Genomic DNA, 52,183 nt, shown 5'->3' on the forward strand with positions numbered 1-52,183 from the left:
AGCTTTCCGCTTTTTATCGCCTCAATGTCCGCTTCATATTCACTAAATCTTGATTGATATTCGGCTTCATCCGTTATACTCTCTAGCTTCTTGTTTGTTGCTTCTGCCAATGCCTTGCTTATGGCTAATATCTGGTTAATTAGTGCCTCATCTGCTCTTAATGTGATGGTTTTCATAATTAGCCCCTTTGTCGTTTGTCATATTCTAACCGCTAAAGGCTTATGAAATTATTAGCCTGATTTTTTCTTGAATGTATTATTGATGATTAGTTTTTTTGTTAATTATCGCGTAGGCTTCTCTTATTCTTGCCCTTAGTCTTTTATTGCATTCTCGTTGAAGTTTTAAAGCTATTTGTAGTTCGTTATTTTCATTGATTACCGATTTGCCTTTTAATTCAGTAACAAACTCTTTTATTTTTTTGATATTGTATGCGCTAGTCTGGATTATTATACGTGGCATTTATCTCCAAGTCAAAGAAACAACAATACTAGAGATAGCCCAAATAAAGATAATCAAGGTTATTAGCTCAATCATTTTAGCCTTTCGGGTCCTTTGTAGTTAGTAGGGTTTGCAGGGGTCGGCAGAGCCCCGAAAGAAAATTCTCACTCAAATTTTTAAAATTTTTCCACACTTTGGCAAGGTTTGCGACTAGTCGCAATTTTACTTAAAGTGTGTATTTTTGTCAAGTTGCATAATTATTTATATTCCAAAGTCTGCAAACTTATTTTTAGCATTTTAGCCTTATTAAAAACCGCCTGAAATGCTAAATGCTCGGCTGATACCAAGCATAAGATTATCGCCCTTATGCCGACGCTTCCCTTATCTATCTTTTAAAAGCCGTTCGGGTCTTTCGCCCTTTAAAGGCAAAACAGGCTTAATCAAAAGGGGGTAGATTAAACCTACACCCTTTTTGTTAAACCTATTCAGTCGATGAGGTCGGTAGTAGCGACGCCATCTGTTAAACCTATCTAGCTTGACTTAATCCTCCGTGCCACTTATATGAGCCTTTAGGCTTTGCTTGCTCTAGCTTGTCGATTAGTCCTTTTAGGTGTTCGTTTTGCTTCTCTAGGTATTCGCACTCTTTAGCAAAGTAGTTAAAGGCACAATAAGCCTGATAGCCTGCTTGGTATGTGGCTTCTAGTTCATTTAACCCTTTTGCTTCTCTTTTTGCTATCTCGTAGGCAAATTTAGCCTTTGCGCTCTTATCTTTTTGCATAGCGTTAATGTATTTAGTTTGTTTTGTCATTGTCTTCCCCTAATACGTATCTATCGATAAAGTGTATTATTTCGCCTTGCATGCGTTCAACCTCTTGTATAAATATCTTGGTAAATATTTTCAAGTTCTCAACTTCAATATTTTGATTTACTATCCGCATAAATTCCTTTTGGGTTTCTAGCTCCTGCAGGTATTCACTCGTTTTAATAATAAGCTCGCTCGGTGCTTCGTTGTAATCCTTTTTGGCTTCAAACTCTTTTGCCATTGCTCCGGCTGTTAGCTTTGCCTTTTCTTTATCCGTCTTTAGTAGCTCTCTAATATTAAAAGCTTTATTGTTAGCTTTTAAAATTTCCTTACTTGCCTGATAAAAATGCTCTTTACTCATCGCTTATCCTTTTAAATGATTTCACAAAGATAATAAAGTCTTTAATTGTTAAGCCCTCTTGGCTACCGATAATGGATTGATAAAATTTAAACTCTTGATAGGTCATCTTTTATCCTTTCGTAGTATTCAAGCTCTCTTTTTAGCTTATTGTTTTGCTCTAATAGCTCCTGAATAGTATTTGCCTTACTCTCTGCTTCTGCCATAAGCTGACTAATGGAGCAGTAAAGATTAAAGGCGTATTCCTCTAAGTTGTAAGTAATTTCGCCTGTCTTGGTATCTATTTGCTGATAATGAGCCTTTAAAGTATTGTAAAACTTCTCTCTGCTCGGTGTTTTTGAAGTTGTTATTATCATCTCTTAGCCTTTGTTTCTACGCTTGCCGTTACCATTTCCGCCAATAGCTCCTCTTTGCTAAGCTTGCCTAAGCAATAAAGCCTAACTGCTCTTTGTAAGTCCTCATATCTAGCCTTTAAGGCTTTGTAATTGCCTGCTAGGTTTTCAAGCATTGAGAATAAATCAAAGGCGCAGTCTAATACGCTAAAACTTACCTCTTTGTCCTCTTGTTTGTCGTTTTGGTAAGTGGCTAAGAATTTTAAAAACTTTTGCTCTGTATCGTTTAGGTCTTTGCCTACTAAGTCTAAAATTTCATTTGCGTTCATCTCTTAATCCTCGCTTTCTATTAGTAAAGTTTCAATTAGCTCATCTTGGTTAATGTCGCCTTGTTTAAATAGCAAGATAACAGATTGCAGATTATCAAGCTTGTCTTGTAGCTGTTTGTTTTTATCGGTTTCTCGCCCGATAAGTTGATAAAGCCTTATGTTATCCTCTTGCAGTGCTTCGGCTCTGTTCTCGGCTTCTTCGCTCCTTGTTCTTAAAACCCCGTTGTTTGTTAACGCTCTCTCGTAATCTCCTTTCGTTTGTCTGTAGCTGTAATAAGCTAAGCACCCTATCTCATAAAGCTTTTGCTCGCTTACCTCATCGCTTCCGTCATTATGCTGTATAGCATATTCCGCATAATCTGCCTTAATATGTTGTAGCCCCTCTGTTGTGATTTTCATTTAATCTCCTTTGCTTCTTTGGTTTTTCTGTCTGCATAAGCTTCTATTTCGTCTGCTATGTCGTATATCAAGCAACTTAAAAAATAATGTGTTTCGCAGTCTCTGTTGTGATTAATGCCTACTCCTTTTGTATGATACGGCAAAGCGTGGGTAATATGAGATATTGCATTAAGTGCAGGTATTATCTCATCAACTAAATCTACTTCGTTCTCTATTTCAAACGTTAGTCTCATTTGGTCTCCTTTGATGTTGATTTTTCATCTTTGATTAAAAATTATTTGAAATATTATCATCTTAAATTAAAATAGTCAAGTGTTTATCTAATCTTTAATGATAAAAGTTTGGCTTATTTTACATTTTTGATTAAATACGCTACAATTTACACAAATAAAATAAAGGTCTTTACAGAATGCTAAAAAGTGAATTTTTAAATAAGCTAAATGTTTTAAATTTATCTGTTGCAGATTTTGCAAATATGACGGGATTAAATGCTGGTAGTGTGTATAATTGGTCTGACGATAAAAAGCCCGTTCCGTCTTGGGTAGGCTCTTGGCTTGACAACTATGCTAAAGCACGTGATTTAGATAGTGCAGTGACGATATTTGAGCCTTATGTATTGAATAAAAATAAAAGCTAGCAACCTTTTAGCCTCATCACCCACTTTAACTTCTTGTATTTTCCTCTAAAGATTGATACTACCTCATATCAAATAGCATAATCAAGCCCTCTAAGCCCTTTTAACCCTTTAAGGGTATAATCTATCGCTTTATCTGCCGTTCGTTGCTTCTTGGCTCTATTTTGCTCGTATAGCTGTCAATGTAGTTTAAAAACATAAGCAGTTATTTATATTGAATTGATATAATTTCATAGCAATTCGAGGTGGCACTTATCGCCACCACTTATTTGAAGTAATCTTTTAATCCCTCATCAAAACAATCCAAAACATCATCAATAAATGTTTCTAGCATATCAGGCATTATTCCTACTATTTTATTATTTAGAATGCTGTTTAATTACTTATACCTTTTAAACACAAAATAAAGCCCGTAGAGAGCTTTTAGCCTTTTTTAATACTTTGGTATTGTTTGATGTCTTTTTATTGATTGTAGCTTTTATTTTGGGTTAGGCTGTTTTTTCATTTTACCGATAAAGTGATGAGGTTAAATTTATCCTATCTCAAAAACTTCACCATATAAAAATACTTATTTATTCTTTATGCAACGTCTGACATCTGACAAAATGCTCTAAAACATCGTATTTTAGGCTATTATCGTGTCAGAAAATAGCTTCTGACAAGTTCTGACAAATCCGCCAAAGTGTCAGAGTGTCAGAAAGTGTCAGATTTTCATTTCTGACACTTAAAAGCCGTATTTTTAGGCTTTATCGTGCAATTTGTCAGAGTGTCAGACAAAATCTAAAGAATAAGGGCTATTATTTTCCCATTCTCTATTTTTAAATTATTCCTAGTAAGGTTTATAAGCTCATTTTTTGTTATAGTGAATTTTCTATAAACATCCCTTAGGCTTATTGGTAATCTTTGACTAGATACATAATTTAAAATTCTTTCCCTTAACTCTATCCTATCGGCTATACTAAATTTATTTATTTTGTTGAGTATCGGCTCAAAGTCAAGATAGCCATTCAAAAAGGCTATTGCCTCTTTTATTGTCTCATCTGACACTAGGTCATTAAAGGCAAAGTGTGCTTTATCCTCTTTGTATCTAGTGAATTCCTTTAAGAGGTGGAGCGTTTGGATAATGCCATCAAGCTTATAATCTATCCTCTCGTTTAATAAGCCTAATGTTCGGTTGTTTTCGTTATGGGTTTCATCGTAAGCCCTGTTGTATTCTTGGATACTTGAGCGTATTTGTTTTAAAAACTCCGTTCTCGCCTCGCTAGTCTTAAGATACCTATCATTTATTTGATTTTCCTTGCTTTGCTCTTTTGCAAAGTCGTAAATCTCTCTTGAAAGCTCTTGAATAGCCTCAATCTTATTCGCTGGTATCTCTAAATATTGAGCCTCCTCAAAACTCAAAACGTTCTTACAATAAACAATAATGCACCTATTTAAAAAACCTCCCTCAAGATGGAATTTTAAAGTCTTGGCTGGCAAGTAAGTTAAATTAGTATCGCCGTAAAAGAAAAAAGACACATCGTTAATATAAGGCTTTGTGTCTGCTCCATTCTTATAAGTAGGCGATATGAAGTCCTTTGTAGCGTGCATTTTTGTCACGAAGTCTATTAAAGGGTGCTTTTTATCGCTCTTGATTGCGTTTCCCAGCTCCTCAACTTCTAACATCTGCACTTTTGAGCTTTCAAAGCACTGCGCCAAAGCTTCCACGCTTGCTTCGTCTTTGTGTATGCTTCTAATTAGCTTGGTTTTGGCTTCGGCTTTGCTTATCTCGTTATTTTTGACTTGCTCGTCTATTCTATTTTTATGTTCTTGCCATAGCTCTCTATCATTATCTTTTATCGGTTCAAATAAAAGCTTGTTTTGGGTTTTAAAATTCACCCCTTTGCCTGTTCCCGTATCGCTTAAATCAAGCATATAAAAGCAATTCATATTAAAACCGCCGTGAGCCAATAAAAAGGCAAAATTTTGAATGGCTTTTAATTCTATTTGGGGGTAGGTGCTTGGTCTAGCCTCTCTTAATAGCTCCGTATAGTCGTTTAGCCACTTGATAGCAAAATGAAACTGCGATGTGTATCTTTTTCTAAGTTCTAATATTTCGCTCTCGCTAACTTCTGAAATATCCACTGCAACTTCATCGCCCCTTAAAGCTTCCGCCCGGTCTTTTTGGTTTTTTTCGGTGTTCGTTTTATTCTCTATTTGTCCTGATAGTTGCGTTGTTGTCGCTGTTTGAGCCTGTTGCCCTTGTTCTTTTTTAGCGGGATTAAGATTGTATTCGTCGCCCGGTATGTATCTTGGTGCGTCTTTGCCAAAGTCGTCATCAAACTCTAATAATCCGTTTCTAAGCATTTTTATACCCTCCCTTGTCTTTCTCTTATCTCTTTAGCAAGTGCTTTTAAAATATCCTTATGGCTATGCTCTTTTGATAAATCAATAATGAAATCTCTTAAATCGTAGCCTTTGGGTTTGTCTTTAAATCGTATCTGGTAAAGCTCTTTTGTAACTTCACCTATAAGAGGATAGATAGCATTAAAGCCGTTTTGTCCTACCTCATCATTATCTACAAAGCAAATCACGGCTTTATCTTTGAGCTTTGATAAAATTTCATCTTTTAACGGGTTATATTCAAATTTGTTAAGCTCATCTGCGTTTTGAAAGCAGATATAAGATGAGTTTAGTATCTTAAATAGTCCTATTTCTCCCATACCCTCTGCGATAAATACCATATCATCGTTTTTGTCTATGCGATGAGGTATAAAGCTATTATTTGAGCCTGTTGCCCTTATCCATTTCTTGCCCTTGATGATCTCGCCTGCTTCATCTCTTATGTGTCTAGTGGCTATGGCTTGCACTTCGCCTGTGTCGTCTTTTAGCGTTATGGATAAACTTTGATGTTTTGTGTTATATCCTAAGAAATCAAGCTTATTTAGCTTTGCATTGCAAGCCCTTAGGAAGTTGCAAGGATAGAGGCTATAAAGCTCGTCCGTTTGCTCTTGTGTGGCTAAATTTTGAATGTCGCAGTATCTCTTTTTAAAAGCCTCTCTTAGCTTATTAGCAAATTCGCTTAGGTTGATTATCCTCTTATCTTGCGTTTGCTCGCTTGCCGTTAGCTGTGGAGCGTTTAAAGCCACTCCTTTAAAACTCTCGATTGATTTCATCACTCTACCCCTAAAGAATATTTAACTATCTGCAAGGCTTCTTGTTTTGTGTAGCCTGCAACCTCATTTAAAAAGGCGAATATGTCGCCCCCAAAGCTTCCGCCGAAGTCTTTAACGTAGCCGTTGCGGTCAATGCTTGCGCTTGGTGTTCTTTCATCTCTTATTTTAAACTTGTAGCTTCTATCTACGCAGTAACCGCAATTTATAATAATGCTTGCTACTACATCACGATTGATAAGAGGCTTTAAGCGTTCGTATTCACTCATTTTTTAGCCCTCTTTTTGTCTTTCGTATCTCTCGTCTTATTAAAGTCGTCCATATAATCGCTTATCGCATTTGCGATTATGATATTTTCAAGTAGCTTAACTTTTTTGATTAGTTCTTGCCGTTTCTTTTCTAAACTCTGTTTATTCATTGGATAACCCCTATAAATTTAAGAGCCTTTGCCCTGTCTTTGATAAACCTCATCTTGCATTTAGTGCCGTTAGCTCTTGTATGCCACCTGCTCCCGCTTATTCCCAAGCGTTCCAAAGCTACAAAATACTGGTTTGAGTTACTGATAAAATAAATGTCCGAAGCCGTAACCTCGCCTTGCTCTAGCATTATTTTTACTATTATTTGCATATTTGTTCGTGCAGATTTCACTTGTATGTCCTTTAAATAGTTATGCTTGACTTTTAAAGGCTGTCGGGTATAATTGCAGTTCATCACGACTGAAATTATCCCGTTTAGCCTATAAGAGTTAAGCGGGTTTTCTTTCCTTCGGTCTAATACCTAACTTTACTTCAAGCTGTTTAATGCTCTCTGATTGCGTGCGTGTGATATGAAACAAGTCAAAAGCACAATCGATAAGTTCTTGCGGAGCTTCGCTCATACTTTTAACCTTGTAATTATGCAAATGCTGTTTAAAAGCCTTTAGCATAACCTCATCGTTTGCGCTAAAGCATTCAGGGCTTACGTTAAAGGTTAGTTTTGGCATTTAAGCCCCCATTCTTTGCAAGTAATCGTCTAACTCGCTTTTGTTAAAAAGTATCGTTCTATCCGATAGCCTCTTAGGCTTTGGAAACTCTGCCTTTTTAGTAAATCGCCAAAGTGTAGATATTGAGATGTTAAGATACGCCGCCGCCTCTTTTGGTGCTAAATTTGGTTTGTCAAAGCATATTTTTTTAGCTTTCATAGTAATCCTTTATGATGTCATTTAATATTTAAAGCTAGCTGGTAAATATGAGTGAATTATGGCACTGGAATTTGAATTAGTTATTGCAGTTTTTAAAATAGTGAGCTTTAAAAACTGCAAATTTTATTTTGAGTTCAAAAAAATATCTACTGAATTTTTGAGGGCTGATAAAAAATATTTTTTCATAGATGTTTTTGCTAAGCAGTATTTTTCGCAAAAATTAAATAATTCTAATTGATAATATTTCGTTATTGTGTTTATGTCCTGGTGCTCTATCATAACTTTCGATGAGACAATATTTCTATCAAGCTGAATTTGCATTAAAGAATTGACAAGTTCAAGTTCGCGTATCAAGCAATCTATGTTAAGCTTATTGTATTTTACTGTAAATTTTTGCGCGTTGTCTATTTGGAAAAACAATGATATTCTCTCATCTTTTAAATATTCTATCAAATCAAGAATTTGTTTTTGTCTATTGGATAATTCTTTTATTTCGTCTTTTAATATGTTTCTAAAATTTGTTTTTACATCAAGATAGCCATCAAGAAAACTTTCAATTATTCTCCTTATTTCATAAAGTGCTACATAATGTTGGTCTTGAGGAATTTTATTTAAAAAAGTAGTTAATTCACAATATTTGCTATTATTAATAAAAATATCTGTTATCTCTGATATACAGCCTCTTTTTGTAAGTCTTGGGAAGCTATCAATATCTAACCTTGACGCATCTAATGTTATTTGTTCTCCGATTTTAGAATTTTCTATTTTCTCAGCTTCCAAAAGATGAAATAATTTCAGGTTAAAATCCATCTCTACCCCTTTACCTCATCTAAATAATTACTCCACCATTGCATAAGTCTAGCTCTATCCTCTAGCCTTTGGCTTCTGTCATAAATTGCCTTAACCGTGTTACGCTCTCTATGGTCTAAACATAGCTCTATTACTTCGCTGTCTAGCCCGTGAGCCTTGATATTTTCATTTAATAGCGTGCTTGCTGTCGTTCGTAAGCCGTGAAATACCATATCATCGCCAAAACCTAAGCGTTTAATCGCATAATTAAGCGTGTTTTCACTTAAAGGCTTGGTGTTTGTTACATCGCTCGGAAAAACATACTCGCTCTTTAAGCCCAAAAGCTCTTTTTGAGTATGCAAAATCTTTTTTACTTGCTTACTTATCGGCATAATAAATTCATTTCTTAACTTCATCTCTTTAGCGGGGAATATGATGAGGTCTTTATCAAAATCCACATATTGCCACTTAAGCCTTCTAACGTTTGCACTGCGTAAAAATGTATGAATACCGAATATTAAAGCCTGCTTTGTGCTATTTGAGCCTTGATAATCATCAAAAGCCCTCAAAAGCTCTTTTAGCTTGTCCGTATCTGTAATGGCTTTAAAATTGTTAGTCTTTGATAGTTTAAAAGTATCGGCAAATATGATATTTCTTGCGGGGTTATTATCTATGTAGCCTTTACTCACTGCATAATCCATAATTTTACGCATAAGGTAAAAAGCTCGCTTTGATGTGTCGTGGCTTAAGCCCCTTTTAGCTTCTTTGTCTTGTATTTTTTCTATCGCATTTGATAGGTCTAGCCTTGTGAGTGTCTTAATATCCTTATCCTTTAATAGCGGATAGAGATGATTATTAATGCGCCCTATCTGCTTATCAAGGCTTGCTAGTTCCTTGCTTTGTTCTTTTTTTATCCATTGTTCGGCTAGGTCTTTAAACGTGATAGCCTGATTTTTTTCAGGGTTTATGTCCTCGCCTCGCTCTCTCATGGTGGTTAGCTCGTTCGCTTTGGTTCTTGCTTCGGCTAGGCTTATGCTTGGATATTTACCGATAACTATTTGATTTATCTTGCGTTTTGGGTCGCCTTTATCTGCATAGCGATAGTAAAAGGTCTTAGACAGCCCTTTTTTAGTATCGGTTATATACACGTATAAAAATTCAGTTGCGATGTCTTTTAACCACTCTCTACTTTTACCTTTAGAGAGATTATATTTTTTTAACTCCAGTTCTTTAACAAATTTTCCCATCGTTTGCCCTTACGATTTGGTATCATTACCTTACCTAAAAGCTCGTATTTTCAATAAAATAATCAAAAATAACATATTCAATTAGCTTTTTAGCTCCCATTTTTAGGGGTAAATTTTAACTATTTTTATCTTTTTGAATATGTTAAAAAATCTTTAGCTATTCTTGACATATTCAAAAACATATTCAAAACTTTGAAATTGAGTGAAATTGAATGATAACGTATGATTGCTTAAACTATCTCAAAACCCCGTATTTTAGGGGCTTTTTGAAGCTTTATGATAACGAGTAAAAATGATAAATGGTGGAGTTAAGCGGGATCGAACCGCCGACCTCTTGAATGCCATTCAAGCGCTCTCCCAGCTGAGCTATAACCCCAAAAGTGTTTTGAGATTATATACACATTTTACTTACAATAAATTTAATTTTTTTAACAAAATAAAATATTTTTTTAAGCATAGTTGGGATAGAATTACACTTTTAAAATGCGGGAATAGCTCAGGGGTAGAGCACAACCTTGCCAAGGTTGGGGTCGCGAGTTCGAATCTCGTTTCCCGCTCCATCAATTTTTTAAAATTTATGCCCGGGTGGCGGAATGGTAGACGCAAGGGACTTAAAATCCCTCGGTAATTTTTACTGTACCGGTTCAAGTCCGGTCCCGGGCACCATAAGCTAAGGGCGACATGGCCAAGTGGTAAGGCAGAAGCCTGCAAAGCTTTTACCCCCGGTTCGAATCCGGGTGTCGCCTCCAAACGACATAAGGAGAAAATATGCGTTATCTTTTAGTTCTTTTATCTGCAGTATTTTTGATGGCTGGTTGCTCAAACACATGGAGTGGCGTTAAACAAGACACAAACAATGCAGTGGAGTGGTCAAAAGAAAAAGTAAACGAAGGTGCTACTTACGTCAAGGAAAAAACTGAATAACTATAGCGATTTTAAGAAAAATTAGCTATAATTACAATCTAATTTTCGGGAGATGGCTGAGCGGTCGAAAGCGGCGGTCTTGAAAACCGTTGAGGTGTGAAAGCCTCCTGGGGTTCGAATCCCTATCTCCCGGCCATATAATACTCCAAAAGTCCGATATAACCCTTGCTTTTAATACTTTGGCTTTTATTAATTATTGAAAAATCATAGCCGTACTTACTATCACACTATCACATAAATTCTATACTAAATTTACTAAAATATAATAAAATCTAATTATACTTTTTATATTTTATAAAAACAATAGACAAAAATTGAACTATTGTATAATTTTCAAAAGGATCTTATTTGTGGTATAGAATTTTGATACGGCTAAAAAAGCCAAGTAATACATTATGGGTTATGCCTACGATTGGTGCTGCCGTGGCTATAATATTTGCTTTTATGGCTTTTTTGGGTACTTTCTACTTGCCTCCGCAACTTTTACCTGATATAAAGCGAGATCTTTTGCAAAGCCTACTTGATATTATAACCTCAAGTATGCTTGCAGTCATTACTTTTTCACTCTCCATTATGGTTTCGGCATTTGCCAGTGCATCAGCAAATGCCACTCCTAGAGCTACGGAGCTAATTATGGCTGATGATGACACGAGACTAACGATAGCTAGTTTTATCTCTGCTTTTATATACGCAGTTATTGCAAGAGTAGCTTTGGGGTTAGAATATTATGGTCAAAACGGAAGATTTATACTGTTTGTAAGCACAGCTACGGTTCTTGTATATCTCATATACACATTAATAAAATGGGTTCATACACTCTCACATCTTGGTAGACTTGGAAATACTCTTGATAAAATTTATAAAGCAACCTCAAAGGCTATGAATAATTACAGCATAAATCCAAATTTAGGAGCCTGCTGGAGGCCAAACGATAAAAAGCCAGATTTTATACTTAACTCTAAAGATACAGGGTATTTAACGCATATAAATTTGAGTCACTTATATAATCTATCCGAAAAATTAGAATTTAAAATTTTTATCAATACGAGACCCGGGGATTATATCATCAAAGGAGATGAAGTAGCATTTTTATACTTTGATGAGGTAGTAAATCAAAATACGCAAGAGATAGAAAAAATATGTGCTCAAATTTATGAAACTATCGTTATTGACACCCAAAGAAGTTTTGAACAAGATCCAAGATTTGGATTTATAGTGCTTAGTGAAGTTGCCCAAAAAGCCTTATCACCGGCCATAAATGATCCAGGAACTGCATTTAGTGTGCTAAATTTAATTACAAGGCTATTGATTGAAAATTATGATTTGCAAAATAAAGATAAAGCTTATTCTTACGATAGAATAGGCCTACAAGAAATTAATACAAGCGACTTCATAACCCAAAGTATAGATGCTATAGCTCGCGATGGAGCTTTAAATATCGAAGTTGCCTTAAGAGTTCAAAAAACACTTTTTGCAATACATAAAAATAGCAAAAACAAGATTTTAAAAGAAACATCAAAAACTCAAGCAAAAAACGCCATGGATAGAAGTTTAAGTGTTCTTCTAAGCGATTTTGACAAGACTAGACTAAAGGAAAAATATATAAAATTTTTTGAGTAAAAGATATATCAAGTACTTTTTAAAACATACAAAAAATGATAAAAGTCGCCTAATTAATCCCCCACTACATATAAAAAAGGTAAACAGATCAAAAAGGCAACAAAATATCGCAAATAAAATAATAGATAAAAACAGTGACAGAGTAGTTATTGTGTCAAGAATTTAAAGAGTCTAAAGCAATTAGTTTTTTATTTTCTTTGATATCTTTAATTATTGTTACTTTTTCTTCACTAATTTCATTTTCTTCAAAAATCTTAACATCCTTGTTAAAAGCCAAAAAAGCCTTTATGGCGTTTAATGTATCGTGATTGACATTTTTTAATGTAACGGTCATTTGTTACTCCTTTTATTTTTAATAATATTTATTATAAGAAAAAACATCTGAATAATAATTTAAAAAATTGCTATTATGTAGCAAAACACACAAGACTTTCATTACAAAAGAGGCTAAAATTCTGTCATAGTTTTTAAATAAGAGATATTTCTTTTTAAGCTATAAAAATATTTACTGTAAAGAATCTATTATAGCAGTTCTTGAAAGGCTAGAAGCGAAGCAGAGTAGAGTCTCACGCGATATCGGCTCTTGTATCTAAATACTCCGAAATTAAAGAACAAATAAAACATTATCAAGAGATTGTATCTATTTTGCAAGATGAACTGTCTGTTATAGACAAAGCCATTATAATATTTGATCCAAACTATAATATAAATGAGATAAAAACTAAAAAACATTACCAACAATAGGCGTTTTTCTCGTGGAGAGTTTAGTGAATGTCAAGGGTAGCCGTAAGGCTATCTACGAGCTTTTTGAAAAAAGCGACGCCCTTGATCGTTTTTTGAGAGAGTGCTACGATGTCCCGGCAGGGAAACGGGGGAAAGTTCGATATTTAGCCAGCGGCGAACCCTTGCTACTTTGGCTGCGTAGCAGGCAATAGTACCAGCGGGGGAGCAACGAAATCGCCAAAGGCGATGAGTGTAGCGGCGGTCTTTTGGCTGAGAGCGGTAATTTCTCTTGTTCCAAAAAACTCTAGTATATTATAGATATATTAGAGTTTTTACTTGCTTCATAATTCTATATTATACGTTAAGAAGAAGTAAAGTTTTCTATCATTTTTCTATCATTATGAATAAATCATATAGATTGCTAATCGTATTATCAAGAGTTTTAATAATAATCTTATTACAACTGCACGCTCGTTACATCTAGTAGTTTTTGCATAATCAATTATTTCTGATAAAAAGCATACATTATTTTATAAAATTTTTTCATACTTTAAGAAAATTTATTGCAATATCTTAAAAAATTTCAATAGAAAGGAAAATGTTAGGCTAGTGTTTAAAAGCACTAAAAATAGGGTATTATTGGTGTCAAGAGAGAGACTTGAACTCTCGACCTCCGGCTTATGAGACCAGCGCTCTAACCAGCTGAGCTACCTTGACACTTATTTTAGTTAGAAATGCGCATTATATTACACTATTGCTTATATGGATATAAATTCTGCATTTTTTTTGTCACAAACACTGATAATTGATTCACTAAAATATATATCATAAGCTACTACTTATAAATTTTCTGTTATAATTTTTGCTTTTATAGACAGGTGTCCGAGTGGTTGAAGGAGCACGCCTGGAACGCGTGTAAGGTTAATAGCCTTCGTGGGTTCAAATCCCATCCTGTCTGCCACTTTACTAATACAAAACAAATTTATATCGTATTTTCAATTTTTATTTATCTTTATTTAATATTTTATAAGAGTAAATTTAATAAAATTAATAAAAATAAATCCACACAATAATAAAGACCGAAAGTCATTATTGCGTATAGAAAGGTGCAATTATGTTTTTTGGAAACAAAAACACACAAGAAATAGAGGTGTTAAAGGAGCAAATTAAAAAGCTTCAACAAGAAAATCAAAGTCTTACTGAAGAGAACTCAAGATTGCGAGATGAAATTTCAGTAGTAAACAAATCGCCAAGCCAAGAAAATAATGAAGACAATATTATGGCTAGAAGTATTATCGATGGCGCAAAAGTAGGTCTAGCGGCAGTGCAAAAAAATATTCAAGAGATAACAAGGATTAAAGATCTATCTCAAAGTAGTATAAAAAATGCAAGAACAATAGATAGGCTGCAAGCCGAATCAAACGGAATAATTAACTCAATTTCGCATATCACAGAGTCTTCAAATAAATCTCGTGAGACAGCAGAAGGACTGCATAAAAGCGTAGACGAAATAACAAGTGTTATAAATTTGATTAAAGATATATCCGATCAAACTAATCTACTCGCCCTTAATGCTGCTATAGAAGCGGCAAGAGCAGGGGAGCATGGAAGAGGTTTTGCGGTAGTTGCGGACGAAGTAAGAAAACTAGCCGAAAGAACACAAAAAGCAACAGCAGAAGTTGAGATGAACGTAAATTTGTTAAAACAAAATGCGAACGATATGTTTGTTCAAAGTGAAGAAATAGAAAAAATATCTTTAAATTCAAATGAAAGCATATATAGCTTTAAAAGTTTATTTGACGAACTTCATGGCGAACTTATTAAATTTCAAGGCGAAACAGAGCAGCTATACTATGAAATTTTCATAACTCTAGCAAAAACAGACCATATAATTTTCAAATTTAACGGATACGATCGTGTTCTGAAAACAGACTGGTCGGCAATGACAGATCATTTTAATTGTAGGCTTGGTAAATGGTACGATAGTGCCGGCAAAGAGATTTTTGGGCAAACCACATCATTTAAAAAGCTTCAAGAGCCTCACGCAAATGTCCATAAGCAGATAAACAACTCTTTAGTTGCGATGAGTGAAAATAAGATTACAATCCCTCAAATTATAGAAAATTTCAAAAAAGCCGAAGAGTCTTCTCAAATTCTATTTAATCTATTTGACGAGATGCTTCAAGAAAAACTACAAAAATAAATTAGGCGGCATAATCGCCGCCAATCTATACAAAAACAGCTATTAAAAATACGCCCAACACAAGGCGATATACTACAAAAGGTAGCATACTCATCTTTGATATCAAAGCCATAAAAAGCCTCACGCATATATAGGCGCTAACTCCACTGACTACAGCCCCCAATATTAAATCACTCCAAGAGATATGCCAAGGAGAGTTTACAAGCTTTACGGTTTCAAGCAATCCTGCAAGCAAAATAACAGGAATGGACATTAAAAAAGAGAAATTTGCACTAGCGGTTCTGCTAAATCCTAAAAGCAAAGCTGTGCTCATAGTAATGCCCGAGCGAGAAACGCCAGGGATTAAAGCTATGGCTTGAGCCAAACCTATGATAAATGCAAGCTTGATTGTCATATCATATTCGCTTTTTAATCCGTGATTTTTATCCGCGATAAACAATACTAAAGCAAATAAAATAGTAGTAATAGCGATAATAATGCCACTTCTGGCATACTGTTCGATAATATCATTAAGAGCTAGTCCGCATAGCCCTACCGGCAATGTTGCAAAGCCGACAGACCAGACAAGAGTACTATCTCCAACTTTTTTTCGCTGCATTATTGAAGCAAAAAAATCAGCCAAAAGCTTTTTGAGACTATCTTTAAAATAAAATAAGATTGCGGTTAGTGTTCCGACATGAACCGCCACATCAAAGGCTAAGCCTTGATCTTGCCAACCAAGCAACTTTGGTACAAGCACCAAATGTGCCGAGCTTGATATAGGCAAAAATTCGCTTATGCCTTGAACAAGAGCAAGAACAATAACCTGCAAAAAATCCATTATTTAACTAAATCTTTGATAAATTTGACCAGTTTTTCAGGGCTAAATCCAAAATAATCAAACAGATCATCCGCTTTGCCACTCTCGCCAAAACTCTTCATTCCATAAACAATATCTGCAAATTTATACCACTCTAGCGCACTTGCAGCCTCTACAGCTACTATATTTGTGGTTGGATCTAAAATTTTATCTACATAATCTTTTGGCTGTTCGCAAAGCAGATCAAAGCATGGTGCCGAAACTACATTTACGCCTATACCAAGAGCGTTTAGAGTGTCTGCCGTTTTTACGCATAAACTTACTTCGCTTCCGCTTGCCACAAGAGTTATTTTCGCATCTGACGTAGATTTTAAAAGATAAGCTCCTTTTTCTACGCTTCCAAACTCACCACCATTAAGAGGCTCGAGTCCTTGCCGAGATAGCACGAAAGCCGATGGAGCGTTTAAATTTAGAGCTACTTTCCAGCATTCTACGTTCTCGTTTCCGTCTGCTGGACGGAAGGTATAAAAATTTGGCATCGCACGAAGAGTGCTAAGCTGCTCTATAGGCTGATGAGTAGGACCATCTTCTCCTACTCCGATGCTGTCGTGAGTAAGGATAAAGAAGTGCTTTACGCCCATTAAAGCGGCAATTCTTGCACTTGGCTTTAAATAATCGCTAAAGATAAAAAATGTCGCCGAAAAAGGCAAAAACAGACCATATCTAGCAAATGCGTTATTTATCGCGGCCATCGCATGCTCTCTTATTCCAAAATGGATATTGCGTCCGTTCGGGAAATCTCCCATGCCTTTTAACTCGGTTTTGTTTGATGGAGCAAGATCTGCTGAACCACCCATAAATCCAGGAAGAGTCTTTGCGATTTCATTTATTATCGCGCCGTTACTATCGCGTGTTGCCACTTTTTTGCCTGTAAAATCAGGAAAATTTATCTTAGATATTTCAGGATTAAGAAGCGAATTTAAGAGCTTTTTGCCCTCAGTGCTTAAATTTTCAATTTGTTTATTCCATAAAGCCTCAGCCAAATCGCCCTTCTCAATAGCCGCCCTAAAACGCAACAACACATCTTCATCTATAGCAAATTTTAACTCAGGATCAAACCCAGCAACCTCTTTAGCAGTTCTTATAATCTCTTCTCCAAGCGGAGCTCCGTGACTATGATGGCTTCCCTCAAGCTCGCCAGCGCCCTTTGCTATACGAGTATTTGCAATGATCAGATAAGGCTTTTCTCTTTCCTTGGCTTGCTCAAGAGCAAATTCAATCTGATCATAGTCGTGCCCATCTATACGAGCCACATCCCAGCCTTGAGCCTCAAAACGAACCTTTACATCCTCGCTCCAAGCTATGCTTGTATCACCCTCTATTGTGATATTATTTGAGTCGTATATCAAAACCAAATTATTTAAACTCAAATTTCCCGCTATAGCACAGGCCTCATAGCTAATGCCCTCTTGTAAATCGCCGTCTCCGCAAAGACAGTAAATTTTATGATTTATTACCTCATTATTTGGTTCGTTTAGCAAATTTGCAGCGTATTTTGCAGCCATAGCAAATCCTACGGCATTCGCCACACCTTGTCCAAGCGGACCAGTTGCAACCTCCACACCTTTAGTATGAATCTCAGGATGGCCAGGAGTAAGCGAGCCAAGTTGGCGGAATTTTTTAAGCTCATCAAGGCTTAAATCATATCCGCTTAAATGTAAAAAGCTATACACCAAACTACTTGCGTGACCACCACTAAATACGAGTCTATCACGATTGAGCCAATTTGGATTTTTTGGATTGTGATTTAAAAATTTCATAAGCACGACCATCACGTCCGCTAGCCCCATTGGTGCACCAGGATGTCCGCTATTTGCTTTTTGCACCATATCGGCGCATAAAAATCTTATAGTATCGGCCTGTTTTTTTAGCATATTTTTCCTTTATCTCAAGTGTCTATCTATTAAATTTACAACTATCTCTTTAATTCCAAGATGAGTGCTTTTTAGCTCGTTTTCTATTTTTTCTATAAGTTCGTCTTTTGCCTCTTTAGCACCTTTAACGCCAAGCAGATTAGTAAACGAGTTTTTCACACTGTCATTATTTGTAGGTTTGCCGACCTCGGTGGCACTCTTTGTCGCGTCTATAATATCATCGGCTATTTGAAAAGCAAGTCCCAAATCAAGCCCGACTTTGTAGATTTTTTCGCTATCCTCATGGCTCATATCGGCTATTACGCATCCAGCTTTTAAGCTTGCGGCAATTAGCTTAGCGGTTTTGTGCAAATGCAAAAACGTAAGCTCTTGCAATCCAAGCCTCTGGTTTTCAAAGTGGCAATCCAATGCCTGACCCAAAACCATTCCGCCAACACCAGCATTCTGACTTAGAATTTCAACGCATTTTATACGAATTTCTGAGCTTAAATTAGTCTTTGAAATTTGATAAAAGGCATGAGTATTTAAAGCGTCTCCAACCAAAACAGCAGTAACCTCATCAAATTTTACATGAAGTGTCGGCTTGCCTCTGCGAAGCTGGGAATTATCCATCACCGGCAAATCATCGTGAATAAGAGAGTAAGTGTGCATCATCTCAAACCCAAGCGCCACACCAAACGCATCCTTTAAAACTTCGGGCTTAAGCGCTTTCACAACTCCTAATAAAAGCATCGCACGAAAGTGTTTGCCTCCGGCAAGCAACATATATTTTAAAGCCTCATCAAAATACGGATGAAAGCTTGGGGCACTCGGCAAATTTTCCGCCAAGAAACTCTTAAAATCATTTAATAAATTTTCATTCATTTAGCGCACTTTATAGAAGAAGTCAAAACCTTCACGTCGAAAAAGCAGTATATATTCGCTTTTTTCTTTTGACGTAAATTTCAAAATATCCCTATAGTCTTTAACTTCATTTTGATTAATTTGTATAAGCTTATCACCAGGTTTTATCCCAAATCCCGCAGCCTGAGAATCTTCATCAACTTTTTTGACTACAAGTTTATCATCAAGAGTTATTCCTTGCGCCTTAAAAAAATCTCTGGCGGTATTAACTACTTTAGACTCTTTTTTTATCTCTGTTTTATCAACATTAAAATTTGTCTTTTGAGTATTTTGAGCGTTTGACTCGCTAGAAACTGGTATATCAAACCTCTCGATTACTTCATTTCTGATGATTTCAAAATTTAAAATTTCGCCCTTTTTGGAGAATAAAATTCTCTCATTTAGCTCTCTTAGAGTGGTAAATTTTTGGCCATTTATACTTACTATTTCATCGCCCATCATCAATACAGCGCCTCTACCTAATCTCTCTACGCTTTTTACATAAATTTTATCCTTAATAGCCTCAAAGCTAGCTCCAACATCTCCATAATACAGATCAGGATAGGCGATAAAATGCTTTAGATATCTACTTGGCACAAATTTATTACCGCCCACTGCGATACCGCGCATATTGCAACAAACACTAAGAAGCGCTCCTGTGCCATTTACATCAAAAGTAAGAGTATCGAGCTCTCCTAGTCTTTCTCCAAGAGATTTGACATGTCCGTAAACAGTCGCGTTAAGATCGCTAGTAACGCTTACCCAATCGCTCTTTTTAGTATTGTTATCATCGCTCATCCTAATTGGCTCAAGCTTGATATCCGATGCAAGTAGATAAAGTCCCAAAAATGGATCGAATTTGATATAGTTTTTGATAGGCATTTGACTATTTTTAGGAACGGCTATTAAATTCGGGCTAAGTGCGATGCCTTTATTCCCACTTACATCCACAATACTTGGTAAGGTTTTTTCAAAGCAAGCGTTAAAATCATCTTGTGTAGGTCTAGGAGCAGCAAAAACAATCGCACAAAGTGTTAAAATAAGAAAAATTTTTCTCATCTATACACCTCCGACAAATCCACCTAACATCTTAGAAGCCATATGCTTTTTACTCTCTTCAACCATTGCCATTACGTCATTTACGGCACTGATTAGTAAAATTTGCAAACTCTCTTTGTCCTCAAGCAGACTATCGTCTATAGTGATATCCAGAAGCTCTCCCTTGCCATTAGCTCTTACGCTAACAAGCCCTCCGCCACTCTTTACACTAAATTCGCGGTTCGCAGTTTCATTTTCAAGCTCACGAGCTTTCTTTTGAACCTCTTCAAGCATCTCACCCATTTTAGAAAAATCAAGTCCTTCAAACATAAAAAATCCTTTTGGTTTTGGCTGATTATATCAAATTTGAGCTTATATAAATTTGTTTTATTTTTTGATCTGTTTGCAGAGTATCTAAACTTTAGGATATTGTTTGGTTTTTCTCATTTACATGCACGATTTTAGGCTCAAATTTTTTAGCTTTTTTAAATTTCATTGTTGCGTAAGCTACTATGATAACCTTGTCACCTATACAAACTTTGCGTGCAGCGGCTCCATTAAGGCAAATATCGCCTTCTTTTTCGCTTTTTATTACATAAGTAGAAAATCTCTCGCCGTTATTTATATTTAGAATTTCAACCTTTTGATTTTCTATTAAATTTGCCGCTTCCATCAATTTTTCATCAATTCCTATCGAGCCTACATAGTTTAGATTGGCATCACTTACCGTTGCCCTATGAATTTTACTAGCCAAAATCTCTATTCTCATTTTATACCTTTTGTATTTTAAATTTATTTGTCATAGATAAAATTAGCGAGATAAAGTCTGTAAAACAACATCTTTATCGCTAAACGGATATTTTATCCCTTTGATCTCCTGATAGCTCTCATCGCCTTTACCTAAAATCACTAAAATTTGCCCGCCTTTTAAGCTTTCAAGTCCGATTTTAATAGCCTTTTTTCTATCGGGTTCGCAAATCACACTATCATTCATCTTCATGCCCGCACAAATTTGCTTTATTATCTCTATAGGCTCTTCGCTTCTTGGATTATCGCTAGTCACTATCGCAAGCTTTGCAAATCTTTGCACCATTGCACCCATTTTAGGACGCTTTGTATTATCTCTATCTCCTCCCGCTCCAAAGATCGCCACAATCTCATAGTGACAAAGTGCATTCAAGACTTTTTCAATTCCATCTGGAGTATGCGCAAAATCAACAATAACAAGAGGATTGTCACTAACAACCTCCATACGACCCTCAACACCGCCAAAATTACTAACTGCACGCGATATCTCATTACAACTCTTATCCGTTAAGCTCATTACGCAACCAATCGCCGCAATTAGATTGTAAAGATTAAATTCACCCTGCAAATTTGAGCTGATCTCAAGCTCGCCCTTTGGAGTCTTAATAATAGCATTAATGCCATTTTTTAATCCATAAGCGATAGGAGTGAAATTTGCATGCTTTTTAAGTGAATAAGTAAGCGCATTTTTAGCGTTAAATTTTAGATTTCCATCATCGATATTTATAAGTTTTAAAGTGTCATCATCAAAAAAACTGCTTTTTACACGCGCGTATTCTTCGAAAGTGTGATGGTAGTCAAGGTGATCTTGTGTCAAATTTGTAAAAATTTTCATCGCAAAATCAAGACTCTCTATGCGATTTTGGTCTATGGCATGAGAACTAACCTCCATAACGAAAAATTCGCACTTCTCTTCGCTTGCAACTTTTAAATAATTAATAGTACGCAAAATTTCACTTGTAGTAAGCGCCTTTTCATCAATCCTTTTATCATTAACAAATGCGCCTCTCGTGCCGCAAAGCCCGCATTTATAGCCAAGATCAAGCAATATTGAGTAAATCGCTGCGGCAGTTGTAGTTTTACCGTTTGTTCCCGTTACGCCTATGATTTTTATATTTTTATCAATCCCCAAAATCTCTTTGCATTCGCTTAAACTTATGACTTTAGCGCCATTAGCAATAGCTGAGTCTATAAATTTTGAATTTGTATGAGTGCGAACAAAAAAGCATCCTTTTTCGCATTCTTTTGAATTATCCGTTACAAATGAGTCTTTAATGTAAATCTTCACTTTTGCGCCTTTTGTTTATTTCTCCGATTAGCGCATTTAGTCTCTCGTCGCCGGCAAAAATAGAGGCAGCGCTTTCTATGTAGTTTAATCCCATCTCGATAAAATCGTTTTTAATCAAATTTTCTAAAAATTGCAAAAAGTCATCTCGGCTACTTATCATAACTCTGGTAGAAAACATAATATCTTCAAATACACTCTTAAAGCTACCCTCCCTGGCAACCGCCTGCATAAAATCATGATAGCTGATCGCATTTTGACTTTCAAGCTCATCTTTCTCTTCAAATTTAGACTCTAGAGTGGCTAAAATTTCATCCAAATCCTCAGCACTCATTCCCACATCCTCTTTGACCTTAAAAATTTCAAATAGCATCGTAGCCTCATCATATCTTGTTTTGGCAAGTGAGCAAAGCATTATGAAAAATAGAAATTTTTTATCGTTTTTTTTGTCGTATGCAAGCGAAAAATAATTCATCGCCTCATCAAATCGCCCTTTATAAAAGGCCTTGATACCAAGTTTTTTATAATCTATCAATCTAAATTAACCTCTTCGCCAATAGGAATATTTATCACCTCAAGTTCAGGGTGAATATCTATCCTAAGCTGTCTTTCTATGCCGTATTTTAAGGTAGTTCCGCTTGCTGCGCAGCCATGACAATGACCAGTAAGTCGAACATAAATTTTGCCATTTTTGATGCCTAAAAGCTCGAGTCCTCCGCCATCTCTCTCAAGCATAGGCATAACTTTTTGCAAACTCATACTTACAGGTTTTAAAAGCTCTTCATCACTAAACGGTATCATATCTCACCTTTTATTTTTTGGATTATTATACAATATTTGACAAAATTAAATTTTAAATGAAGAAAAATAATTTGCGATATTTAGGCAAATCTGAGTCTATTCTTAAAGAATATAAAAGTAAAAATTTTAAATCAACCAGACAAAAGAGTGTATTAGAGAGCTTTTGCTCTCTAATGTTATTCGCCAATTAGCTCTATATAAGCCATTTCAGCAGCGTCACCGCGTCTAACGCGAGTTTTAACTATTCTGGTATATCCGCCATTGCGTCCTGCAAATTTAGGAGCTACTTCAGTAACAAGCTTATTTGTAGTCTCTTTATCTTGAAGACTTGCAAAAACCGCTCTATGAGCATTGCTATCGCCTTTTCTAGCTCTTGTGATAAGCTTTTCGATATAGCTTCTAAGCTCTTTAGCTTTTGGTAGTGTTGTCTCTATTTTTTCGTTTTTTATTATTGCAATTGCCATATTTTTAAGCAATGCAGAACGATGAGATGCCGTTCTACCTAATTTTCTATAACCATGTTTATGTCTCATTTATTGTCCTTTTATTCTTTTGGGCTAGTTTGTGTTTTCAGCTCAGCTATTTTCTTTTTGAGCTGATCTTTACTGTTGCCTAAAGCATTGCCTCCGATAGGATATCCGATCTCTTCCATAACGGCTTTTATCTCTTCAAGAGATTTTTTACCTAGATTTTTAAGATCTCTAAGCTCATTTTCGTCCATTAAAGCAAGCTCGCCGATAAATCTAACATCTGCTCTATCAAGGCAGTTAAAGCTTCTAGCGCTTAAATTTAGCTCTTCAACACTTTGAAGAAGTTTAGTATGCTCACCTGAAGCCATAGCGCCGCTTGTCTGTGCAGAGATATCTATATCTAAAACACCCTTAAACACAGACATTTGGTGATACATAGCCTCAATAGCATGCTTAAATGCTTCGATTGCACCCACCTGACCATCCGTAGTAACTGTAAAAACTATCTTTTCGTAGTCAGGATTATCCTCAACCAAAACATTTTGAAGCTCATATACAGCTTTTTTTACCGGTGTAAAGAAGGCATCAAGAGCTATATAGTCATCTTCCATCTCTTCACGAATCTCTTCACTTGGAACATATCCTATACCCTTTTGTATAATTATCGAAAATTTAAGCTCTGCATCTTCGTTTATAGTAGCCAAATAAGCATCAGGATTTACGATCTCTACCAAATCATTACCAAGATCTCTACCGCTTATCTCTTTTGGTCCCTTAAAGCAATACTCTACAATCTCTTTTTCAGAGTCGTTTTTAAGCTTGAAGCGCAAATTTTTCAAATTTATAATAAATTGAGCAACATCTTCAAGCATACCACGCATAGAGTCAAACTCGTGTGTAACGCCCTCTATCTTAACACCAGTAGGAGCAAATCCTACGGTGCTGCTGTAAAGAAGGCGGCGAAGAGGGTGAGCTAAAGTCACCGCATAACCTGTCTCAAAAGGATAGGCTGTTATTCTAGCAACATTTTCGCTTATACTCTCTACTGAGATCTCAGTAGGCATATAGGCTGATGTAGTAATCTTTTTCATTATTACACCCCTTATTATTTCGAATAAAGCTCTACTATGAATCTTTCCTCAACAGGAATGATAACCTCTTCTCTTTCTGGTGTTCTTGTAAAAATTCCAAATTTCTTATCTTTTTCAACATCAACCCAAGAAACGATTCCTGTTTGTGCTGTAAGATCAATCGCACGTACTATTTGTGGATTGTTTTTTGATTTCTCAACTACTTCGATTTTTGAACCGGCATCAACTCTATACGAAGGGATATTAACCTTCTTTCCATTTACTAAAATATGTCCATGAGTTACAAGCTGACGAGCAAATCTACGAGTTGTAGCAAAGCCCATTCTGTAAACTACGTTGTCAAGTCTTTGCTCAAGAAGTTGAACTAAAAGCGCACCTGTGTTGCCTTCTCTTCTAGCTGCTTCTTGGAATAGCTTTCTAAATTGCTTTTCAGAAATTCCGTACATAAATTTAGCTTTTTGTTTCTCTCTTAATTGAAGTCCGTATTCGCTAATCTTTGCTCTTCTTTGTCCGTGTTGTCCAGGAGCATAAGGGCGTTTTTCAACAGCTGATTTACCAGCCAATCTTCTCTCTCCCTTAAGTGCTAAGCTTACACCAAGACGTCTTTCTAATTTTTCAACAGGCCCTCTATATCTTGCCATAATAATTCTCCTAATTTTCTAATTATACGCGGCGGCGTTTTGGTGGTCTGCAACCATTGTGAGCAAGCGGAGTTATATCTTTAAGGAATGTAACTTTAATGCCCTCTATTGCACCTACACTTTTTACAGCAGTCTCTCTACCGCTTCCTGGACCCTGAACTTTTATGCCCACCTCTTTTATTCCGTGCTCTTTTGCTTTATTAATAGCATCTTCTACTGCTTGTTGAGCTGCATATGGAGTTGATTTTTTGCTTCCTTTGAAGCCTAAACCACCTGCGCTACTCCAAGCTATAGCATTTCCCATCTCATCAGTAACTGTTACCATGGTGTTGTTAAAAGTCGCACTTATATAAACGATGCCTTTAGCAATACTTTTTCTTACTACTTTCTTTTTAACTACTTTTCTTTTTGCCATCATCTATCCTTATTTTGTTGCAGCGCCAACAGTTTTACGCTTACCTTTTCTGGTTCTAGCGTTTGTTTTTGTCTTTTGACCACGAACAGGAAGACCCTTTCTATGGCGAAGACCTCTGTAGCTTCCAAGATCCATAAGTGCTTTTATGTCCATAGCAACACTTTTTCTAAGATCACCCTCAACCACGTGATGTTCTTGAATCTCTTTACGAATCGCCGCAGCCTCGTCTTCACTTAGCTCATGAACTCTTTTGTCATAAGAAATTTTTGTAGCATCAAGAATTTGTCTTGATTTATGAAGGCCAATACCATAAATGTAAGTTAGACCATACTCAATTCTCTTTTTCTTAGGTAAATCTACACCTGCAATACGAGCCATTCTTTATCCTTGTCTTTGTTTATGTTTTGGATTTTCGCAAATAATGCGAACTATACCTTTACGCTTGACAATTTTACATTTGTCACACATCTTCTTTACAGAAGGACGAACTTTCATCTCAGTCTCCTAAAAAATTTATTCCACTTTTTGGGGGCTGCATCAGGTTTAAAGAAGTTATTAAACCAACTATTTTCAAAACAAGTGGTAGCTTTGAAAATAATTCTTCATACAGCATTTGTTGCAAAGGGCTGATTTTAGCCAAATTTAGCTTTTAATTTACTTATGGCGATAAATTATTCTACCCTTATCAAGACTATACGGCGTGAGTTCCACTTTTACGCGATCTCCCGGCATTATCTTGATATAGTGCATTCTCATCTTACCTGCAATATGACATAAAATCACATGTTTATTGTCAAGCTCGACTTTAAAGGTTGCATTCGGCAGAGCCTCTATCACGTTGCCGTCAATCTCTATGACGTCGTCTTTTGCCACTATTTACCTCCTCTCATAAATTTTCAGTTGCAAGATCGCAACATAAATAACTTAAAATTTTAACTCACCACAAATTAAAATTTTACAATTCACAAATTTTGATTTGCAAATTGTAAAAACTTAGGCGATAAATTTACGCTTTGCTTAAAATTTCAGCTCTTCCGTTGATCACAGCTACACAATGTTCATAATGGCTAGTTCTCAAACCATCCTTGCTAGTTACCTTCCATTTGTCACTTCCGACAACCGGTGTTCCGTCTTTTTGGCATATCATAGGCTCTATACAAAAAACCATTCCGTTTTTGATCTTTGGTCCGGCTTTCGGGTTATTGCCTTCTAAATAGTTTGGTACTTCAGGCTCTTCGTGCGGGTGCTTGCCTATGCCGTGTCCGCAAAATCCTCTAAGCGGCACAAAGCCTCTTGCAAGGATAAATTTCTCAAGCTCATAACTAAGCTCTTTAAAATGCATGCCCTCTCTTATGATGTCAATCGCAAAATAAAGTGCGTCTTTAGAACAAGCTATTAGAGCCTCGTCCTCTTTTGAAATTTGCCCAACTGCAAAAGTTCGAGCAGAGTCGCCAAAAAATCCGTTTAAATTTGAGCCGATATCAACACCTACTATGTCGCCTTCTTTTAGAATCGTTTTATCAGGGATTCCGTGGATGACTACTTCGTTTAAACTTATGCAAGCGGCATTTGGAAAGCCATAAAGTCCTTTAAACGCAGGCTTTGCGCCGGCAGCGCATATCATATCATCGCAAATTTTATCAATCTCAAGAAGAGACATTCCAGGCTTTATAATACTCTCAACATAATCAAGAGTTTGAGCGACAATCTTATTTGCCGCTCTAAGCTTCTCAATTTCAGCCAGTTTTTTAAGCGAAATCGCCATTATAATCCCACCGCGCTTAGGGTTTGATATTTATTCATATAAATTTGAGCCTCAATTCTTCTCATTGTATCAAGCGCAACTGAAACAACGATCAAAACTGATGTTCCACCGAAATAAAACGGCACACCCATAAATTTAACTAAAACCCAAGGCAGAGTTGAGATAAGACCCAAGTATATCGCGCCGCTAAATGTTAAGCGTGAAGCAATCTCATTTAGATACCCTGCAGTTCCCTCGCCAGGCCTAATTCCAGGTATAAATCCTCCCTGTCTTTTTAAATTTTCGCTGATATCTTTTGCGTTAAATACGATTGAAGCGTAAAAATATGCAAAAAACACAACAAGCAAGAATGTTAAAAAGTTAAAAAAGTATCCGTTCGGATTTAAAAAGTCATTAATCGCCTGGATGTATTTGTTTGTGCTTGCCTGTAAAATCGTACTTGGAAACATCAATATAGCACTAGCAAAGATAGGCGGGATAACACCACTTAAATTTACTTTTATAGGGATGTAGTTCATTATACGCTTATTTTGGTTTTCCATTACAACTTTTCTGGAGTAAGAGACAGGGATACGTCTTTCGCCCATCTCAACAAAGATAACTATACCTACGGTTGCCAAAATAACAAGCAAAATTCCTATAACAACTAAGAAATTTAATTCGCCTGTATTTACAAGATTTACAGTCCCGCCAATAGCAGATGGGATTCCCGATACGATACCTGCAAAGATAATAAGACTTATACCGTTTCCTATTCCTCTTTGAGTTATCTGCTCGCCTATCCACATAAGCATCATAGTTCCTGCCAGCATTGAAGCTGCCGCAATAGCTATAAATAGATTCATATCCAGCATTATAGCCTGCTCACCACCTCTTCCGCTTAAGCCCTGAAGTCCGATACTAACACCGATTGCTTGAACTACTGTTATACCGATTGTGGCATAGCGAATGATCTGCATATACTTTTGCATACCGTCGCGATCTTTTTTCATCTTGCCTAAATTTGGGAATGTAGCAGCCAGAAGTTCCATAACAATGGAAGCCGTAATGTATGGCATAATACCAAGTGATATTATGCTTAATCTTTCAGCGGCCTTACCGCTAAACATATTAAATAATCCTAATGCATTAGAGCTGTTTGAATCAAAAAACTCTTTAATTACATCGGCATTAACGCCAGGAACTGGCACATAAGCCAGTATCCTGTAAGCAAACAAAAATGCCAACGTGATTAATATCTTGTTGGTCAATGTTTTATTCATTATGCACGTCCGCTAACGATAACGTTCTCGTCTTTTATCTTTGAAACAAGAGTTTTTGCGCTCGCTCCAATTAGTTTTATTTTTGTAACGCTTCTTGAAATTTTATGAACAGTAGCGATTGAAGCGATTGTAATTTCGCCAAGCTCTTTTACCGCTGTAATTTTCTCAACGTTGATAACATAAGGTTTTTCAAATTTAGAAGCAAAACCTACCTTAGGAAGACGTCTTTGAAGCGGTTGTTGTCCACCCTCAAAACCTCTCTTCTCATTGTAACCTTTTCTAGCTCTTTGACCCTTATGTCCTTTTCCCGCAGTCTTACCTTGACCGCTACCTTGACCGCGTCCTAATCTCTTAGTCTCGCGAGTTGAACCGGCAGCCGGAGTTAATTTTTCAAGTCCCATATTCCCTCTCCTTAGCTTTTAAGCATACTTAATGCTTTGATTGTAGCACGAACAACGTTTGCAGAGTTGTTTGAGCCAAGTGATTTTGTCAAGATATCCTTGATACCTGCAAGCTCTAGAATAGGGCGAGTTGAGCCGCCGGCTATAACACCTGTACCTTCGCTTGCCGGGCGAAGTAGAATTTTACTTGCATTGTATTTAACCTCTATATCATGAGGAATAGTCGAGCCTTTAAGCTTAACGTTGATAATGTTTTTAAACGCATCGTCAACCGCTTTTCTAATCGCATCAGGAACCTCTTTAGCTTTACCAAAGCCAAAGCCTACAAGTCCGTTTCTATTTCCAACTACTATAAGAGCTGTAAATCTAAATCTTCGACCACCTTTAACAACTTTCGTAACCCGACCGATATCGACGATTACTTCTTCAAATTCTTCTCTATTATACTTTTCCATCGATTTTCCTTTGGGTTATAGTTTTATGCCGTTTTCTCTCAAAGCGTCAGCAAAAGCCGCTACAACGCCGTGATACAAATAGCCATTTCTATCGAATATCGCCTCTTCTATTCCCTTGACTTTTAATGTTTTTGCAAATTCTTTTGCTAAAACTACAGCACCCTCTTTGTTGGCTTTTATACCAAGTTTTCTTCCGTCAGCCGCTGCGATAGTAGTTGCTGCAACATCTTCGATAGCCTGAACATAAAGTGTTCTATTTGATTTAAAAATAGAAACTCTTGGTTTTAAGGCAGTGCCAGAAATTTTAGCTCTAATTCTTCTCTTTCTCTTTATTCTAAGAGCGAGTTTTCTTTTTAATACATTTGCTGTCATTACCTATCCCTTACTTCTTAGATGTTTTACCGGCTTTGCGGATAATGCGCTCTTCAGCATATTTTATACCCTTGCCTTTGTATGGCTCTGGTGGGCGATATCCTCTAACTTGAGCTGCGATTTGTCCTACAACTTGCTTATCATCGCCTTTAATAGTGATGACGTTTTTCTCTACGCTTACTTCAACACCTTTTGGTACTTCGTGGTTGATCGGGTGAGAAAATCCAAGAGTTAGCTCAAGCACGCTTCCTTTAGCTGCAGCTTTATAACCTACACCGTTGATCTCAAGCTTGCGAATGAAGCCCTCTGTAAGACCTGTAACGATATTGTTAGCTAGCGCTCTATATGTGCCCCAGTAAGCTCTACTTTGGCGATCGTCGCCCTTAGGAGAGAATACGATAGAGCTGTTTTCTACCTTAACATCAACATGACCTTTTGTGTCAAGTTCTTTTGTATTATTGCCTTTTTTAAATTTAAGCAAATTTCCTTCTACGCTGACATCTAGTCCGTTTGGAATAGCTATCGGCTGTTTACCTATACGTGACATTTTTTTCCTTTTTACTTGTCTAGGGTATGTCTACTTTATACGAATGGATACCACAATACCATAAAAAGCAGAAACTAAATTCCACTTCGTCCAAAGTTAAATTTGAACGACTAAAAAGAGCAAAAGCCCTTTTTAAACCTTTAAATTCTTTGTTGTCTGAGATTTAGCAAATTTGATCACTAAATTTTGGAGTGTTACAAAATAGCAAGCTAATAAGCTTAGCTTATCGTGCAAGCTCCATTATAAGGTGTTATAAACGATGTCATGACATCGTTTATATTCATTACCATATAGTACAAAGAATTTCGCCGCCAACACCGGCTTTGTGAGCGTCTTCGTTGCTTAAAACGCCTTTGCTTGTGCTAACGATAATTGTTCCGTAACCGTTTTTAAATCTCTTGATCTCATCCTTGCCTTTATAGACACGGCGACCCGGTTTTGAAACTCTTTTAAGTTCGTTTATAACGCTATTTCCACGCTCATCATACTTTAAAACAACGTTTATAAATTTCTTTTTATCCTCTTCAACTACATTATAGCTTTCTATGTAGCCTTTTGTAGCCAAGATCGCCAAAGTAGCTTCAACAACGTTTGAGTGAAGCAGCTTTGTAGTCTCAAGCTTTCTCATAGAGGCGTTTCTGATGCGTGTTAGTCCATCTGATATTAAATCATTCAACATTTTTCTTCCTTACCAGCTTGCTTTTTTAAGACCAGGAATCAATCCCTCATTAGCCATTTTTCTTAGGCATACTCGGCAAATTCCAAAATCTTTATAAACAGAGTGTGGTCTACCACAAATTTGGCATCTTGTATAACCGCGCACCTTAAATTTAGGAGTGCGAGCTGCCTTTGCTATCATTGATTTTTTTGCCATATTACTTTCCTTTTGCAAATGGCAAACCAAAAAGCTCAAGCAATTTGAATGCCTCTTTGTCGCTATCTGTTGTTGTAACAATTACGATATTCATACCGTGAGTGCGCAGAATCTTATCATACTCAACCTCAGGAAACATTAGCTGCTCGTCTAGACCGAAGTTATAGTTACCGCGTCCATCAAATCCATCTCTAGGAAGACCTCTAAAGTCCTTAACTCTTGGAAGAGCGATAGTGATAAGCTTGTCTAAAAATGCAAACATCTGATCTTTTCTAAGAGTTACTTTTACTCCCACAGGGAATCCCTCACGAACCTTAAAGCCGGCAACTGACTTTTTAGCGTCTGTTACTACAGCCTTTTGTCCGGCAATTAACGAAATCGTATCAGCTACGTTTTGAAGTAGCTTTTGATCTTTCGCAGCTTCGCCTGCGCCTACGCTGATAACGATCTTCTCAATCGCTGGTATAAGCATAGGATTTTTGATATCAAATTCTTTTGCTAAAGCTGGCTTAATGGTTTCGCTATATTTTACTTTTAATCTATTCATAATTAACCCTCAACCTTCGCAACATTTGAGATATCAATTGGCATCTCTTTATTTATAAAGCCACCGTTTGGAGTCTTTTCACTTGGCTTAATAGCCTTTTTAGCTACTTTACAACCCTCTACGATAACTTGTCCTTTTTTAGCAAGAACCGATAAAATTTTGCCTGTTTTGCCCTTGTCATCACCTGCAATAATCTTTACGGTATCGCCCTTTTTAACCTTGAATTTTACATTAGCCATTATAACACCTCCGGAGCAAGTGAAACAATCTTCATAAAGTTAGCATATCTAACCTCACGACCAACAGGCCCGAAGATACGAGTTCCTATAGGCTCTCTTTTGTTATCTAAGATTACCGCTGCGTTCTCGTCAAATCTAATTAGTGAGCCGTTCTCTCTTTGAACCTCTTTTTTAGTTCTAACAACAACAGCTTTTACGACTTGACCCTTCTTAATCTTTCCGTTTGGAAGAGCTTTTTTAACAGAGCAAATAATAACATCACCAAGTGTTGCGTATCTTCTTTTGCTTCCGCCTAAAACTTTTATACACATTAACTCTTTTGCGCCACTATTATCAGCAACTGCAAGTCTTGTAAAACTTTGAATCATTACTCAACTCCCTTTGCCAATACAGCTTTTAGACGAAAGCTTTTGCGTGCTGAAAGTGGTCTGCACTCAACCGCAACAACAGTATCTCCTGCTTTTGTTTCGTTTTTCTCATCATGAATCATATATTTCTTAAAGCGTTTTACAAATTTATGGTATCTTGGGTGCATAACACGTCTTTCAACCAAAATAGTAGCTGTTTTATCTCCAGCTTTTTGTAAAACAACACCTTGGATTTCTCTTTTAAATGCCATTTCTCACCCCTTATTTTGTTGCACTAATTGCAGTATTGATCTGTGCTATCTCTTTTTTAACAGCACGGATCTCGTTAGGGTTGCTTAACTGCATAGTCTTTAGCTTTTGTCTTAATGTAAACAAAAGCACCTTTTTCTCTTTCAATAACGCGTTTAGCTCTACTACGCTCTTATCTTTTAAATCAGTATATTTCATTTTCACTCTCTCGCGTTACAATTTTTGTCTTAAATGGCAACTTGTGCATAGCCAGCGTAAGCGCCTCGCGTGCAAGTTCCTCATTAACTCCTGCCAACTCATAAATGATTCTGCCAGGCTTAATGTTCATAACCCACTCTTCTACACCTGCCTTACCTTTACCCATACGAGTTTGAAGTGGCTTTTTAGTTAGTGGCTTATCAGGGAAAACTCTAATCCAAATTTTAGCCTGTCTCTTTACATGACGTGTAAGAGCTTGACGAGCAGCTTCGATTTGGCGTGAATTTACGCGTCCAGCCTCAACAGCCTTTATGCCTACTTCACCCATTGCAAGATCTATACCACGAGTAGCCTTACCGCGGTTGCGACCTTTCATCTGTTTGCGAAATTTTGTTCGTTTTGGCATCAACATGATTATTTACCCCTTCTTGCTCTGCGTGTTTTCTTAGGCGCCTCTTCCTCATTCTTCTCGACTTGAACGCCTTTTTGAAGAACTTCGCCTTTAAATATCCACACTTTAATACCTATGTTTCCATAAGTAGTATGCGCCTCTGCAAAGCCGTAATCAATCTTCGCTCTTAGTGTATGAAGAGGCACACGACCCTCCAAATACCACTCTGTTCTTGCCATCTCAGCGCCGCCTAGACGTCCAGCAACTGAAATTTTAATACCTTTAGCGCCAGATTTTTGAGCAGCTTGGATTACTTTTTTCATTGCACGTCTAAATGCAACACGTTTTTCAAGCTGCATTGCAACATTTTCTGCAGCAAGTTGAGCAGAAGATTGAGCTTTTCTCTCTTCTTTAATATTTACATTAACCTCTTTATTGATTAGCTTTTGGATATCCTCTTTTAGCTTCTCAACATCTGAGCCTTTTTTGCCAATAATGATTCCAGGGCGAGCTGCCACTACAGTCACTCTTATCTTCTTAGCTGTTCTTTCTATTACAATTTGTGAAATTCCAGCATAGTATAGTTTTTTCTTCAAAAATGCACGAATTTTATAGTCTTCGCCAATATTTTCTACCATACTTCCTTTAGTAGGAAACCATCTTGACTCCCAGTTGCGGTTGATTCCTAGTCTTAAACCGATCGGATTTACTTTCTGTCCCATATTATGCTTCCTTCTTTTCAGGTTTAGATACTTCTACCAAAATGTGAGAAGTAGGCTTGCGAATTCTGCTCGCGCTTCCTCTTGCTCTTGGTCTAAATCTTTTTAATACAGGACCTGCATCCACACGGCAGCTTTTCACAACTACCTCTTCAGGCTCAAAACCGCCATTTGCAACAGCCGAGCTAATTGCATTTGCTATAAATTTAGCGCCACGGTTTGGCATAAAGCTAAGACTTGCAAGTGCAAGCTCAGCATTCATTCCCTGAACCTCATTTGCTATCAATCTTGTTTTAGTTGGAGATAGTCTTACGAATTTTATAATTGCCTTACTCATTCATATCTCCTTATTTGCCTATTTTCTTTTGCACTGAACCTTTGTGGCCCTTAAATGTGCGTGTTGGAGCGAATTCGCCTAGTTTGTATCCGATATGATTTTCTGTAACATATACTGGAATGAAACTTTTACCATTGTGGACATTAAATGTTAGTCCAATCATTTCAGGCACAATCGTACTGCGTCTTGACCATGTTTTGATCGGCTTGTTGTCGTTGGCTTTTTTGGCAGCAACAACTTTTTTCATTACATGTCCGTCTACGAAAGGACCTTTTTTGAGTGATCTAGCCATCTCTATTTTCCTTTCCTTCTTGAAATAATTAGCTTATCGCTAGCCTTCTTGCGGCGAGTCTTAGCACCTTTAGTTGGTTTACCCCATGGAGTTACTGGGTGACGGCCTGAATTTTTCTTACCTTCACCACCACCGTGTGGGTGATCAACAGGGTTCATAGCAGAACCTCTGGTTTGCGGGCGAATACCTCTGTGGCGATTACGTCCAGCTTTACCTATAGTTACGTTAGCCCAATCCTCGTTTCCGATAACGCCAACGCTAGCCATACACTCTGCTAAAATTTGTCTCATTTCACCGCTTGGAAGTCTTAAGATAACGTATTTTTCCTCTTTACCCATAAGCTGTGCATATCCACCTGCAGATCTTGCTATCTGTCCGCCTTTGCCAGGTTTTAACTCTACGTTATGAACGATTGTTCCCACAGGAATATTTTTTAGCTTCATTGCGTTACCTGGTTTTATATCAAGACCCTCTTCGGCTGCAGATACGATATCACCTACATTTAGTCCGTTTGGTCTGATGATATAGCGTTTTTCGCCATCTTTATAGGCGATAAGTGCTATACGGCAGTTTCTGTTTGGATCATATTCGATAGCCTCAACCTTGCCCTCTATACCAAATTTGCGTCTTTTAAAATCTATAATACGATATAGCTTTTTAGCACCAGCTTGTTTATGTCTTGAAGTGATTCTTCCGTTGTTATTTCTACCGCCTGTTGCAGGAAGTTTTACAAGCAAACTTCTAACGCTTGGTTTAGCCGTGATATCTTCACTGCTAAGACCTGTCATAAATCTACGGCTCGGTGTATATGGTTTATATGTTTTAATCGCCATCTTACGCCTCCATGCTTTCTAGAGTTGAACCTTCAGGCAACTTAACGTAGAATTTTTTAACTTCACTGCGTTGTCCTGTTTGTCCTTTAAAACGCTTAACTTTGCCTTCCATTCTAAGTGAATTTACGCGAAGCGGCATCACTCCGAAATACTCTTTTAAAATTTCTTTTAGCCTATTTTTAGTCATTTTTGGTGAAGTTTGGATAACTACTACACCATCTTCTTGAAGGCCAAGAGTTTTTTCTGTATATAAAATTGTTTTGATATCAGTTATATCTGCCATTTTAGCCCTCTTTTGTTATAGATTCAAGTGCCGCTTTTTCAATGATAACCGCACTAAATACCGATACTAGATACGCATTTATCTCGCTTGCATCTACCAGATAGCAGTTTGATAAATTTCTAAATGCCAAAAGCGTGTTATCATCAAGCAAATCTTTAACTATCAAAGCATCTCTTAAATTTAGGCTATTGATAATTTTTGCCGCATCTTTTGTCTTTCCGCTGTCAATGCTGATGCTATCAACTGCGAAAATTTTGCCCTCGTTAGCCTTTTGTGCCAATGCGCACTCAAGAGCTAATCTCTTTTGTTTTTTATTAACTTTTTGGAAATAATTTCTATTGTTTAATGGACCAAAAGATACTGCACCGCCAACCCATACGTTAGTTCTAGTTGAACCTGCACGAGCTCCGCCGCGACCTTTTTGTCTCCAAGGCTTCTTACCTCCACCGCTTACAAAAGCACGAGTCTTAGTGTGAGCCGTATTTGCGCGGATACCTGCAAGGTAAGATTTAACATATAGATAAAGGTTGTGTGGATTTACCTCTGCATAGTTTGCAGGAAGGTCTAAATCTCCAGCCTTTTCAAATTTCTCGTTTAATACGCAAACTTTACTCATTTTACTATCCTTACTCTACCCATTGCGCCGTTGTGTCCAGGAACTGAGCCTTTTAAAACCAAAATTCCGTTCTCACTATCAAAACTTACAACTTCGTTTTTAACAGTTACTTTTACATCGCCCATATGTCCGGCCATTTTCATACCAGGTTGAACACGTCCCGGCCATTCGCAGTTACCGATTGATCCGTGACGTCTGTGGAAACGTGAACCGTGACTTTTTGGTCCGCCACCAAATCCGTGTCTTTTAACAACACCTTGATAACCTCTACCCTTTGAATCAAAGCTAACTTTTATGATTGCCGCTGAACTTAACGGGCTTACGTCAAGATCGCCTGCTTCGCTATTTGCAACTGTTAAAGTGGCAAATTTGTTGTACTCAGCCGAAAGATTGTATTTCTTTTGCTGACCTGCTATAGCTTTGTTCTTCGCTTTACCTTTTGCATAAGCAACGATTGCGCGGTTATTTTCACCCACTTCGCAAACTTTAGTCTCTACAAGTTTTAGAAGTGTAACTGGTGTGCTAGGAACCGAAATCGTCCTACTCATGCCTATTTTTTCTACGATATATTCCATTATCTAACCTTTCGCCTGATTACTTGCCCATCGCACGAACTTCGACGTTAACTTCAGGAGCCAAGTCAAGTTTTGTTAGCGAATCGACTGTGTCAGGTGTAGCTGCTACGATGTCAAGCATACGTGCATGAATTCTCATCTCAAACTGCTCACGTGAATCTTTGTTGATGTGTGGTGATTTTAAGACTGTGTAGCGTTTGATCTTAGTAGGCATTGGCACTGGACCTCTTACGTCAGCACCAGTTCTTTTGACAGCTTCTACGATTGCTGCAACTGTGCGGTCTAGAACTCTATGGTCATAAGCTTTGAGCTTAAGCCTGATTCTCTCCATTTGTTTTCCTTTAAAAATAGAACTTGTCGCAAACATACGACCTTTTATGACTTACATAAAAGACTGAGATTTTACTAAAATGAGCTTTTAAAGTCAATGTTTCAAGCTGTTTTAGTAAGATTTTTTGAAATTTATTTCCTTCTTGTAAGGAAAAATTTGAATAGTTTAAAAGAGTTTTTATACGAAATTTGAAAAATTTGATATTTAATTTTAGTTTTTTCCTTGTTAAAAGGAAAAAATGTTATAATTCTTTCAAATTTTAAAAGGCTAAATTTGAAAAAACTGCTATCGCTTTACAACACTCCTTTAAAATCGCTTAAATTTATAGACAGAAAATTTAGCATAACTTCGCCAAAAACTCTCATCATAGGAAGCGACGGAAGCGGTAAAACTTCACTTGTAATAGATCATCTAAAGCAGTTTAAAGATGATGAAATTTTATATATAAACCTGCAAGACATAAGGATAAATGAGGCTAAAATTTTAGATGATTTAGAGCAGTTTTTAAAGGATAACGCAGCTATAAAAGCTCTGGCGATAGAAGGAGTAAATTCAAACGAGCAAGCAGTCGTTATAGAAAAATTTTCAAGTTTAGACCTTCAAAATATAATCGTAACTAGCGAGTCAAAAAACATAAATTTAAACGGCTTTAAAAAACTAAATTTAAGCTACCTAGACTACGAAGAGTTTATAGCGTTTTTCCCTAAAAATTTAGATCAAGATCAGCTATTTAGCCATTTTGTTACGCACGGTAATAGCCTAAATTCAGCCTTTCTTGACCAAAGCGAAGTTGTAGAAAATCTCCAAGCAAGGCTTAAGAGCAAACTAAATGAAGCTGATATAAATTTGATGAAAGAGTGTGCTGCTTTTCAAGGGGCAAATTTAAGCGCGCATGAGCTGTATAAAAATTTAAAAACACACTCTAAAACCTCAAAAGACCGCGTCTATGCAGGACTTGTTGAGCTAGAAAATAGAGGTTTTATAAGTCTTGTAGCGAAATTTGAGCAGCCAAGCGCGGCAAAGAGGCTTTATTTTAACGATTTTGCGATGCGAAATGCGCTGAGTCTAAAGAAAGATTTCGTAAAACTTTTTTCAAATATCGTCTTTTGCGAGCTTTTTAAATTTAAAGAGGAGATTTTTTACACTAAAGAGTTTGATTTTTTCCTTGCTAAAAGGAAACTTGCTATACTTTGCATACCATTTAGCGATAGCGATCTGATATTTTTAAAATTTAAAAAACTTCACGCGAATTTAAAAGCTCTTGGAGTAAATAAACTTCAGGTTATCAGCGTGGCAAATCAAGCCGAGCTTAGTATGGAAGGCATAAAGTGTGAAATTTTGCCTTTTTCACGGTGGGCGCTTAGTTTTTAACTAAAATTTAGGAGAGTATATGAGAGTAATTTTAACGTTTTTAGTTGCTGTTTTACTTAGCTTCGGATATGAGATAAATCACGAAAACTGGGGCAAATTTTATAAATTCACAGGTCTAGCTGACGAAGAAAAATTTGAGCTTTATCTAAACTCTTTTGATAACGAATTTGAAAATTTCAAAGGCGAAAAAGGCTTTGAGCTCCCTACTAAAATTTACGGACACGTCTTTTTTAAGGGTGAAAAATTTGAGTTTTCAAAGGGCAAGATCCAAAAAATAGATAGTAATATAACAGCTCTAAACGCGCTTTCCGACTGGCTAAATTTAGACGTGAAGCTCGATGAAGAGGGCAAGTTAAGCGGCAAGTTAGCCATAAAAGGCAAAGCTCACAAAGCTGGGATAACCAAGGAGCTTGGCTATGAAATTTTATCACTTGGGTTGCAGGTTATAAAAACTAGCGATATGAAGCTTGAAGCGATAGTAAGCGACTTCTTCTCGACTGATTTTGTTACTAAAAACAAAAATAATCTAAAAGAAAAACTGGAAAATTTCAAGCAGGAATTTAAAGATAGCGAGCAAAATTTATTTAAAAACGACATTTTAACGCTTGAGTTTAGCAACGAAATTTTTAAAACCACTTGCAGAAATCTTGGCAAAGAGGGCAAAATTTGCGGTTCAAAATTTCTTAAAACAAACAAAAATATCTCGCCTGGGGATCTTTTTATAAATTTAGATGATGAGAATTTAAAAGCGCTTTTTGAAAGCAAAGATATAAAGATAAGTGAAAATTTCTCGCTAACTCCGGCTGGAATTTCATTTCAAAGCAAAGACGCAGAAAAGAGCATTTTGCTAGAAGAGATAAAGCCTTTTATGAAAGATAGTTTCGGGCTTTATTGATGAGCGAAGTTAAAATTTGCGGTATTGACGAGGCCGGCAGAGGAGCGCTTGCAGGTCCTTTAGTCGTAGCTGCTTGCGTGCTAAATAGCGAAATTTCAGGGCTTAACGACTCTAAAAAACTAAGCGTAAAAAGACGCAAAGAGCTTTTTCATGAGATAGCCTTAAATTCGCAATTTTTAATCGCATATTTTTCAAATCGCCAAATAGATGAATTTGGGCTTAGCGAGTGCTTAAGGCGGGCTTTAAATCTTTTTAAAAGTCATTTTGTAAACTACGAGCTACTTTACGACGGCAACGCAAACTACGGCACCGGCATTAAAACGATGATAAAGGCTGATGGCAAAATCGCCGAAGTAAGCGCGGCAAGTATCTTAGCCAAAGTAAGCAGAGATGAGCTAATGGGCGCATGGAGCAAAATTTATCCTGATTATGGATACGCCTCTCACAAGGGTTACGGCACAAAGGCACACCTTGAGGCGATTAGAAATTTGGGCGAATGTGAGCTAACTCGAAAAAGCTTTATAGTTAAGGCGTTTGAGCCCACACTTTTTTAAGACTGAACTTTGAAAATACTATAAATTTTTCAGTATTTTAGTAACAACCTTGTAGAAATTTAACAGTTTTCATAAATTTTCGTTCAAAAATACTTGATTTTGATAAAAAACCATAATTTTTAGATACAATCAACTCATGAAAGCACTACTTTTTCCTATAGCAGCGATAGTTTTATCATTTATCGCTTATACTTTTCCGACCGGTTTTGTAGCTATCAAAGGCTATATCGTTCCGCTTCTTGTCGTTATCATGCTTGGCATGGGTATCACGCTTAGTATTGATGATTTTAAGCAAATTTTGCACAAGAAAAAAGCTCTGGGACTTGGAATTTTTATCCAATTTCTCATCATGCCGCTTGCTGCTTTTTTGATCTCAAAAGCGTTTGGATTTAGCAACGAAATCACCGCGGGTATGATGCTAGTAGGCACTAGTGCGGGAGGAACGGCCTCAAACGTGATGACCTACTTAGCCAAGGGCGATGTCGCTTTAAGCGTTAGTATGACGCTATTTTCCACTCTGCTTTCAATAGTATTAATGCCGTTTCTAACATGGCTTTACATCGGACAAGAAGTCCCGGTGCCTGCTATGAGTATGCTTTTAAATTTGGTTAAAATTATGCTTGTGCCGATAGTTGTGGGCGTGCTTTTAAATACTTTTTTTCATAAATTCGTTAAAAAGATCCTTCCTGCGCTTCCTGTCATATCCATGGCGGCTATCATCACGATCATAGCTATCGTAGTGGCGCTAAACGTGAAAAATATCCAAACCGTAGGCGCACTAGTAGCGCTTGGCGTAGTCATTCATAACGGCTCGGGGCTATTTTGCGGATACTTTTTATCCAAGATGTTTGGCTTTGATGAAAAGACGGCAAGAACCGTCGCTATCGAGGTTGGTATGCAAAATTCAGGCTTAAGCGTCGCGCTTGCCGTTAAGTATTTTGGCTCGCTTGCCGCACTTCCCGGCGCATTATTTAGCGTGTGGCACAACTTATCAGGCTCGATTTTAGCTGGAATTTGGGGCTCAAAAAGTCAAAAATAGATATTTAAACCGATAAATGCTTAAATTTATCGGTTTTACTCGCACTTAGTTAGCTCTTTCTTAATATTATAATCGCAACGATAATCAGCGCAAACCCGATTATATCGATCATTACAAACTTACTTCCAAGCCAAAACGCCGCAAATAAAGTAGCCGAAACCGGCTCGATAGCAGATATCACGCTAGCCTTGCCACCACCTAGAATTTTAACTCCTTGCATGTAAAGGCTAAACGCAAAGATAGTCCCAAAAACGACAACACCGCAAAGTGCTAAAATTCCGCCCATATCGCTTACACCTTTAAGCTGCCAAGGCTTGGCATAAAGGCTTAGCACCACTCCACCGATCAGCATCGCCCACGCAAGTATAAGCGTGACGGGATAGCTCCTCATCAATCTGCGCGGAGAAAGCGTGTAAATTACGATAGTACATGCAGATATTATGCCGATGATAAGTGTCTTTGGCGGGATAACAAGGCTTGTGAAATTTCCATGAGTGGCGAGCAAAAATACTCCAAAAATAGCGCAAAACACGCTTAAACTTTCCTTTTTATAAGGAAATCTTTTCTCTTCTACGCAAAGCACAAACAGCACTAAAACAGGCGCAAGATACTGTAAAATAGTCGAAATCGCCGCATTTGAAAGCTCAATCGTGACAAAATAGGTGTATTGACACGCCATAATGCCAAATAGCGCGTAAAAGAGCAGATCGTAGATATTTTTCTTTGAGCTAAAGATACTAAAGATAAATTTGCCGCTTTTTGCGTATAAAATCGCGAGCATTATCACGCCTGAAAGTATCAAGCGAAGCGAGGTGAGATACTCGGCACTTATGCCTTTGCGCTCAAAAAGATATTGTCCGCAAGCTCCAGAAAACCCCCAGAAAATGCCGCCAAGAAGAGTTAAAACTATGCCGAAATTTTGACTATTTTTATCCATAGAGCGATTATAACCAAAAAGCAATTTTAAATAAATGGCTGCAAAGACGGCTAAAGCAACAAATTTTAGCTTGCTATTTTTGCTAATTAGCTTTGTAAGATCGCGTAAGCCCTAAGTGGCGCTGCATCGGCGTTTGCTATCTTTAAAGGAGCTGCCGAGAAAAAGAAAGTTTTATCCTCCAAAGGCTTTAAATTTACAAGGCATTCGATGATTTGAATCCGTCTTTCAAAAGCCTCTTTGTGACGCAAATTTGACCCGTGAGCATCAATCGTAGATAAATTTGTAGCGATGGTTTTAAAGCCGTTTTGCTGAGCCGAATTTAAAAAATCCTCATCCAAAAAAGGAGAATTTATGATGAAAAAATCTTGCTCATCTTTAAACTCACAATGCACGTTTAAAAGCAAAATTTGAGCGTTTTTTGGATTTGGCGGCATTTGAAATTTGATAGCTTCGTTTAAATTTGCCCCCACTCCGACACAAACCGCTTCGCCCACAAAATAGCTAAGAGAAATTTCCTCGCTTGCTACTGCGCTCATGCCGCAATGCATAGCAAAATCAGTATGCGAGCCTGTATGAAGCGACATAGAGAGGTTTCCCGTGCAAAATCCCCCGTCTAAATTTTGCTCTATCAAAAACGGCGCATCGCCGGGATAAATTTGCATTTTAGGGCTTAAAACCGGGCTTAGGTCTATGATTTTCAAATTTTGCCTTTTGAGATTTTAAGAAGTGTAGCTAAAATTTCTTAAAATTAAAAAGAGGGGAGTTTTGGCTTTGAAATTTTACTTCAAAGCCAAAATTTTAATTAATGTCCGCAACCGCAGCCACAACCGCCACTTGACTTAATCGCGTCAAACACGGCATCATAGTTTGGCTCATCTGCGATTTCAGGCACGATTTGCTTATGGATGATAACTCCGTCTTTTATTACAAAAACTGCGCGAGCTAGCAAACCTTTAAGCGCTCCTTCATCGATCAAAACGCCGTATTTCTCGCCAAATTCTTTAGCTCTAAAGTCGCTTCCGACGCGCAAATTTGCTATACCTTCAGTAGAGCAAAATCTACCCATCGCAAACGGCAAATCAGCCGAAATAACGCTTAGTTTTATCGCATTTTTGCCAGCCATTTTTTCGTTAAATTTGCGAGTTTCAGTCGCGCAAACTCCCGTATCAAGCGAAGGAACTGTGACTAAAACTTCGATTTTAGCGTTGTCTGCGCCTACTTTAAACTCACCAAGATCGCCTCCCACAAGTGTCACTTCAGGGGCGCGCTGTCCTACACCTACCTCATCGCCTCTTAAATTTACAGGCGAGCCTTTAAAATTTACTTTTGCCATTTTTATCCTTTTAGTTGAAATATAACTGAAATATTACTACATTTTTACAAACAATTAACCACAAATTAAACCCCAAATAGTTACAATATAAATAAATAAGGAGTATAACATGAGTGAAAAAGAGATCTTAGAAAAATTGCAAGAAAAACGCACTAAGTGCGTGGTTTATACTCGTGTAATGGGCTATCACAGACCGGTTGAAAGCTTTAATCTCGGTAAAAAAGGCGAACACAAAGAACGAGTGAAATTTTGTGAGCGCACAAAATAAGCCGCTTCAATCCATAACTCCATTTACCACTCTTGATTTTCCCGATAAAACCGCGTGCGTAGCGTGGTTTACGGGGTGTAATATGCGCTGTGCCTACTGCTACAACACAGCTGTCGTGCTTGGCGAAGGCTTTGTGAGCGAAGATGAGTTTTTGCAGTTTTTAGATAGGCGCATAGGCAAGCTAAGCGGAGTTGTATTTAGCGGTGGAGAGTGTACTATCAGCAGCAGTTTTTTGCCTCTTGCTCAAGAAGTAAAAAGACGTGGATTTTTGCTTAAAGTTGATACCAACGGCTCAAATTTAAAGGCTTTAAAAGCGGCTTTGAGCGAAAATTTGATCGATTATATCGCACTTGATTTTAAAGCTCCTAGAGATAAATTTCAAGAGGTTACAAAGTCAAATTTATATGAGAATTTCATCCAAACGCTTGATTTTTTAATTCTGATAAATTTTAAATTCGAAGTTCGCACGACCGTACATGCGGATTTGCTTTGTGAAGATGACATTACAAATATGAGCAAAACACTGCATAATCACGGATACAATGGAATTTATTATCTGCAAAAATTTCTAGATACCGGTGAAAATTTAGGAAATTTAACTACTCCGCAAAGAAAATTCGACGCTAAAAAGATAGAGTCAAATTTAAAGATAGAGCTTAGAAATTTTAACTAATAGATGAATATTGCTTTACTTCATAAAGTAAAAAATCATAAACTCTTTGCTGAATTAATGTCTCTTCCTCTTCTCCGTTAATAAGTCTTCTAAGGTGTGAAAAATCTATTTTAGAAGCATATCTTTTATGGCTTTTCATAGATTGATCTATGCTTAAAAGTAGAGCATCAAGAGTGAGATGATCCTTACATTTTACTTTTGATATATACTCTTTTGTAATCTGTATTAAAACAGCTTTTCTATCCTCGTCATTATCGTAAATCTCTTTTGAAATTTCATATAGTATTATGAAATCATCTTCATCAGGATCAAGTTTGGCAGCTATAATAGCGGCAAAAACTTTCGCACGAAATTCCAAAGATCTATGATGATATACAAAAAATTCGCGAAAAAACGACAAAAATTTAGATTTTATCCCGACTGCCATAAAATGCCTCAATTAGTTTTAAGTTATACTTTAGTAAAATTGCATTCGCCTCTTCTTAGACCTGTGCAATGCCTCTTTCAGGCACCGCTTCAGGGTGGGAACACAGCAGAGCACTTGAATTTGGTGTGTGCCGCAGTCATCTGAGAAGGGGTTTTTAAATTCCATTCTTCAGATTATCGCACAAATTTTTAAATTTTTACTTGCAAAAGAGAAAAATGCTCTTTAAATTCCTCGCAAATTTTAGCGAAATTTACCCCATCTACACTTGGTTTATCACTGAAAAAAATATCCATATTATTAAACCCGTCAATGAGCTCTTTTGACTTTACGCCGTAGCTTATGGAAATGCCTGCTTCGATAAACGCCGCAAGCTTGTCGCAGTATTTAAGAGCTTTGCCGTCAATCGCGTTGAATTTATCCTCGTTTACATTTTCCATCGTGCCTTCGTGATAGGCCGGTTTCTTTTCGCAAATTCTATTTTCAAACTCGTTTTTTATGAATTTTCCGCCCTGCTCTCTGATACCTAAAATATAGCTAAACTCATCTCTGAAACTATCCGGCACAAACGGCAAAATTCGCTCATCAATGAGCCTCATCTCATACTCGGTTATGATCTCATTTAAGCCTTCGACACCGTATTTAACTGGGCTTATGATGTCTCTTGTAAGGCTTTCAGGAAGATCGTGAAAGAGTGCGCAAAAGAAGTTACTTTCAAGTCTTTTTGCACAAGCTTTAACCTCAAGCGAGTAAAAATAGCTTAAAATCGCAACCACAAGCATATGTCCAAGCACCGCAGTTTCAGGGATACGCGGAGTTTGAGCCCAGCGCTTTTGAAAACGAAGTCGTCCGCTTAGATCCACAAGCTTTGCTAGCTTTTGATTCATCACGATTTTTCGCACGCCGATTAGCTCGTAATAATCCTCAAGCTCCTCTTCAACCTTGCTCTTAAGCTCTTCTATATCGCTTAAAAACTGGCTTGTCTGATAAACGATAGAAAATTCCCAGCGAGTTGCAAGGTAGCTTGCAGCTTTTAATATAAGGCGTTCTTTAGCGTGTTTTTTATCTTTTTTAAGAAGATAATTTCTAAGCCGCTCTAAAAATTTTCCCCCGTCGATATCGCGGATCAAATTTTCAAGTATGCTTAGCACCCAGCCGTTTATCTGCTCGCTCTTTTGTTTTTGTATCTGATGAAATACATCCGGGCGGATATCAGTAACCACAACACGAGCAAAAAACTCAAAAATTCCCGCCTCGATGATGTAGTTCATATCGATATCTTTTTCAAGCTTTGCGATAAAATAAGCGATAACAAATTTATGCGCCTGCTTATCAAGCTCGACTAAATTTGTCATCTTCGGATAGTCATTCCAGCGCGATATGGACGCCGCTTTGAAAATATGTTCGATCAAATTTGCATTTATCATTATTTATCTTTTTTAACTACTCTTGCACGTTTTTCGCCTAAAAATTCAGGCTTTTTAAAGCCTTCTTTCGCAGATTTCTTTCCGGCTCCCGATCTTTCTCTACTTGGTTTTTTATCAAATTCTTTTGTTCTTGAGCCACCTCTTGAATTTGTACGTGAATCAGACTTTCTGTCACTACTTCTTTCACGTCTTTCATAGCTTGGAGTTATCAAAGTAACGGCTGGCTCTTTAACCTCAGGTTTTTTAATAATCTCGTCAGAGCTTATCTCGATAACCGTATGAACGTTGCCACGCGGGTTAAAGTCGCCTACTATTTTCATCCATTTTGGTTCAAGTTTTCTTTCAAGAACAGAGTAAATTTCGTTTATACTATCTTCGTGGCTTATATTTCTGTTCATAAAGCTGTTTATATAAAGCTTGATCGCCTTTAGCTCGACTACAAATTTGTTCGGCACATACTCAAGATAAATCGTCCCAAAATCAGGATAACCCGAACGCGGGCAAAGGCAGCAAAACTCAGGCAAAGTGATCTTGATCTTATAATTTCTGCTTTGCTTATTTTCCCAAATTTCAAGGTCACGCTCGACATCAAACTCTTTTAAAATTTTCTCACCGTATTTTTGCTCTTGTCCTAAATTATTTTCATTAATTTCTTGCATATTTTTCCTTAAATTTCTTTTGGTTTTTCTATATAAAACCCTTGTACATAGTCGATTCCGCCACTTCTTACATTTTCAAAAAAATCAGCCTTATCGACAAATCTAACAGCTGTTTTTACTCCTATTTTTTTAGCAGTTTTATTAAGATTAACAAATAAACTCTCAAATCTTTCGTCATTTAAATTTTTATTAAACTCAATATCATAGATGAAAAAATCTATAGGCAGGTGTTTAAAATACTCAAATCCTGCGTTATTTCCACCAAATTTATTAAAAGCAAATCTAAAACCTAAATTTTTATATTGATTTAGAATTTCTTTAAATCTATTCATTTCATTATAAACGATCTTTTCACTAAATTCTAAAATAACTTTATTTGGATTAATTTGACCAGACTCTACAAATTCTTTTATAAAATTTATAAATTGTAAATTTCTAATCGAGACTGATGAAACTTCAATAATATAAGAACCTTCATCATCAAATTTTGACTCAGAAAATTTCTTAATGGCATTTATATCAAATAATATCTCATATCCGTTTTTATTTGCGATATTTTGGGCTTTTTGTTTTGATATAAGTCCAAATTCTTTAGTATCAATTTTGATAAGAATGTTTTTTAAATTTTCTTCATTTTTTAGACTGCTTACTAGCTGAGATTGAAACAAGAACTGCTTATCTTTTATAGACTTACAAACAGATTGTTCAAATTCATCTGTAATTGCAAATTTTGCATTCTCCTCTAAACTTAATCTCTCAATTAAAACAGATATTGAATTTTCAATGTTTTTAGAATAGTTGATATTAACTAACTCAAATTTAATCTTAAGCTCTATATCGTCTATTCCATTAGATAAAACGCTCTTTTCAAAAATATTTAAAAAATGTATTAACTGAGAACTTTTACCCTCACAAAACATTAAAAAGCAATCGTTAGTATATCTGCCTATTAAAGTTTTTTTGGATACTTCTTTATTTAGAAAAAAATCTAACCTCTCAATAAGTTTTCTAAGTAAAACATCTGTAATATCAAAGCTATAACGTTCATTTATATCGTTTAAATTTAATATTTTTAGCATTACTATATTACCATCTTGTCGATTTTTAAACTGATCTGCTTTTTTTAAAATTACTTTTAAAATTTCACTTCTATTAAAAGAGCCGGTAGTGACGTCTAATACTGTATTGTTAAAACTTTGATATATTTTATAAGTAGTAAAATATACTTGACATATTATTAAAACTATTAAAAGTACTATTTCATCATTTTCTAAATTTACTTCATCTCTTTTTATAAAAACATATGCAAAAAATAGAATAAGTGCAAAAAATGGAATAGATATTTCAAGAGCAGATATAAATCTTCTAGATCTTTCTCTTATTTCAGAATCCAACATCACACATCCAGATGTTTAACGTCTTTTGCGTGCTCTTGTATATAATTTCTTCTCGGCTCTACCTCATCGCCCATAAAGAGATTAAACGTATCACTCGCACTCATTGCATCATTTATATTTATCTGTAACAAGCGGCGATTTTCAGGATTCATCGTAGTCTCCCAAAGCTGATCGGGATTCATCTCACCAAGACCTTTATAACGCTGTATATAAGCACCTTTTTTAGCGTTTTTCTCGACTTCATCAAGAATTTCAATCACATCTTTACTAAAGCTAAATTCGCGATCTTTTATCTTTTGATTTATATAAAGCGCCTCTTCGTAAAGAGGATTTGTAAATAAATTTTCATTTACGACAAGCTCTTCAAGACCGCTTTCAGTCTGGACATAAATGCGAATTTCATCTTCATTTATGTATGAATTTAGGATATTGTATCCTTCATTTTCAAGATATATTTTTAAAATTTCAAAAATTTCATTGTAATTTTTAGAAACTATATCAGGATTTTCTATCATATATCTAATCGCACTTAACACGTTAAATCGCTTCTCAAGCTCTTTTAACACGCTTCTATAAGCGGCTACTATTTTAAGAAAATCAATCAAATCCTTATTTCCGATTCCTTCAAATTCAACCCCTTCAATTCCCGTCTCAATCAAAAATTCATTCAAAGCCTTTTCATCTTTAAGATAAATTTCCTTTTTACCTTTTTTATAACGATAAAGCGGCGGTTGAGCCAAATAGATGTAGCCGTTTTCAACTACAGGATTTAAAAATCTAAAGAAAAATGTTAAAAGCAGAGTTTGGATATGACTTCCGTCAACATCGGCATCAGTCATTATGATGATCTTATGATAGCGAAGTTTTTCTGCATCAAATTCATCTCCGATACCGCATCCCAAAGCCGTTATCATATTTTTAATCTCATCTGATTTTAAAATTTTATCAAGTCTTGATTTTTCAACGTTTAAAATTTTACCTTTCAGAGGCAAAATCGCTTGAAAAACTCTATCACGACCCTGTTTTGCAGAACCTCCCGCAGAGTCGCCCTCCACTAAATAAAGCTCACTTATACTTGCATCTTTACTTTGACAATCAGCCAATTTTCCCGGCAAAGTTCCTACGCTAAGTCCTTCTTTTTTACGAGTTAGATCCCTTGCTTTTTTTGCCGCCTCTCTTCCTCGAGCCGCCATTAAAGCCTTATTCATTATGGCTTTTGCTTCGATAGGATTTTCTTCAAAATACTTAACCAAAACTTCAAAAGTCATCTTTTGAACGATAGGTTTTACATAACTTGAACCAAGTTTGCCCTTAGTTTGACCCTCAAATTGCGGCTCAGGAACTTTAACGCTTACAACTGCGATAAGTCCTTCTCTGATGTCATCGCCCGTTATTTTTGTATCTTTTTCACGCACGGAAGCGTTTGCTGCGATGTAGTTTGTTATCGCTCTTGTTAAACCCGCACGAAAACCGGCTTCGTGAGTTCCGCCGTCAGGAGTTTTGATATTATTTACGAAACTTAGCAAATTTTCACTATAAGTTTCGTTATACATCAAAGCAAAATCAACTATCACATCCTCTTCACCACCGCTAAATGATACGGCTTTGCTTACAGGATTTGACCTGTTTATATCGGTTACGAAGCTCTCAAGTCCGCCTTCAAAGTGATAACTCTCGCTTCTACCTGTGCGTTGATCTTTAAAATTTATAGTTATTTTTGGATTTAAGTATGCAAGTTCGCGAAATCTCTTAGTCAAAATTTCATCGTCAAATTCCGTTACTTCAAATATACTGTCATCAGGCCAAAATTCAACCATAGTTCCGGTTCTATTTGTAGTTTTTATGATCTCCATTTCGCTTGTTGGAATTCCTTTTGCAAATTCTTGTCTATGAAGATTTCCGTCACGCTTAATATTTACAACCAATTTTTTTGAAAGCGCATTTACTACAGATACACCGACACCATGAAGACCGCCTGAAACTTTATAGGTGTCTTTATCAAATTTACCGCCTGCGTGAAGCACGGTCAGTACAACAGTCGCAGCCGAAATTTTCTCGGTAGGGTGCATATCTACAGGAATTCCACGACCGTTATCGCTAATTATCGCTGAGCCTTCGTTTGTAATTTCAATATTTATCGTATCACAATACCCGGCCATCGCCTCATCGATAGAGTTATCCACAACTTCATAAATCATATGATGAAGTCCGTTTATATGAGTATCTCCGATATACATTCCCGGGCGTTTTCTAACGGCTTCTAAACCCTTTAAAACTTTAATATTTTCTGCGCCGTAATTTTTTTCCATAAAATAACCTTAATTATAAATTTATTGGCATTATTATCGTTTTTAGCTCATTTGAACTAACAGTAAATGCCAAATTTGAGTCGTTAAAACCAAGCTCAAAGCTATCTTCTTCGATATTTGTTAAAAAGTCTATTAAGTATCTATTTCTAACGCCTACGAAAAATTCCTCGTCAAGTCCTGTTTGAAAATCAATCACAGTTCTAGCCTCTGAATTATCTTCGATAATACTTTCAAAAGTTATGGTTTGAGGAGCGAAAATTATCTTCATACTATCTGATAAAATTGATATAGTTTTAATTCCTTCTATCATCTTATCTCTGTTTAGTTTTAGTCGTTTTTTAATCTCTTTTGGAATTACCCTATCGTAATCAGGGAATTTTCCGTTTATAAGTTTTGTGAAAAACTCAAAATTTGCACTTTGAGCTATCAAAATGTTTTCATCGTAATAAATCTCTATCTTATCGTAAAAAAGTTTTTGAATTTCGCTTATTGCTTTTTTTGGAATTATAAGCGAAAATTCGCTTTGAGTAGGAGTTTCAAATTTAAATACACTTAGTCTTTTAGTATCTGTTCCTACAATATTTATGTAGTTTTGCTTAATGTCTATAAGAGCTCCGTTTAGCTCGAATTTTGGATTATTAGTATCTATACTAGGAAATATCTTTTTAAGGCTTCTTCCAAGCATTATAGCGTCTATATCAAATCTATTTTTACCATCTATAGTTGGGAATTTTGGAAAATCTTCAAATTTATACATAGGAAGTTTGTATTTTGAGTTTTTTTGTTTTATATAAAGGTAATTATTTACCGTTTCAAGAGTTACTTCTTCGTCTTTTAGGCTTCTTATTATGTCAAGCAGTTTTTTCCCGTTTGCGGTAGCATTTCCTTCATCTAAAATTTTAACATTTGTAAGTTTGTATGCAAGTCCTATCTCGTGATCTGTGGCTTTGATGTTTAAAATTCCATCTTTAGCGCAGATATATATGTGAGATGTTATAGCACTTAAATCCTTTTTTTCCAAGTAAGGATTTGTGTTTGTAACTATGCTTTCAAGAGCATTTTTGTTAATTACCGCCTTCATAGTTTCTTCCTTTATTTTTTAAATTTCTTTAGTATTAGTAGTAGGTATCATGAATATGTGAAAAACGTTTTTAAATCTTGAAATTTCAGCTTTTAGATAGTTAAAAACTAAATTTGATTTTTCACATTTATTCACATAATTCATCTTAAATTTTTATCCCTTTGTCAAAATTTTATTTTTAATCTCTTCAACTTTTATCTTAAAATATTCATCTTCATTTATCATTTCATTTATCTTTTTGATATTATGGCTAACTGCCGAGTGATCTTTCATATTAAAATAACTTGCTATTTGAGGCATTGAATTTGGCGTTAAATTTTTAGCCAGATATATTACGATTCGCCTTGCTTCAACGATATTTTTAACTCTTGATTTGCTCTTTATCTCGCTTGGTTTTATATTTAGCTCTTTGCTTACTATTTCGATTATGCTTTCTAAATTTATATTTTCACGCTTCTCTTTTATCTGATCTCTTAAGATATTTTTAGCAAATTCAAGGCTTATTTCTTGTCTCATAAGTGTTGCGTAAGCGTTTAAATTTATGATTGCACTTTCGATTTCACGGATATTATCGCCCATATTTGTTGCGATATATTCGATAACGTCTTTAGTTAGATAAATTTTATCAAATTCGCATTTTTTCTTAATGATGGCTATCTTAGTATCAAGTTCAGGTGGAGTAATATCGGCTATTATTCCCCATTCAAAGCGGGTTCTAAGTCTATCTTCAAAGCCTTTTAGGTGTTTTGGCTGGCGGTCTGAAGTCATGACGATCTGACCGTTTTTTGAGTGAAGTTCGTTAAAAGTGTGAAAAAACTCCTCTTGAATTTTATCCGTTTTACCTAAAAACTGCACATCATCTATGAGTA

The 52,183-nt window shown here is 36.4% G+C and carries 77 protein-coding genes, 7 tRNA genes, 1 other RNA gene and 1 pseudogene (2 of these 86 running past the window's edge); 17 read left to right on the top strand and 69 right to left on the bottom strand.

Going from position 1 to position 52,183, the window contains the following annotated elements; all coding sequences use genetic code 11:
- The 8 genes from CDOM16189_RS09000 to CDOM16189_RS09035 form a co-directional block, all read right to left on the bottom strand.
- Positions 1-176, bottom strand: partial view of a hypothetical protein gene (locus CDOM16189_RS09000; RefSeq protein WP_169975333.1) — the 5' portion only. The gene continues 49 nt to the left of window position 1, outside the view; the window shows 176 of its 225 coding nt (coding positions 1-176); its start codon is at positions 174-176; its stop codon lies off the left edge, out of view.
- Between the two features lie 79 nt (positions 177-255).
- Positions 256-459, bottom strand: coding sequence for a hypothetical protein (locus CDOM16189_RS09005; protein WP_169975331.1), 204 nt, complete (start codon positions 457-459; stop codon positions 256-258).
- 505 nt (positions 460-964) lie between these two features.
- Positions 965-1,246 (bottom strand): DNA/RNA nuclease SfsA, encoded by a 282-nt coding sequence (locus CDOM16189_RS09010; RefSeq protein WP_169975329.1) that lies wholly within the window; start codon positions 1,244-1,246, stop codon positions 965-967.
- The gene (locus tag CDOM16189_RS09015; RefSeq protein WP_169975327.1) at positions 1,230-1,601 is read right to left on the bottom strand and encodes a hypothetical protein; all 372 of its coding nucleotides are present in this window, start codon (positions 1,599-1,601) and stop codon (positions 1,230-1,232) included. The genes CDOM16189_RS09010 and CDOM16189_RS09015 overlap by 17 nt, the downstream gene beginning before the upstream one ends.
- Positions 1,602-1,687: 86 nt before the next feature.
- Positions 1,688-1,954 (bottom strand): hypothetical protein, encoded by a 267-nt coding sequence (locus CDOM16189_RS09020; protein ID WP_169975325.1) that lies wholly within the window; start codon positions 1,952-1,954, stop codon positions 1,688-1,690.
- Complete coding sequence (locus CDOM16189_RS09025; RefSeq protein WP_169975323.1) at positions 1,951-2,259, bottom strand: hypothetical protein; 309 nt, start codon at positions 2,257-2,259, stop codon at positions 1,951-1,953. Before CDOM16189_RS09025 ends, CDOM16189_RS09020 begins: the two co-directional genes overlap by 4 nt.
- Positions 2,260-2,262: 3 nt before the next feature.
- Positions 2,263-2,658 (bottom strand): hypothetical protein, encoded by a 396-nt coding sequence (locus CDOM16189_RS09030; protein WP_169975321.1) that lies wholly within the window; start codon positions 2,656-2,658, stop codon positions 2,263-2,265.
- Positions 2,655-2,891: a hypothetical protein gene (locus CDOM16189_RS09035; protein ID WP_169975319.1), complete on the bottom strand. Its 237-nt coding sequence runs from the start codon at positions 2,889-2,891 to the stop codon at positions 2,655-2,657. Before CDOM16189_RS09035 ends, CDOM16189_RS09030 begins: the two co-directional genes overlap by 4 nt.
- Before the next feature lie 176 nt (positions 2,892-3,067).
- Here CDOM16189_RS09035 and CDOM16189_RS09040 point away from each other — a divergent pair, with 176 nt between their 5' ends.
- Entirely contained in the window at positions 3,068-3,295 is a 228-nt protein-coding gene (locus tag CDOM16189_RS09040; protein WP_169975317.1) for a hypothetical protein, read from the top strand.
- Between the two features lie 777 nt (positions 3,296-4,072).
- Here the strand turns inward: CDOM16189_RS09040 and CDOM16189_RS09045 are convergent.
- The 10 genes from CDOM16189_RS09045 to CDOM16189_RS09090 all read right to left on the bottom strand — a co-directional run bounded on the left by CDOM16189_RS09045 (position 4,073) and on the right by CDOM16189_RS09090 (position 10,036).
- A complete protein-coding gene (locus CDOM16189_RS09045; protein WP_169975315.1) occupies positions 4,073-5,638 on the bottom strand; it encodes a hypothetical protein in 1,566 nt (521 codons plus the stop codon).
- A gap of 2 nt (positions 5,639-5,640) precedes the next feature.
- Positions 5,641-6,450, bottom strand: a complete 810-nt coding sequence (locus CDOM16189_RS09050; protein ID WP_169975313.1) for a hypothetical protein — start codon at positions 6,448-6,450, stop codon at positions 5,641-5,643.
- Positions 6,447-6,713 carry a hypothetical protein gene (locus CDOM16189_RS09055; RefSeq protein ID WP_169975311.1) on the bottom strand — a complete coding sequence of 89 codons (267 nt, stop codon included), beginning with the start codon at positions 6,711-6,713 and terminating at the stop codon, positions 6,447-6,449. Before CDOM16189_RS09055 ends, CDOM16189_RS09050 begins: the two co-directional genes overlap by 4 nt.
- Positions 6,710-6,862: a hypothetical protein gene (locus tag CDOM16189_RS09060; protein WP_169975309.1), complete on the bottom strand. Its 153-nt coding sequence runs from the start codon at positions 6,860-6,862 to the stop codon at positions 6,710-6,712. Before CDOM16189_RS09060 ends, CDOM16189_RS09055 begins: the two co-directional genes overlap by 4 nt.
- The gene (locus CDOM16189_RS09065) at positions 6,859-7,092 is read right to left on the bottom strand and encodes a hypothetical protein (RefSeq protein ID WP_169975307.1); all 234 of its coding nucleotides are present in this window, start codon (positions 7,090-7,092) and stop codon (positions 6,859-6,861) included. Before CDOM16189_RS09065 ends, CDOM16189_RS09060 begins: the two co-directional genes overlap by 4 nt.
- A gap of 97 nt (positions 7,093-7,189) precedes the next feature.
- Positions 7,190-7,426, bottom strand: coding sequence for a hypothetical protein (locus CDOM16189_RS09070; RefSeq protein ID WP_169975305.1), 237 nt, complete (start codon positions 7,424-7,426; stop codon positions 7,190-7,192).
- On the bottom strand, positions 7,427-7,624 hold the full coding sequence (locus CDOM16189_RS09075) for a helix-turn-helix transcriptional regulator (protein WP_169975303.1): 198 nt from the start codon (positions 7,622-7,624) through the stop codon (positions 7,427-7,429). It abuts the gene before it with no gap.
- A gap of 123 nt (positions 7,625-7,747) precedes the next feature.
- Positions 7,748-8,434 carry a hypothetical protein gene (locus tag CDOM16189_RS09080; protein ID WP_169975301.1) on the bottom strand — a complete coding sequence of 229 codons (687 nt, stop codon included), beginning with the start codon at positions 8,432-8,434 and terminating at the stop codon, positions 7,748-7,750.
- 2 nt (positions 8,435-8,436) lie between these two features.
- A complete protein-coding gene (locus tag CDOM16189_RS09085) occupies positions 8,437-9,660 on the bottom strand; it encodes a tyrosine-type recombinase/integrase (RefSeq protein WP_169975299.1) in 1,224 nt (407 codons plus the stop codon).
- 300 nt (positions 9,661-9,960) lie between these two features.
- Positions 9,961-10,036: transfer RNA gene (locus tag CDOM16189_RS09090), tRNA-Ala, on the bottom strand.
- A gap of 109 nt (positions 10,037-10,145) precedes the next feature.
- On the opposite strand from CDOM16189_RS09090, the gene CDOM16189_RS09095 reads away from it, so the two are divergent.
- From CDOM16189_RS09095 to CDOM16189_RS09120, 6 genes are all read left to right on the top strand, one after another.
- Positions 10,146-10,220 (top strand) — tRNA-Gly (locus tag CDOM16189_RS09095).
- 19 nt (positions 10,221-10,239) lie between these two features.
- Positions 10,240-10,326 (top strand) — tRNA-Leu (locus CDOM16189_RS09100).
- A 9-nt stretch (positions 10,327-10,335) separates the two neighbouring features.
- A tRNA-Cys gene (locus CDOM16189_RS09105) sits at positions 10,336-10,409 on the top strand.
- 19 nt (positions 10,410-10,428) lie between these two features.
- A complete protein-coding gene (locus CDOM16189_RS09110) occupies positions 10,429-10,584 on the top strand; it encodes a hypothetical protein (protein WP_169975297.1) in 156 nt (51 codons plus the stop codon).
- A gap of 46 nt (positions 10,585-10,630) precedes the next feature.
- Positions 10,631-10,720 (top strand) — tRNA-Ser (locus tag CDOM16189_RS09115).
- 212 nt (positions 10,721-10,932) lie between these two features.
- The gene (locus tag CDOM16189_RS09120) at positions 10,933-12,204 is read left to right on the top strand and encodes a DUF2254 domain-containing protein (protein ID WP_169975295.1); all 1,272 of its coding nucleotides are present in this window, start codon (positions 10,933-10,935) and stop codon (positions 12,202-12,204) included.
- A 154-nt stretch (positions 12,205-12,358) separates the two neighbouring features.
- On the opposite strand, the gene CDOM16189_RS09125 is transcribed toward CDOM16189_RS09120, so the two are convergent.
- A complete protein-coding gene (locus CDOM16189_RS09125; RefSeq protein ID WP_169975294.1) occupies positions 12,359-12,538 on the bottom strand; it encodes a hypothetical protein in 180 nt (59 codons plus the stop codon).
- Positions 12,539-13,567: 1,029 nt separating this feature from the next.
- A tRNA-Met gene (locus tag CDOM16189_RS09130) sits at positions 13,568-13,644 on the bottom strand.
- 155 nt (positions 13,645-13,799) lie between these two features.
- Between CDOM16189_RS09130 and CDOM16189_RS09135 the strand changes: the two genes are divergently transcribed.
- From CDOM16189_RS09135 to CDOM16189_RS10105, 3 genes and pseudogenes are all read left to right on the top strand, one after another.
- A tRNA-Ser gene (locus CDOM16189_RS09135) sits at positions 13,800-13,888 on the top strand.
- Positions 13,889-14,434: 546 nt separating this feature from the next.
- Positions 14,435-14,608, top strand: a pseudogene (locus CDOM16189_RS10100) (methyl-accepting chemotaxis protein); the annotation flags it as partial.
- 3 nt (positions 14,609-14,611) lie between these two features.
- On the top strand, positions 14,612-15,130 hold the full coding sequence (locus tag CDOM16189_RS10105; protein WP_502707263.1) for a CZB domain-containing protein: 519 nt from the start codon (positions 14,612-14,614) through the stop codon (positions 15,128-15,130).
- 25 nt (positions 15,131-15,155) lie between these two features.
- On the opposite strand, the gene CDOM16189_RS09145 is transcribed toward CDOM16189_RS10105, so the two are convergent.
- From CDOM16189_RS09145 to rpsJ, 38 genes are all read right to left on the bottom strand, one after another.
- Complete coding sequence (locus tag CDOM16189_RS09145) at positions 15,156-15,950, bottom strand: undecaprenyl-diphosphate phosphatase (protein ID WP_169975290.1); 795 nt, start codon at positions 15,948-15,950, stop codon at positions 15,156-15,158.
- A complete protein-coding gene (gene tkt, locus CDOM16189_RS09150) occupies positions 15,950-17,863 on the bottom strand; it encodes a transketolase (RefSeq protein WP_169975289.1) in 1,914 nt (637 codons plus the stop codon). Before tkt ends, CDOM16189_RS09145 begins: the two co-directional genes overlap by 1 nt.
- A gap of 9 nt (positions 17,864-17,872) precedes the next feature.
- On the bottom strand, positions 17,873-18,727 hold the full coding sequence (locus tag CDOM16189_RS09155) for a polyprenyl synthetase family protein (protein WP_169975287.1): 855 nt from the start codon (positions 18,725-18,727) through the stop codon (positions 17,873-17,875).
- Entirely contained in the window at positions 18,728-19,804 is a 1,077-nt protein-coding gene (locus CDOM16189_RS09160; RefSeq protein ID WP_169975285.1) for a DUF7488 domain-containing protein, read from the bottom strand. It abuts the gene before it with no gap.
- Entirely contained in the window at positions 19,805-20,113 is a 309-nt protein-coding gene (locus CDOM16189_RS09165; RefSeq protein WP_169975284.1) for a YbaB/EbfC family nucleoid-associated protein, read from the bottom strand.
- A 91-nt stretch (positions 20,114-20,204) separates the two neighbouring features.
- Complete coding sequence (gene panD, locus CDOM16189_RS09170; protein WP_169975282.1) at positions 20,205-20,552, bottom strand: aspartate 1-decarboxylase; 348 nt, start codon at positions 20,550-20,552, stop codon at positions 20,205-20,207.
- Between the two features lie 42 nt (positions 20,553-20,594).
- Complete coding sequence (locus tag CDOM16189_RS09175) at positions 20,595-21,878, bottom strand: UDP-N-acetylmuramoyl-L-alanyl-D-glutamate--2,6-diaminopimelate ligase (protein WP_169975280.1); 1,284 nt, start codon at positions 21,876-21,878, stop codon at positions 20,595-20,597.
- On the bottom strand, positions 21,862-22,410 hold the full coding sequence (locus tag CDOM16189_RS09180; protein ID WP_169975278.1) for a histidine kinase: 549 nt from the start codon (positions 22,408-22,410) through the stop codon (positions 21,862-21,864). Before CDOM16189_RS09180 ends, CDOM16189_RS09175 begins: the two co-directional genes overlap by 17 nt.
- Entirely contained in the window at positions 22,407-22,676 is a 270-nt protein-coding gene (locus CDOM16189_RS09185; protein WP_169975276.1) for a NifU family protein, read from the bottom strand. Before CDOM16189_RS09185 ends, CDOM16189_RS09180 begins: the two co-directional genes overlap by 4 nt.
- Before the next feature lie 176 nt (positions 22,677-22,852).
- Positions 22,853-23,209: a 50S ribosomal protein L17 gene (gene rplQ / locus CDOM16189_RS09190; protein ID WP_169975274.1), complete on the bottom strand. Its 357-nt coding sequence runs from the start codon at positions 23,207-23,209 to the stop codon at positions 22,853-22,855.
- Between the two features lie 11 nt (positions 23,210-23,220).
- Positions 23,221-24,237, bottom strand: coding sequence for a DNA-directed RNA polymerase subunit alpha (locus CDOM16189_RS09195; RefSeq protein WP_169975272.1), 1,017 nt, complete (start codon positions 24,235-24,237; stop codon positions 23,221-23,223).
- 14 nt (positions 24,238-24,251) lie between these two features.
- Positions 24,252-24,878 carry a 30S ribosomal protein S4 gene (gene rpsD / locus CDOM16189_RS09200; RefSeq protein ID WP_169975270.1) on the bottom strand — a complete coding sequence of 209 codons (627 nt, stop codon included), beginning with the start codon at positions 24,876-24,878 and terminating at the stop codon, positions 24,252-24,254.
- Positions 24,879-24,900: 22 nt separating this feature from the next.
- Positions 24,901-25,293 (bottom strand): 30S ribosomal protein S11, encoded by a 393-nt coding sequence (gene rpsK, locus CDOM16189_RS09205; protein ID WP_169975268.1) that lies wholly within the window; start codon positions 25,291-25,293, stop codon positions 24,901-24,903.
- 9 nt (positions 25,294-25,302) lie between these two features.
- Positions 25,303-25,671 carry a 30S ribosomal protein S13 gene (gene rpsM, locus CDOM16189_RS09210; RefSeq protein WP_169975266.1) on the bottom strand — a complete coding sequence of 123 codons (369 nt, stop codon included), beginning with the start codon at positions 25,669-25,671 and terminating at the stop codon, positions 25,303-25,305.
- Between the two features lie 3 nt (positions 25,672-25,674).
- A complete protein-coding gene (gene rpmJ, locus CDOM16189_RS09215) occupies positions 25,675-25,788 on the bottom strand; it encodes a 50S ribosomal protein L36 (RefSeq protein WP_169975264.1) in 114 nt (37 codons plus the stop codon).
- Positions 25,789-25,947: 159 nt separating this feature from the next.
- Positions 25,948-26,166, bottom strand: coding sequence for a translation initiation factor IF-1 (gene infA / locus CDOM16189_RS09220; protein WP_002943098.1), 219 nt, complete (start codon positions 26,164-26,166; stop codon positions 25,948-25,950).
- A 133-nt stretch (positions 26,167-26,299) separates the two neighbouring features.
- Entirely contained in the window at positions 26,300-27,058 is a 759-nt protein-coding gene (gene map / locus CDOM16189_RS09225) for a type I methionyl aminopeptidase (protein WP_169975262.1), read from the bottom strand.
- Positions 27,058-28,320, bottom strand: coding sequence for a preprotein translocase subunit SecY (gene secY, locus CDOM16189_RS09230; RefSeq protein ID WP_169975260.1), 1,263 nt, complete (start codon positions 28,318-28,320; stop codon positions 27,058-27,060). Before secY ends, map begins: the two co-directional genes overlap by 1 nt.
- Positions 28,320-28,721 carry a 50S ribosomal protein L15 gene (rplO, locus tag CDOM16189_RS09235; protein WP_169975258.1) on the bottom strand — a complete coding sequence of 134 codons (402 nt, stop codon included), beginning with the start codon at positions 28,719-28,721 and terminating at the stop codon, positions 28,320-28,322. The genes secY and rplO overlap by 1 nt, the downstream gene beginning before the upstream one ends.
- 11 nt (positions 28,722-28,732) lie before the next feature.
- The gene (gene rpsE, locus CDOM16189_RS09240; RefSeq protein WP_169975256.1) at positions 28,733-29,176 is read right to left on the bottom strand and encodes a 30S ribosomal protein S5; all 444 of its coding nucleotides are present in this window, start codon (positions 29,174-29,176) and stop codon (positions 28,733-28,735) included.
- Positions 29,177-29,191: 15 nt separating this feature from the next.
- The gene (rplR, locus tag CDOM16189_RS09245; protein WP_169975254.1) at positions 29,192-29,548 is read right to left on the bottom strand and encodes a 50S ribosomal protein L18; all 357 of its coding nucleotides are present in this window, start codon (positions 29,546-29,548) and stop codon (positions 29,192-29,194) included.
- Between the two features lie 10 nt (positions 29,549-29,558).
- Positions 29,559-30,095, bottom strand: coding sequence for a 50S ribosomal protein L6 (gene rplF, locus CDOM16189_RS09250; protein WP_169975252.1), 537 nt, complete (start codon positions 30,093-30,095; stop codon positions 29,559-29,561).
- Positions 30,096-30,378: 283 nt separating this feature from the next.
- Positions 30,379-30,774 (bottom strand): 30S ribosomal protein S8, encoded by a 396-nt coding sequence (rpsH, locus tag CDOM16189_RS09255; RefSeq protein WP_169975250.1) that lies wholly within the window; start codon positions 30,772-30,774, stop codon positions 30,379-30,381.
- Positions 30,775-30,783: 9 nt separating this feature from the next.
- Entirely contained in the window at positions 30,784-30,969 is a 186-nt protein-coding gene (locus tag CDOM16189_RS09260; protein WP_169941742.1) for a type Z 30S ribosomal protein S14, read from the bottom strand.
- Between the two features lies 1 nt (position 30,970).
- Positions 30,971-31,516, bottom strand: coding sequence for a 50S ribosomal protein L5 (gene rplE, locus CDOM16189_RS09265; RefSeq protein WP_169975248.1), 546 nt, complete (start codon positions 31,514-31,516; stop codon positions 30,971-30,973).
- Between the two features lie 2 nt (positions 31,517-31,518).
- Positions 31,519-31,755: a 50S ribosomal protein L24 gene (gene rplX, locus CDOM16189_RS09270; protein WP_002943173.1), complete on the bottom strand. Its 237-nt coding sequence runs from the start codon at positions 31,753-31,755 to the stop codon at positions 31,519-31,521.
- Positions 31,755-32,123, bottom strand: coding sequence for a 50S ribosomal protein L14 (gene rplN, locus CDOM16189_RS09275; protein WP_169975246.1), 369 nt, complete (start codon positions 32,121-32,123; stop codon positions 31,755-31,757). The genes rplX and rplN overlap by 1 nt, the downstream gene beginning before the upstream one ends.
- A complete protein-coding gene (gene rpsQ / locus CDOM16189_RS09280; protein WP_169975244.1) occupies positions 32,123-32,374 on the bottom strand; it encodes a 30S ribosomal protein S17 in 252 nt (83 codons plus the stop codon). The genes rplN and rpsQ overlap by 1 nt, the downstream gene beginning before the upstream one ends.
- A gap of 10 nt (positions 32,375-32,384) precedes the next feature.
- Positions 32,385-32,570 (bottom strand): 50S ribosomal protein L29, encoded by a 186-nt coding sequence (gene rpmC, locus CDOM16189_RS09285; protein WP_169975242.1) that lies wholly within the window; start codon positions 32,568-32,570, stop codon positions 32,385-32,387.
- Positions 32,557-32,982, bottom strand: a complete 426-nt coding sequence (gene rplP, locus CDOM16189_RS09290; protein ID WP_169975240.1) for a 50S ribosomal protein L16 — start codon at positions 32,980-32,982, stop codon at positions 32,557-32,559. The genes rpmC and rplP overlap by 14 nt, the downstream gene beginning before the upstream one ends.
- A 2-nt stretch (positions 32,983-32,984) precedes the next feature.
- On the bottom strand, positions 32,985-33,683 hold the full coding sequence (gene rpsC / locus CDOM16189_RS09295) for a 30S ribosomal protein S3 (RefSeq protein WP_169975238.1): 699 nt from the start codon (positions 33,681-33,683) through the stop codon (positions 32,985-32,987).
- A gap of 1 nt (position 33,684) precedes the next feature.
- Positions 33,685-34,017, bottom strand: coding sequence for a 50S ribosomal protein L22 (gene rplV, locus CDOM16189_RS09300; RefSeq protein WP_169975236.1), 333 nt, complete (start codon positions 34,015-34,017; stop codon positions 33,685-33,687).
- Positions 34,018-34,027: 10 nt separating this feature from the next.
- Positions 34,028-34,309, bottom strand: coding sequence for a 30S ribosomal protein S19 (gene rpsS, locus CDOM16189_RS09305; protein WP_169941760.1), 282 nt, complete (start codon positions 34,307-34,309; stop codon positions 34,028-34,030).
- Between the two features lie 2 nt (positions 34,310-34,311).
- Positions 34,312-35,142 carry a 50S ribosomal protein L2 gene (rplB, locus tag CDOM16189_RS09310; protein WP_169975234.1) on the bottom strand — a complete coding sequence of 277 codons (831 nt, stop codon included), beginning with the start codon at positions 35,140-35,142 and terminating at the stop codon, positions 34,312-34,314.
- A 1-nt stretch (position 35,143) separates the two neighbouring features.
- Positions 35,144-35,425, bottom strand: coding sequence for a 50S ribosomal protein L23 (locus CDOM16189_RS09315; protein WP_169941764.1), 282 nt, complete (start codon positions 35,423-35,425; stop codon positions 35,144-35,146).
- A gap of 1 nt (position 35,426) precedes the next feature.
- Positions 35,427-36,041, bottom strand: coding sequence for a 50S ribosomal protein L4 (gene rplD / locus CDOM16189_RS09320; RefSeq protein WP_169941766.1), 615 nt, complete (start codon positions 36,039-36,041; stop codon positions 35,427-35,429).
- A complete protein-coding gene (gene rplC, locus CDOM16189_RS09325; RefSeq protein ID WP_169941768.1) occupies positions 36,038-36,616 on the bottom strand; it encodes a 50S ribosomal protein L3 in 579 nt (192 codons plus the stop codon). The genes rplD and rplC overlap by 4 nt, the downstream gene beginning before the upstream one ends.
- Positions 36,617-36,635: 19 nt before the next feature.
- A complete protein-coding gene (gene rpsJ / locus CDOM16189_RS09330; protein WP_002947121.1) occupies positions 36,636-36,947 on the bottom strand; it encodes a 30S ribosomal protein S10 in 312 nt (103 codons plus the stop codon).
- 273 nt (positions 36,948-37,220) lie between these two features.
- Here rpsJ and CDOM16189_RS09335 point away from each other — a divergent pair, with 273 nt between their 5' ends.
- The 4 genes from CDOM16189_RS09335 (at position 37,221) to CDOM16189_RS09350 (ending at position 40,806) form a co-directional block, all read left to right on the top strand.
- A complete protein-coding gene (locus tag CDOM16189_RS09335; protein ID WP_169975232.1) occupies positions 37,221-38,318 on the top strand; it encodes an ATP-binding protein in 1,098 nt (365 codons plus the stop codon).
- A 19-nt stretch (positions 38,319-38,337) separates the two neighbouring features.
- On the top strand, positions 38,338-39,213 hold the full coding sequence (locus CDOM16189_RS09340; protein WP_169975230.1) for a hypothetical protein: 876 nt from the start codon (positions 38,338-38,340) through the stop codon (positions 39,211-39,213).
- Complete coding sequence (gene rnhB, locus CDOM16189_RS09345) at positions 39,213-39,767, top strand: ribonuclease HII (RefSeq protein ID WP_169975228.1); 555 nt, start codon at positions 39,213-39,215, stop codon at positions 39,765-39,767. The genes CDOM16189_RS09340 and rnhB overlap by 1 nt, the downstream gene beginning before the upstream one ends.
- 136 nt (positions 39,768-39,903) lie before the next feature.
- On the top strand, positions 39,904-40,806 hold the full coding sequence (locus CDOM16189_RS09350) for a bile acid:sodium symporter family protein (RefSeq protein ID WP_169975226.1): 903 nt from the start codon (positions 39,904-39,906) through the stop codon (positions 40,804-40,806).
- Positions 40,807-40,855: 49 nt separating this feature from the next.
- Here CDOM16189_RS09350 and CDOM16189_RS09355 read toward each other — a convergent pair whose 3' ends face one another.
- The 3 genes from CDOM16189_RS09355 to tpx form a co-directional block, all read right to left on the bottom strand.
- Entirely contained in the window at positions 40,856-41,743 is an 888-nt protein-coding gene (locus tag CDOM16189_RS09355; RefSeq protein WP_169975224.1) for a DMT family transporter, read from the bottom strand.
- A gap of 86 nt (positions 41,744-41,829) precedes the next feature.
- Positions 41,830-42,444, bottom strand: a complete 615-nt coding sequence (locus tag CDOM16189_RS09360) for a cyclase family protein (protein ID WP_169975222.1) — start codon at positions 42,442-42,444, stop codon at positions 41,830-41,832.
- Between the two features lie 101 nt (positions 42,445-42,545).
- A complete protein-coding gene (gene tpx / locus CDOM16189_RS09365; RefSeq protein WP_169975220.1) occupies positions 42,546-43,076 on the bottom strand; it encodes a thiol peroxidase in 531 nt (176 codons plus the stop codon).
- A 109-nt stretch (positions 43,077-43,185) separates the two neighbouring features.
- Here tpx and nrdD point away from each other — a divergent pair, with 109 nt between their 5' ends.
- On the top strand, positions 43,186-43,344 hold the full coding sequence (nrdD, locus tag CDOM16189_RS09370) for an anaerobic ribonucleoside-triphosphate reductase (RefSeq protein ID WP_169975218.1): 159 nt from the start codon (positions 43,186-43,188) through the stop codon (positions 43,342-43,344).
- Positions 43,328-44,017 (top strand): anaerobic ribonucleoside-triphosphate reductase activating protein, encoded by a 690-nt coding sequence (locus CDOM16189_RS09375; RefSeq protein ID WP_169975216.1) that lies wholly within the window; start codon positions 43,328-43,330, stop codon positions 44,015-44,017. The genes nrdD and CDOM16189_RS09375 overlap by 17 nt, the downstream gene beginning before the upstream one ends.
- Here the strand turns inward: CDOM16189_RS09375 and CDOM16189_RS09380 are convergent.
- Positions 44,010-44,444 carry a hypothetical protein gene (locus tag CDOM16189_RS09380; protein ID WP_169975214.1) on the bottom strand — a complete coding sequence of 145 codons (435 nt, stop codon included), beginning with the start codon at positions 44,442-44,444 and terminating at the stop codon, positions 44,010-44,012. The two genes, CDOM16189_RS09375 and CDOM16189_RS09380, sit on opposite strands and share 8 nt — an antisense overlap.
- A gap of 52 nt (positions 44,445-44,496) precedes the next feature.
- Between CDOM16189_RS09380 and ffs the strand changes: the two genes are divergently transcribed.
- Positions 44,497-44,594: signal recognition particle sRNA small type (gene ffs, locus CDOM16189_RS09385), an RNA gene on the top strand.
- Positions 44,595-44,632: 38 nt separating this feature from the next.
- On the opposite strand, the gene CDOM16189_RS09390 is transcribed toward ffs, so the two are convergent.
- The 7 genes in view from CDOM16189_RS09390 to dnaA are tightly spaced (at most 18 nt apart) and all read right to left on the bottom strand, a layout consistent with a single transcriptional unit that may run on beyond the window.
- Positions 44,633-45,868: an HD domain-containing protein gene (locus CDOM16189_RS09390; RefSeq protein WP_169975212.1), complete on the bottom strand. Its 1,236-nt coding sequence runs from the start codon at positions 45,866-45,868 to the stop codon at positions 44,633-44,635.
- Entirely contained in the window at positions 45,868-46,527 is a 660-nt protein-coding gene (gene queF / locus CDOM16189_RS09395; protein WP_169975210.1) for a preQ(1) synthase, read from the bottom strand. The genes CDOM16189_RS09390 and queF overlap by 1 nt, the downstream gene beginning before the upstream one ends.
- A gap of 8 nt (positions 46,528-46,535) precedes the next feature.
- Positions 46,536-47,924, bottom strand: coding sequence for an EAL domain-containing protein (locus CDOM16189_RS09400; RefSeq protein ID WP_169975208.1), 1,389 nt, complete (start codon positions 47,922-47,924; stop codon positions 46,536-46,538).
- A complete protein-coding gene (gyrB, locus tag CDOM16189_RS09405; RefSeq protein WP_170000992.1) occupies positions 47,924-50,233 on the bottom strand; it encodes a DNA topoisomerase (ATP-hydrolyzing) subunit B in 2,310 nt (769 codons plus the stop codon). The genes CDOM16189_RS09400 and gyrB overlap by 1 nt, the downstream gene beginning before the upstream one ends.
- A gap of 13 nt (positions 50,234-50,246) precedes the next feature.
- Entirely contained in the window at positions 50,247-51,314 is a 1,068-nt protein-coding gene (gene dnaN, locus CDOM16189_RS09410) for a DNA polymerase III subunit beta (protein WP_170000993.1), read from the bottom strand.
- 18 nt (positions 51,315-51,332) lie between these two features.
- Positions 51,333-51,458: a hypothetical protein gene (locus CDOM16189_RS09995; protein ID WP_283240842.1), complete on the bottom strand. Its 126-nt coding sequence runs from the start codon at positions 51,456-51,458 to the stop codon at positions 51,333-51,335.
- A gap of 9 nt (positions 51,459-51,467) precedes the next feature.
- A protein-coding gene (gene dnaA / locus CDOM16189_RS09415) for a chromosomal replication initiator protein DnaA (RefSeq protein ID WP_169975200.1) crosses the window boundary here: on the bottom strand, positions 51,468-52,183 show its 3' portion. It continues 595 nt past the right edge of the window; only the last 716 of its 1,311 coding nucleotides appear in the window; the start codon falls outside the window, past its right edge; its stop codon occupies positions 51,468-51,470.

The organism is Campylobacter sp. RM16189, assembly GCF_012978815.1.
GTDB lineage: Bacteria > Campylobacterota > Campylobacteria > Campylobacterales > Campylobacteraceae > Campylobacter_A.

Coding starts and splice junctions, on each gene's coding strand:
- rpsJ (WP_002947121.1), bottom strand. CDS start 36,947: ATGGAGAGAATCAGGCTTAAGCTCAAAGCTTATGACCATAGAGTTCTA.
- rplX (WP_002943173.1), bottom strand. CDS start 31,755: ATGGCTAATGTAAAATTCAAGGTTAAAAAGGGCGATACCGTAAAGATT.
- CDOM16189_RS09125 (WP_169975294.1), bottom strand. CDS start 12,538: ATGACCGTTACATTAAAAAATGTCAATCACGATACATTAAACGCCATA.
- rpmC (WP_169975242.1), bottom strand. CDS start 32,570: ATGAAATATACTGATTTAAAAGATAAGAGCGTAGTAGAGCTAAACGCG.
- CDOM16189_RS09060 (WP_169975309.1), bottom strand. CDS start 6,862: ATGAATAAACAGAGTTTAGAAAAGAAACGGCAAGAACTAATCAAAAAA.
- CDOM16189_RS09260 (WP_169941742.1), bottom strand. CDS start 30,969: ATGGCAAAAAAATCAATGATAGCAAAGGCAGCTCGCACTCCTAAATTT.
- CDOM16189_RS09070 (WP_169975305.1), bottom strand. CDS start 7,426: ATGCCAAAACTAACCTTTAACGTAAGCCCTGAATGCTTTAGCGCAAAC.
- rpsS (WP_169941760.1), bottom strand. CDS start 34,309: ATGGCTAGATCACTCAAAAAAGGTCCTTTCGTAGACGGACATGTAATG.
- rplF (WP_169975252.1), bottom strand. CDS start 30,095: ATGTCACGTATAGGTAAACAGCCGATAGCTATTCCAAACGGACTAGAT.
- CDOM16189_RS09355 (WP_169975224.1), bottom strand. CDS start 41,743: ATGGATAAAAATAGTCAAAATTTCGGCATAGTTTTAACTCTTCTTGGC.
- rplC (WP_169941768.1), bottom strand. CDS start 36,616: ATGGAATATATCGTAGAAAAAATAGGCATGAGTAGGACGATTTCGGTT.
- map (WP_169975262.1), bottom strand. CDS start 27,058: ATGGCGATTTCGCTTAAAAAACTGGCTGAAATTGAGAAGCTTAGAGCG.
- CDOM16189_RS09350 (WP_169975226.1), top strand. CDS start 39,904: ATGAAAGCACTACTTTTTCCTATAGCAGCGATAGTTTTATCATTTATC.
- rpsE (WP_169975256.1), bottom strand. CDS start 29,176: ATGGAAAAGTATAATAGAGAAGAATTTGAAGAAGTAATCGTCGATATC.
- CDOM16189_RS09040 (WP_169975317.1), top strand. CDS start 3,068: ATGCTAAAAAGTGAATTTTTAAATAAGCTAAATGTTTTAAATTTATCT.
- CDOM16189_RS09030 (WP_169975321.1), bottom strand. CDS start 2,658: ATGAAAATCACAACAGAGGGGCTACAACATATTAAGGCAGATTATGCG.
- rplN (WP_169975246.1), bottom strand. CDS start 32,123: ATGATTCAAAGTTTTACAAGACTTGCAGTTGCTGATAATAGTGGCGCA.
- rpsH (WP_169975250.1), bottom strand. CDS start 30,774: ATGTTGAATGATTTAATATCAGATGGACTAACACGCATCAGAAACGCC.
- rplQ (WP_169975274.1), bottom strand. CDS start 23,209: ATGAGACATAAACATGGTTATAGAAAATTAGGTAGAACGGCATCTCAT.
- panD (WP_169975282.1), bottom strand. CDS start 20,552: ATGAGAATAGAGATTTTGGCTAGTAAAATTCATAGGGCAACGGTAAGT.
- CDOM16189_RS09025 (WP_169975323.1), bottom strand. CDS start 2,259: ATGAACGCAAATGAAATTTTAGACTTAGTAGGCAAAGACCTAAACGAT.
- rnhB (WP_169975228.1), top strand. CDS start 39,213: ATGAGCGAAGTTAAAATTTGCGGTATTGACGAGGCCGGCAGAGGAGCG.
- gyrB (WP_170000992.1), bottom strand. CDS start 50,233: ATGGAAAAAAATTACGGCGCAGAAAATATTAAAGTTTTAAAGGGTTTA.
- rplV (WP_169975236.1), bottom strand. CDS start 34,017: ATGAGTAAGGCAATTATAAAATTCGTAAGACTATCTCCAACTAAAACA.
- CDOM16189_RS09045 (WP_169975315.1), bottom strand. CDS start 5,638: ATGCTTAGAAACGGATTATTAGAGTTTGATGACGACTTTGGCAAAGAC.
- nrdD (WP_169975218.1), top strand. CDS start 43,186: ATGAGTGAAAAAGAGATCTTAGAAAAATTGCAAGAAAAACGCACTAAG.
- CDOM16189_RS09080 (WP_169975301.1), bottom strand. CDS start 8,434: ATGGATTTTAACCTGAAATTATTTCATCTTTTGGAAGCTGAGAAAATA.
- rplE (WP_169975248.1), bottom strand. CDS start 31,516: ATGAATAGATTAAAAGTAAAATATAGCGAAACCATTAAGCCAGCTTTA.
- tpx (WP_169975220.1), bottom strand. CDS start 43,076: ATGGCAAAAGTAAATTTTAAAGGCTCGCCTGTAAATTTAAGAGGCGAT.
- CDOM16189_RS09145 (WP_169975290.1), bottom strand. CDS start 15,950: ATGGATTTTTTGCAGGTTATTGTTCTTGCTCTTGTTCAAGGCATAAGC.
- rpsM (WP_169975266.1), bottom strand. CDS start 25,671: ATGGCTCGTATTGCAGGTGTAGATTTACCTAAGAAAAAGAGAATTGAG.
- rplD (WP_169941766.1), bottom strand. CDS start 36,041: ATGAGTAAAGTTTGCGTATTAAACGAGAAATTTGAAAAGGCTGGAGAT.
- CDOM16189_RS09390 (WP_169975212.1), bottom strand. CDS start 45,868: ATGATAAATGCAAATTTGATCGAACATATTTTCAAAGCGGCGTCCATA.
- CDOM16189_RS09010 (WP_169975329.1), bottom strand. CDS start 1,246: ATGACAAAACAAACTAAATACATTAACGCTATGCAAAAAGATAAGAGC.
- rplP (WP_169975240.1), bottom strand. CDS start 32,982: ATGTTGATGCCAAAACGAACAAAATTTCGCAAACAGATGAAAGGTCGC.
- CDOM16189_RS09035 (WP_169975319.1), bottom strand. CDS start 2,891: ATGAGACTAACGTTTGAAATAGAGAACGAAGTAGATTTAGTTGATGAG.
- rpsD (WP_169975270.1), bottom strand. CDS start 24,878: ATGGCAAGATATAGAGGGCCTGTTGAAAAATTAGAAAGACGTCTTGGT.
- CDOM16189_RS09195 (WP_169975272.1), bottom strand. CDS start 24,237: ATGAAAAAGATTACTACATCAGCCTATATGCCTACTGAGATCTCAGTA.
- CDOM16189_RS09085 (WP_169975299.1), bottom strand. CDS start 9,660: ATGGGAAAATTTGTTAAAGAACTGGAGTTAAAAAAATATAATCTCTCT.
- CDOM16189_RS09160 (WP_169975285.1), bottom strand. CDS start 19,804: ATGAGAAAAATTTTTCTTATTTTAACACTTTGTGCGATTGTTTTTGCT.
- CDOM16189_RS09340 (WP_169975230.1), top strand. CDS start 38,338: ATGAGAGTAATTTTAACGTTTTTAGTTGCTGTTTTACTTAGCTTCGGA.
- secY (WP_169975260.1), bottom strand. CDS start 28,320: ATGAATAAAACATTGACCAACAAGATATTAATCACGTTGGCATTTTTG.
- CDOM16189_RS09005 (WP_169975331.1), bottom strand. CDS start 459: ATGCCACGTATAATAATCCAGACTAGCGCATACAATATCAAAAAAATA.
- tkt (WP_169975289.1), bottom strand. CDS start 17,863: ATGCTAAAAAAACAGGCCGATACTATAAGATTTTTATGCGCCGATATG.
- CDOM16189_RS09315 (WP_169941764.1), bottom strand. CDS start 35,425: ATGGCAGATATAACTGATATCAAAACAATTTTATATACAGAAAAAACT.
- rplO (WP_169975258.1), bottom strand. CDS start 28,721: ATGGGACTTGAAAAATTAACTCCGGCTGCCGGTTCAACTCGCGAGACT.
- CDOM16189_RS09020 (WP_169975325.1), bottom strand. CDS start 1,954: ATGATAATAACAACTTCAAAAACACCGAGCAGAGAGAAGTTTTACAAT.
- CDOM16189_RS09055 (WP_169975311.1), bottom strand. CDS start 6,713: ATGAGTGAATACGAACGCTTAAAGCCTCTTATCAATCGTGATGTAGTA.
- CDOM16189_RS09380 (WP_169975214.1), bottom strand. CDS start 44,444: ATGGCAGTCGGGATAAAATCTAAATTTTTGTCGTTTTTTCGCGAATTT.
- CDOM16189_RS10105 (WP_502707263.1), top strand. CDS start 14,612: ATGAACGTAAATTTGTTAAAACAAAATGCGAACGATATGTTTGTTCAA.
- CDOM16189_RS09075 (WP_169975303.1), bottom strand. CDS start 7,624: ATGAAAGCTAAAAAAATATGCTTTGACAAACCAAATTTAGCACCAAAA.
- CDOM16189_RS09400 (WP_169975208.1), bottom strand. CDS start 47,924: ATGTTGGATTCTGAAATAAGAGAAAGATCTAGAAGATTTATATCTGCT.
- CDOM16189_RS09110 (WP_169975297.1), top strand. CDS start 10,429: ATGCGTTATCTTTTAGTTCTTTTATCTGCAGTATTTTTGATGGCTGGT.
- rpsC (WP_169975238.1), bottom strand. CDS start 33,683: ATGGGACAGAAAGTAAATCCGATCGGTTTAAGACTAGGAATCAACCGC.
- rpmJ (WP_169975264.1), bottom strand. CDS start 25,788: ATGAAAGTTCGTCCTTCTGTAAAGAAGATGTGTGACAAATGTAAAATT.
- CDOM16189_RS09165 (WP_169975284.1), bottom strand. CDS start 20,113: ATGTTTGAAGGACTTGATTTTTCTAAAATGGGTGAGATGCTTGAAGAG.
- queF (WP_169975210.1), bottom strand. CDS start 46,527: ATGCAAGAAATTAATGAAAATAATTTAGGACAAGAGCAAAAATACGGT.
- rplB (WP_169975234.1), bottom strand. CDS start 35,142: ATGGCGATTAAAACATATAAACCATATACACCGAGCCGTAGATTTATG.
- dnaN (WP_170000993.1), bottom strand. CDS start 51,314: ATGAAGGCGGTAATTAACAAAAATGCTCTTGAAAGCATAGTTACAAAC.
- CDOM16189_RS09185 (WP_169975276.1), bottom strand. CDS start 22,676: ATGATACCGTTTAGTGATGAAGAGCTTTTAAAACCTGTAAGTATGAGT.
- CDOM16189_RS09995 (WP_283240842.1), bottom strand. CDS start 51,458: ATGAATTATGTGAATAAATGTGAAAAATCAAATTTAGTTTTTAACTAT.
- rpsK (WP_169975268.1), bottom strand. CDS start 25,293: ATGGCAAAAAGAAAAGTAGTTAAAAAGAAAGTAGTAAGAAAAAGTATT.
- rplR (WP_169975254.1), bottom strand. CDS start 29,548: ATGACAGCAAATGTATTAAAAAGAAAACTCGCTCTTAGAATAAAGAGA.
- rpsQ (WP_169975244.1), bottom strand. CDS start 32,374: ATGGCATTTAAAAGAGAAATCCAAGGTGTTGTTTTACAAAAAGCTGGA.
- CDOM16189_RS09155 (WP_169975287.1), bottom strand. CDS start 18,727: ATGAATGAAAATTTATTAAATGATTTTAAGAGTTTCTTGGCGGAAAAT.
- CDOM16189_RS09015 (WP_169975327.1), bottom strand. CDS start 1,601: ATGAGTAAAGAGCATTTTTATCAGGCAAGTAAGGAAATTTTAAAAGCT.